Here is a 57,671-nt window from a genome sequence, read left to right as displayed (position 1 = left end):
AGCGATAAATCGGCAGGGCATGATCTCTTGATGATGTTTTCAACAGCAAGTGGCCCAGTCGTTGCTGGTAGATTGAAGTTTCCGTTGTAGTAGTTTCCTAAAATTTTATATTTTGTCATATTTTCACCTATAGGTAAGTTGCGAACGTTTTAAAGTCCTCTTTAAGTCCTAGTTCTTTAGCTTCTTCAGGGTCAATAATGAATTTAGCAGGGGAACCTTTGTTCAAGTTTCCAGTGATGTAAGCAGCTTTAAATGTGCCGTCTTCAGTTGGGAGACTGGCCATGATGCTCTCGACATCGCTTTTAATAATTTTGTCGCGGATTAGGATCTCCACTTCAAAAAGATCTTTGACTGGTGTGATGTCTTTAAGTTTAGCACGGTAGTGAGGCCCACCATCAAAAGGGTCCACTTCGTTCATATACTTAAAGCCAATGCTCTCAAGCATTCTTTTTACCGGTGCCGTTGAGTCGCCCACCTTTCCGATAGCGTTTCGCGCTTCAATCGGAAGGAGTGTCATATAAATTGTGTCAGATGGGAAAAGATTCAGGATGAATTCTTTGTTGCTTCTCGAAAGCACGTCAGCTTCATGGTACTCAAGATTTAAAAAACGTCTTCCAATCGCTTCCCAGAGAGGAGCGTGGCCTTCGTTATCAAATGGAGGCATTAGTTCTGAGTGAATCGTATCTTTAAATCGCTCAGGGAACATTCCCATATACAGGAAACGAACGAATGAGAGTTGCTTTCCAAGTTTTTTATCACTCTTTCTAAATTCTGGATCGAGAATCAAGCCTCCGATTTCTGTCGGGCCGTTGGTGTCCAATCCAAGCTTTAGAGTTCCATGGATAAAGCCAGTGTTTAAAGACATAGAGAACTTGTTCTCTTGTCCAACTGTAAAAAAGTAATGAGGTTCATCTTCAGTTCCATGTTGGGCATGGATCATTGATGTCCCGACAATTCTTTGGGCCTTCGTGTCTTCTAGCACGAAAAGGTAGTGGTTTTCCCACAGCTTTCTGGAAGGTTTAGTGAATGCTTTAATTGAGCTTTCGATTTTCGTCTTGATGATCTCTTTATCAGGTGGAAGGTTGATAAAAAGCATCAGTTGGCTTAAATCGTAAAGATCATCAAGGTCATTCAGGCTTGCAGATCTAAGAATATACATAACACGTCCTAATTAATGGTCTCGAGAACAGTCTTCTCAACGATTGAAAAGATTTCATCAATGTGCGAATCCAGTAATGGAAGCGGCAGAAGGAAACGAACGCGAGTTGGCTCTTTCCCGGCAGAGAATGAAATAATTCCATTTTCAAAAAGTTTCTTCATAAATTTATTTGTGACATCAACTGAACCATCTCCCACTTCAAATGAAAGCATAGTTCCGATACCGCCGTAGTAAGGGATCTTCCCTTTGCATGACCCTTCAGAAAGGGTCTTGAACTTAGCTTTGAATTTTGTCTCAAGTTCTTTAATACGTCCTTTCTCCCCGTAGAAGTTTCCTTCTTTCAGGTAACGAACAGTCGCTTTACCAGCGTTAAGCGAAGCGATTGAACCGTTGAATGTTCCGGCGATAAGTCCCGCCTTTGGATTTAACTCTTCAGTGTAGAATGTTCCGGCAGCTTGAAGAACTTTTCCGATTGTCACCACATCAACATACTCATCAAGGTCAAACATCTGATAAGCAAACATTTCAGTTGTTCTCGTGAAAGACTGAACTTCATCTACCCAAATGTAGATTCCATGTTTTTTCGCCCATTCGAAGATTGCTTTGTAGTATTCTTTTGTTCCGTAGATAAATCCAGCTTCACCCTGGATTAGCTCGATAGTAAGCGCACAGTAAGTGTTGCCGTTTGTTTCAATCAGTTTATCAAGTGCTGCGATTGTTTCCTGGATCGCATTTTCAGAATTTTTGTAATTGTAGTGTGGAACGTGGTCAACCTGGATCGATTTTGGCATTCCTTCACGGTAGGCCTGGTTGTAAGTTACGTCCTGCATAGCGATTGATCTTCCAGCAAATGATTTCTGGAAAGCAATCAAGCGGTAGTTTGGTGCTTTTTTCTGCCATAGGATTTTTAAAGCAGTGTCGTTTGAAAACGATCCTGAACATGAAAACCAGAAGTGCTTAAGGCGTGACTTCTTAACAGCATCCAGAAGAACTTTTGAAAGCTCATACGGCTCTTGGTAAGAAAGCAGGTTTCCACACATCATCGTGTCGCTAGTGGCAGCTTCAAGGTTGGCTTTAATATAAATTGGGTGAGAGTGACCAAGTAGGTTGACACCGATAGCGTTGATCAGATCGAATTTAACAGAACCATCAAGAAGTTCTACGAAAGGGCCATGGCCTCTTCCCGTTGCCATGAATGGATAAAAGAATCCACGTCCTTTTAGGCTCTCATATTCTTTTAGTTTTTCATTTAGCACTTCTTTTTTGCTTTCATCAGCAGGTTTGATGTGATCAAACTTCTGCTGTTCTAAGAGAATAGAAGAGAAAAGCTTATTAAAATGCTCGCTAATATCGTTAGATTGAACTCCAATGGTCATGACTATACTTCCTTATGTGGTTTTAAATTTTTTTAGGGTGATACGGAACTCTTTTTCTCGCTTGCAACTAGCGTGGCCTCTGCGATAATTAATTTATGAAAAATACTAGCACACTCCCTAAGACATTGCCTATAACTGGCGCTTCTAGAAAACCGCTTTCTGAGAATAAAGAACTCTCTTTTGATGAGCTGTATTTAAAGAAAGATTATAAGGGCGCAGCACAGTATCTACTTAAGAATAAGCAACAATTTGACTCAGGTATTTTCCATTACAATCTGGGAACGGTTTATTCGAAAATGGGAGACCAGGCCACTGCGAGATTTCATTTAGAAAAGGCGATTCAAGAGGGTTATATCAACAGCTCTTCTCTCAATAACTTAAATTTTGTTAAATCCAACCTCCAGGTAGATGACTTAAGCACCTCAAGCAGCCTTCCGGATCAGTTTGTTAATATAGCAACATCGATTCCTGTTGCTGGTTATGTGAGTTTTACTCTGCTTTTACTCATCATTTTTACACTAATGATCAGGTTCCAAAAGATTACTAAAAAATGGGTGATGGCCGCAGTTCTTATTCTTGCTGTTGTCCCTATGCTTTTTTCTTTTATCTATATCAAAGACATCAACCATGCGATTGCTCTTCAAGACATCCCACTTTATGAAGGACCTTCAAAGATCTTCAGCGAAAAAGGGAAAGTGCGCGCAGGTTCTAAAATTATCCTGGGTGAATTTAAAGAAGGCTGGTTCTACGTAGAATTCCCACTTTCACTTTCTGGATGGATTAACAAAGATCAATTGGGCCTATTTTAAAATACTGGAGAAACGATGAGCGCCTCTTACGAAAAAGAAGTCAAAGAATCGGGCAACAAAGGCGAAAGCCATTCAAAGAGAATTGACTTCGGGATGATGAAATACTTATGGATGGCCAATCCATTAAGTAAACTGCGCCGCGATTCAATTCCGCGCTTTTTAAGAAACGTGGAACTTTTAAAAAATTTCTCCGATAACGAACTCAGAATCCTGGCGAAGTTCATGCACTCTCGCAAGTTTTCGGAGGGAGACACCGTCTTTCGCGAAGGTGAAATTGGTATCGGTTTCTATTTTATCTTTTCTGGCTTAATTGAATTATCAAGAGCAGATTACGGACACGAAGTTGGTGAAGAAAAATTCCTGGTCTTGGACGAGTTCTGTTACTTTGGAGAAATGGCCCTGCTTCAGGACGCCCACCCGAGATCAGCAACAGCTGTGGCGAAAAGCCCTTGTGAATTGATTGGTATTTTTAAACCTGACCTTGAGCATTTAATTGAAAATCATCCGGTGATTGCAGCGAAATTGATTCAATCCATCTCGCTTGCCCTTGCTGATCGCCTTTTTTATATGACGGAAGAAGCAAGTAAAATCACTAGGCGTCTAAGAAAATTAGAGCGCCAATTAGCTGAGAAAAACCACGAACCAAAAGAGCAAACATGATTTTGAGCAGTCGAAAAAACATCGTCAAAATCCAGCTGATCTTTTTTGCAGTTGTGATTTTACTCTTTTGTACGCTGGTGCTGGCCTTACCTCGAATTTCAATTCCCATTTCACTGGCCTATATTTTATCGCTGGCCCTAACTCCAATCGTAAACTACTTAATGCGCTTTCATTTAAGTAAGACAAAAGCAACTTTAGTTGTTTTCGTCGTTCTGTCGGTGTTGATTGGTCTGCCACTTTTTAAAGTCATCCCGGTTCTCTCAATGCAAACGAGAGATATCCAATACAATCTCCCGCAAATCGAACAATACATCATCACTCAATACGAGGTGGTGACCGCTTTCATCAAGGCGAAAACGGGTCATGAACTGGCCGATGGGTATGTTTTTCAAACGCTTTCTCAGTTAGAGACATGGGCGAGTGAATTTGTGGTGAAAGTTCCCAACTACCTGGCAACGCTTCTTGAATGGATTTTCTTAGTCCCATTCTTCACGTTCTTTTTGATCCGCGATTCAGATTCGTTTAAGAAAACGCTTTTAAGTTTTACACCTAATACGATCTTTGAACGTTTCTATTATGTTATTCACGTCTTCAACCGCCAATTGGGAGATTATTTCTTTGCGAAGTTTGTCGAGGCGGTGATTGTTGGTGGAATTATCACGATCGGTCTTCTGATCATGGGAATTAACAACGCTGTCATCTTAGGATTTGCGGCCGGAGTAACTAATATTGTTCCTTATGTCGGTCCAATTCTGGGAGTGATCCCGGCCATTATTTTAACGATGCTTGAATATGGATTAACATCGCCAACGATGGGAGCTGTATTGATTCTTTATGCTGTCGCCAACGCGGTTGATGCCTTTTTTGTATTCCCATTCCTGGTTTCAAAAATTGTTAACCTGCACCCAATGATCGTCGCCATCAGTGTTATCGTAGGGTCTCACTACGCCGGAATTACAGGGATGGTTATTTCAATCCCGGTAGTCGCGGCCATCAAGCTCATCATCACTGAAATCTACAACGAAATTTATACTGAACGCTCCAAGTAAAAAAGCTTGGAGCTTCACTTTTAACCCCTTAAAAATACGGCATATTTTTCAATCATTCCAATGCCTTTAGCCTTGTCGTAGCCTTCGCCAAAATGATACATTTTTAGCATTAAGAACCTCGTTTGGAGCTATCGTTGAAAGTTGTTAAGTTTTTAGTAATGGCGTTGTCTGTTTTAGTGATTTCTTGTGCGACTAAAAGACCACAGGGAGCGACAGAGGCAGAAGTTCTTTATAAAGAAGCGCAGGAGTTGGTTGGAAAATCTCGTTACATCCAGGCCACGGAAAAACTTAACCTGATTCGTTCTCAATACCCATATAGTTTCTATGCGACTCACGCAGAACTTCTTCAGGCCGATATTTTATTCTCTCAAGAAAATTACGCTGAGGCTGCTGCCGCTTATATTCTATTTCGCGATTTTCACCCGAAATACAACGAGCTTGGTTATGTTATCTTCAGGATTTCAGAATCATTCTACCGTCAGCTTCCCGAAACATATGACCGCGATCTTTCAGCGGGAGTTGAAGCGATTAAATACTACAATGAGTTGATGACGACTTATTCAAACACAGAATACGTCAAAGATGCTCAGAAGAGAATTGCTCAAATCGAAGATATGTTAGAGAAAAAAGAAATCTACATTGCAGATTTCTACTTCAGAACAAAAGATTTTTTCGCGGCTAAAAACCGTTACGAAGACATTTTATCCACACTAAAAAATGAACAAGAACGCCCGCGCATTATGGCCAACGTAGAGAAGGCCAACAAAGAACTAGCGGAACATCCGGTAGAATCAAAGTAGGAGAGCACAGAATGTACACTTCAAACAATGAACAACTGTTAAAGACTGCCCGCGAATGCTTTGAAAAGCAGGAATATAAAAAGGCGCAAGTTGTTTTAAATGAAATCATTGAATCAGACGATCGCAACGTAGATGCTTTATTTCTTCTGGCAAACATCTTCCATATCAATGGAGAAATTGGGAAGGCGATTAAAGCTTTTAACAAAGTTTTAAACTTAAATCCTGAGCACACAGACGCAGCTATTAGCCTTTCTGTTTTATACAACGACATCGGACAATACGAAGACGCTAAAAAGGTTTTCGATACGGCCAATGAGCGCGTAAAAGGTAAAAACAAAGGTGCTGGTCTGATGGAAGACAAGCACATCAATAAAAAATTCGCTTCTAAACACTACGAACTAGCAGATTTATACCTGTCATATAATCGCTACGATGAAGCTCTCTTTGAGTTTAATAAGGTCGTCGGTCTTGATCCAGAGAACCTGGATGCACGTATCAAAATCGCTAAGGTTTACGCGAAAAAAGGCTTCGTTGCTAAGGCGATTGAAGAACTTAGAAACCTTAAAAACGAAGAGCCAAACTTCGCTCCAGCGCGCATCGCTCTTGGGGTCATTCACTACGGAAACGGAAATGTTCTTGAAGCTCAAGCAGAGTGGGAAAAGGTTCTGATTAAAGATCCATTCCACGCTGAGGCCAGCATGTATATGAACCTTTCTAAGACTGCGACAGAAACTCGCCTGTAAAATTCTTAAAACGATTAAGCACAAATAAAAAAGGCTCCCATGAGGAGCCTTTTTTTATATCAATTTTAAATGATGAATTAGTTAGCTTCTGGAGAATTGTTTTTCGTTGTCGTGTTAACTGTGTTTGTTGAAACAACAGTTGTTCCATTGTCTCTAGCAGCTTGAGCAACGTTAGTTCTCTTAGAGTCGTCTGAAGCATTCGTAGAGTAGTTAACGATGTACTTCTTAAGATCCATGTACATTTTGAAACGAACTTCTAGTTTTGAATCTTGAAGAACGATCTGTCTTGCCATCTTTGTTTTGTTATTGATGATGATCGGCGCTTTTAGGTTCGCTGACATTTCAGTAACGTTTTGTGGGATAGTAAGCACTGTGTACACGCTAGCATTTGATAAGTTCTCTAGAGCTAAACTGTTAAGTTCAACTGGAAGAAGTTTTACCATGTAGTTAGGTTGGAAAATTTTTGGTTCGATAATTGGGAATGCAGTACCTGCATCATCAGTTGATTGAAGCCAAAGAATTAACGTTTGATCACCTGGATCAACGATGAAGAATTTTTTTAGGTTTTCAAAACCGAGTAAACCTTCTGTAAACTCAATAATGTCTTTTTTGTCGACTTCTAGTTCGCCAAATCTAGTAGTTTTGATTTTCACTGTTAAAGCCTCCGCTTTGTGCACCACGGTCGAATACCCGACCTCTATGCAAAGATTTTAACAGCCGTAGGGGCAAAAGTGCAAGCAGGAAATTACTTCTTGTTTAACTCATTGGCCAAATCGGCAATTGAGCTTAAGTCGGCCTGTGAAGCCTCTGTATTTTGGTCTTGGATGGCCTTGTAGACTTCTTCTCTATGGATTTTGGTCTCTGGTGGCGCTTTGATACCAAGACGAACCTGTTTTCCTTTGATCTGAACAACTACAATTTTAATGTGATCGTCTATTGCGATGCTTTCGCCTAGCTTCCTTGTCAACACGAGCATAAATCAACCTCAGAAATCATTCGCCGGAAGTCTTTCCTGATCCGGCTTGCAATGCTTCATATATTATCTGATTAATTAAATTGCAAGCAAAAACTAAATTATTTTCGGATAATGACAATGGGCAGTGCGTGAAGAGGAGGATTAACGACGCAGGAAGTCCATCAAGGATTGATTCATAAGTCCCTGACTTGCCTGATAGGTTGTTTTCAGAATGGCCTGCTGTTTGTTGATATCCGAAAATAATTCGGTCACATCAGCGTCAACAAGAGCACTGCGTCTGGAAGCGTGCTCGATATTTTCGTTGGAAAGGTTGTTTTTCGACGATTCTACAGAGTTTGTGATCGATCCGATACGAGTTCTCAGGGTAACAAGGCGAGAGACTGTATTGTCGAATTTTTCAAGGAGACCTTGAATCATTTGAGGATCGTTATTTTCAAGGGCGCTTGTTAGTGCCTGAAGCTGAGAGAAAATATTATCGCGCGATTTAAATCCGTCTTCGGCGCCTTCTGCACCTTCAGCTTTTGCACCCTCTGATTCAACAGAGGCCAGGTCGCGGTTGAGCTTAACCGAAGGAGCGTCTTTGAATTGATCAAATTTCTCCAATGGGTTTTCGGCTTTAACAGTGTCGGTTGTATTGTAGAAAACTTCTTCACCAGTCAAGTTGATTGGCACGAAGAAGTTTCGGGAAACTTCTAGTGAGATATGTCCTTTATCGCCTTTGTAGTTACCGTTTCCATCAAAAGGAACTGTCAGCGTGCTTGTTCCAGAGAAGATGTGTTTGATCCCAACTTTTTTATTGGCGATGGCCAGTGCCTGGTTATAGAGCTGCTGAACTTCGTTTGCAACGTTCTTTCGTACGTCGGCGTTGAAGAAGTCAGAAGACTGGGCGATGGCAATTTCTTTTGCTTTAACGATAATATCTGTCAGTTCTTCAACTGACTTCTCACTCACGCTCAGGTTTAAAAGAGCGAAGTCAGCATTCTTTAAATATTGAAGGTTGTCGTTGGTCGAAGACGTCAGGGCCATGGCCTCAACGTTACTGACCGGGTTGTCAGAAGGACGTGTGATCGCCTTAAGGGTTGAACCCTTTAATTGTAAATCTTCAACTTTCGCTTTCGTTTTATTTAAAGCGTATTGAAGAGAGGCGGTTGAACTGTTTTCTGAAACTCTTGTCATTTATTTATCCAACTAGCGTTTTAATTCCAGTACTGTTTTAAACATATCATCTGCAGCTTGCATAATCTTCGCTGAAGCCTGGTAAGCTTGCTGGAAGCGAATCATATTCGCTGTCTCTTCATCGATTGAAACACCCGTTAATCTCTCTCTTAAGCTGTTTGCTTGAGCAAGAATACCTGTGGCCTGTTCAGAGTCGATGCGCGCTTTACCTGTCTCCAGACCGATATTACCAATCGTCTGTAAGTATTTTTCTTCCAGAGTCACGCTTCCGTCACCTGAAATTCTTTCGTGTTGAAGTTTTGAAATTGCAATCGCTACGCGGTTATCACCCGGAGCATTTGGCGAAAGAGCTGCCGCAATGTTACTCAGGTCCGCTTTAACCGAGTCAGAAAGATCGATTTCGTTACCGGCTTCTTCTACTGAAAGAGGCTGCTTAAAGAAATCAAGACCAGTCGTTAAGCCTTTGTGGTCTACGGCCGCAGGTTTTCCATCGGCACCAATAGTGATTTCGCGGTTAACGAACCCCTGGCGGTGGATAGAGTTTACTGAAGACGTAAACTGGTAAGCGATTCCATCGATATCGTTTTGTAGCTTTTTTAAGTCTTCATTTCTTACTTTGATAATTGCCGCTAAAGTTCCACCTTTAAAAAGATCAGTGATCTTTTGTGATGGGCGGTCTTTTAATACAACTTCAACGGAACCGTTCATTCCGTTACTAGAGTCGTTTTTATTCTGGGTGACAGTTCCTAGCTCCTGAACGTGAAGACCTGTTACCAGTGTCCCGATTCCCTGAGCCGTTACGATAAAGCGGTTTTTCTCATCAACGTAAGTGTGAATTTTAAAATTTTCAGAAAGGTTTCTCAAGGCCATATCGCGCTGGTCGCGAAGGTCTCCGGTTTCACCTTGAGCGGCTTCAATCGTTGTGATCTTTCCGTTAAGGTCAGCGATGTGACGAAGAAGCTGGTTAACATCAGCAACAGAGTTTTGAATTTTTCTGTCGATGTTTCCTGATTGAGTATCAAGAGTCCCGCGGATACGGCGGAAGTCTTTAATAACCAGGTTCGCGTTGTCGCGAACAACTGATCTGATCGTTTCGTTTTCCGGTTGATTGGCAAGCTCTCTAAATGAGTTAAAGAATTTGTTGATAACCTGGTTTAATCCGTCTGAGTCCAGCTCGTTGAAGATGTTTTCAACTTGCTCAAGGTGCTCAGTTCTCGATTCGTAGAATTTATTATTGGCAAGAGCTGTGTTTAAGCGCTTGTCGATGAATTCGTCGTTAAAGCGTCTTACACCGTCGATTTTTACCCCGGTTCCCTGAACGAATCCGCCGACAGAAACAGGAATAGCCGTAGACTGCATGACACGCTGGCGAGAGTAGCCTTCAGTGTTGACGTTAGACAAGTTGTGCCCGGTCACCTCAAGGGCTTTCTTTGAAACGTTAAGACCGGATTTCCCAATGCCTAATAAATCAGCCACATCTTCTCCTTACGTGCTCGTCGTTACCGCAGAGCCCTTCGCAGAGTAAGTCGAGTAGTTTTTCTTTCCCGAAGCTTCGATGCGAATTTGCTGAAGTGAGTGTAGTGCTTTGTTGATAAAAAGTTGGTTGCGTTTATTTTGTGCCTGAATCTTTTCAATGATGTCGATTAACAATGCATTAAAACGGAACAGGTGTTTTTGATTGCTTTCAATTTCATAGTTCGACATAACTTCCAGCAAAGCTGAAACGCTGTCGATATTTTTTTCGGGATAAAGAGCGCTGATATCTTTAATCAGGTCTCTTCTCATCATTTCCAGAGTCCCGATACGAGCGATGCATTCATTTTTTTCGTTGATTTTTTCTTCTAATAACTCAAGATCGCTTTTTAAAAGAAGCGAGTATTCGTCACACGTAAGATTGAAAAGCTCGTTATGCTCTTCACAGAACTGCTTCCATAGATTAGTGACTTCAAAATAGAGTAGGGCCAGTTTATCTTTCATTCGATGATCCATCCTAGATATCGATTAAATTCAGGGAGAGTCCTAAAACTCTTGTTCCATGATTTTATCTGCTAAATCACCAGCGTCTACATTGTATGTTCCCGCTGCAATTTGAGCTTTTAAGCGTGCAATTTTATCTGTGTTATCAATCGCAGGAGCAGCGTCAGCTACTTTTTTAATGCGAGAGAAGTCCTTGATTGCGTCAGGGATATCTACTTTTGAATCATTCTTTGAGAATGTTTCAAGTTCTTCTCTTCTGATATCTGAATTGCGAGTCAGCCCAGTTTGTCCAACTTTCGAGCTTTCGCGTTTGTTAGGTAGGAAGATCGAGCGTGAAGATGTACTGTCAATCTTGCTCATTGTAGGCCTCCGCTTTCTTTTGTGTCCGACAGAGCTTTTTCGTCGGTCACCGGGGTAGAATCATTCTTCCCCATTTCAATTGTATCCGTTTTCCTGTCAATTTTATAGCTAGGCAAATTCTGGTGTATGCGGTTCGCCTGGGCCTCATATTGCCTTAAAGCTACCTCATTTCGCATTCTTTTGGGATAAATCTGGTTCAAAATCATGTCTTGAAGTCCCAGATTGTTTTGCTCTGTCAGAGCTTTGGCACGTTCGCCCTTTTGTAGGGACTTATAATAGTCCATGGCCATCCCACCGCCGCCTTCGGAATCAGCTTCATCAACTGTCTTGGCCATTTGCTCAACCATCATTTCTGCAAACTGTTGTTCCATGCTTGCAGCGACGTCTTTGAATTGTTTTGGGATGTACTGGCGGTCATCAATAGTTCTGCCCTGGTTAAGCTCTTTAGGCTTTACCTGATCATTGACGGAAATACCGCGGTTAATTTGGGGATTGATTTTAGTATCACTCATTTTTACTCTTCCTAAGCTTATGAGTACGAAGTCTTAAAAATTTTAGCATCAATGAGTGATCTATAGCTAGATATAAAATTTACAAAGTCTGACCTTAGATCAGTTCAATTTCACCTACGAGAGCTCCGTCTCGTTTAAGTGTTTGAAAGATAGAGATCAAATCCTCTGGGGCTACACCAAAAGCATTTAAGCTTTTGACTAATTCACTCAGGGTTGTGCCTTTTTCCATGTAATAGACTGAACCAGGTTTAGCGGCCTTAGCATCGCCTTCGCCTTTAACCTCGATTGTCAGGTCTCCGTGGCTGATGGCCACTGGTTTTACCATAACGTCTCCACCGGCCACGATAGTTCCGGTTCTTTCGTTGATAACAATCTTGGCAGCAGAGTCAGTGTTTACTTTGAAATTTTCGATGATTGCCATTAACTGAACAATATTTCTTTCGTACTGATTTGGGACAACCAAATCAATTGTCGTTGAGTCCTTTGCCGAAGCAAATTTTCCACCTAGTTCTTCATTGATAACTTTTTCCACGCGGGCTGCAGTTGTAAAGTCGGGAATATTAAGACTTAGTCTTAGCGAATTTTTCTTTTCAAATTCAGTGATCACTTCGCGCTCAACTGTTGCACCACTTGGAAGTGTGGCCGTTGTTGCAAACTTGGCCCCTTTTTTTAATCCACCAATTGAAAGGGGACCGCTGGCCACTGCATAAATATTCCCATCACCAGCTTTAAGTGGAGTCACCAGCAGTGTACCACCTGCAAGAGAAGAAGCGTCTCCGATACTTGAAACGACAAGGTCAATTTTTTGTCCTACGCGGGCAAATGGAGGAAGCTTTCCCGTAACAACAACAGCTGCTACGTTTTTAGATGTAATTTCAGACTTAGGGTTTAGACCTAGTTTCTCAAACATCTTTTTAAGAGAAGAGTTAGTGATTTCGCCACCAGCATCTCCAGTGCCATTAAGACCGATAACCAGACCGTATCCGATGACAGGGTTTTCGCGAACTCCCTTAACAGTTGTGATGTCCTTAAGTCTTGAAGGAGCAGCAAAAACTGGAGTCGTTAAAAGTAGAGTAAGGGCCAGTGCACATACTTTCATTAATTACCTCACAACAGAAACGTTTGATTCAATGATAGAGTCAGAGTTTACAACGTCATCGTCTGTAATATCTTTTCTAGAGACTAGTGCCTGAACTTCAACCATTCTCTTTCTGTTTTTATATAAAACGTTCTTTCTTCCTTTAATCAGTAAGTGCTCGCGGTTGATTTCTTCAACAACTACACCTGAGATTTTATCTGTAGAGTTAGCATCAGTTGCCGCGTCCGCAGGTTTAGCTGCTGCCGTTGTCGGAGCTGGTGCTGCTGCATCGGACTTCTTTTCATCCCCAGCAGGTTTTGCTTCGTACGGGTTATCCGGGAAGGCGCGTTTTAGTTCCAGCGTGATTTCATTTCTAAGTTTTGCTAAAACATTGATCTGGATGATGTCTCCAGAGCTTTTACTTTTACTAGTGGCAAATAAGAAAGCGTTTGGATCAGCACTACCCCAAAGACTTCCATCGTTGCCGTTGTCTGTCAGGTCACTTGCAGTTGTACGCTTTAGAGCTACGCGCTCGTCTTGGTACTGGCGTTTAACTTCTGGGTTAAGCATTCTTTGGTTTGCCGTTGAAACTGTGTCTCCACGGTTTCTTCCAGGCTTGTTATAAACAGAAGATGTTCTTCTTTTCGTATTTTTTCTGTATTGATCGAACTGATCTGGGTACGGTTGATTTTGTTCTTCTTCGTCAGCGTAAACGCGTTCCTGGCGGTCAAGGTCGCGGTACATACCATCCATAAACGATGAGCATGAAGCAAATAGAGTTAAAGAAGATAAAAGAATCGCATTTCTCATTTTCATAGTTCAATCACCACTTTGTTATAGTCCACAACTTTTCCAGCAATGTTCTTATTGTTTGGTCCTTTAAGTTCGATAGTTTCACCGAAACGTCCTGAGCGAATTGGCATGGCCATTTTTTGAAGGGCAATGCTGTTGCTGACAAGAGTGACGTTTACAGGTGTGCCGTAATTCACCAGGTTTACTGCCTGCAGGTCTAAGTTAGAGACGACAGCGTTTTGCAGAATCGTTTTGTTTGATTTGTAGAAACGAATGTTATCCAGAGTTGTTAAAGCATTATCTGGAGTCATTGTTAAAACTTCATCGAAATAGAAATCTTCCGGCTCTAAGTTTTTTTGTTGAAAGCTTAGGTTGCGTTTTGCTTTAACTACTTTTACTTTGGCCATGATTTTTGAAGCAAACCAAAGAGTTCTCGTTGAATTAGCTACAACGTTAGCGATATCGATCTTGATGTTTTTTTCACCGAAACTCTGGCAGGCGTCGCAGACAGCGCGCATTTGTTCGCCTTCAACTAATCCCAGGGAGCTTAAACCATTGAGGCTTCTTGCTTGAGTGAAGTGAAGATTACTTTCTGGAAGAAGCTGGTCTCTGATCGCAGAGTTGAAATCCAGGAGAGAAAGTTTTTTATTAACGAAGGTTACAGAGATATCAGAGAATTCTTTTTGCAACTCAGATCTTAAGAAATCTGTACCAACAGTTCCTTCTGAGTTAGAAACAATTGAACCAAGTTTATTTGTGATCTCAGGAGAGCAGTTAGAGTCGCGAACGATGTCGCGCGAAACTAGGGGCTGATCTTTTTGCAGGCGATAAACTTTAGAAAAAAGCTCGATCTGGCACTCAGAAGCGCCTGCTGCAAAAGTCGAGAATGTGAATAAAAAGGCCAAATACTTCATTAAAATCTCTTATCTGATGTTGTTAATTGTTTGCATCATCTGATCAGCCACACCCATAACTTTCGAGTTCATTTCGTAAGCACGTTGAGCACGGATAAGATCAGTCATTTCAGTCATTGGGCTGACGTTAGATGTTTCAATCGCCCCTTGCATGATTGACCCGGCATTATCCATTCCGGCAATCCCTTGAACTGGCTGCCCGCTTGAAAGAGAGATTTGGTAAAGGTTCATCCCTGTCGACTTAAGTCCAACCGGGTTAACAAATGTAAAGATAGGAACTTGTCCGACTTCCGTTGGCTCAGCTCCACCTTTAGTGAAGGCCTGCATTTTTCCATCTTCAGAAATCGAAACACTTGAAGTGTTAGGTGGGAAACTAAAACCTGGATAAAGTTTGTATCCTTGTTTTGTCACCATTGTCCCTTGGGCATCCACGTTAAACGATCCGTCGCGAGTGAACTTTAATTCTCCGTTTGGCATGATAACACCGAAGAATCCATCTCCGTTAATCATCAGGTCAAATGGGTTGTTTGTGATTTGAGGAGAGCCGTTAGTGAACTCTTTTCTTACCGCTGAAACTCTCGCTCCAGATCCAACTTGAGTTCCTACGTTGTAGTTTGTCGATGAAGAGGATCTCGCTCCAGCTTCCTGGATTGTTTCATATGTTAGATCGTCAATTTCCGTACGGCCTCTTTTAAAACCTGTCGTGTTGACGTTAGCGATGTTGTTTGAAATCGTGTTGACGTTGGTTTCCTGTGCACTCATTCCCGAAGCGGCCGTATGTAGGGCCTTAAGCATGGCCTGCGCCTCAGACATGGTTGCTAAACTTAACATCATCAAAAATAATTTACTCATTTTCTTTTTCAAAGCTCACACCCCATTAAAATTTAGATATCTCGTTAACTGCTTTTGAACTCATGTTGTCGTAGGTCTTGATCACTCTCTGGATCGATTCAAAGTTGCGGTTGGCATTGATCAGATTAGACATTTCAGACACGGCATTGACGTTGGATTGTTCTACAAATCCCTGGTGAATGCTGGTCTTTAGATCGCCGACTTTAACGTTTTGTTGATCTGGATTGATAAAAAGAGAGTTTCCTTCTTTTTTAAGCGCGTGAACGTCATTGAATTCCGTCACGGCAATATCAGCTACTTTATTAGCGCCGTTAAATACTTCGCCTTCAAGGCTGATAGAGAATTTTCCGTTTCCAACAGTAATCGCACGGGATTCGGGAGATGAAGCAAAATTCATTTTTCCGTCAGCACCAGCAATAGGGGGAGCATCTTTAGACAGGACGAGAAAGCCTTGGTCCGTCACTAGCTTTCCATCAGCATTGATGCTGAAAGCGCCTTTTCTTGAAAAACGAACACCATTAGGCGTCAGGACTTCGTAGAAGCCCGGCCCGTTAAGAGCGTTATCAAAGTAGTTTCCGGTTGGAGTTAATTGACCTTGTTCATGAAGAGTGTAGGTTCCATCGACTTTAACAAAAGAATCTTCGGCGTTGTAACTTCTATAGAAGTCTTCTGGTTTCCAGTCTTTTTCTGGAAGGTCGACGCCTTGCTGGTCACCCTTTTCAAGGGCAGCAAGATATTCTTTAAAGACAACTTGGTCTTTTTTGAATCCAGGAGTATTGGCATTGGCCACGTTATTAGCAATCGTCTCAACTTGTCTCTGTTGAGCAATTGCGCCTGATAGGGGCACCCAAAGTTCTCTCAAAAAGCTTCCTCCGGTTTTGAGATGACTATTAAGTTAACTATAACGTGCGAGGTGCCAATATCCCTACATAGGTAAAATTGTCCCTCTCAAAAGACTTTCAAGTAAGTGCTTGATAATGTATCTTACCCATTAAAGATGAAGCTAATTATGAGGAAATTTTAGATCGGTAAGTGTAGGGATTTTGACACATAATACAGGTTTAAAAGACTCGGTTAAATAAAGGGGCAGATTATGACAAAAAAGAAATCTTTTGAAGAATCTCTCAAAGAGCTGGAAAATATAGTATCCAAACTAGAATCAGGCGAACTGGCCCTCGAACAAAGTTTAGAGCAGTTTGAGGTTGGAACTAAACTCTATAAAGAGTGCAAAGACCAATTATCAGTTGCTGAAAAAAAGATTGCGGTATTAACCGATAGCTTAAAAGAAGAAGACCTTTAATGAATCGTTTACTCCTATGCTGCCTTTTAATTGTTTTAGCTGCCTGTGGATCGGTGCAACCGATTGCAACTAGCAAAACAAACTCAACAACATCATCAAATCAAACGAATGTTCCTGCTCAAGTAGATATGGGACTTCCGGAAGAAATTGGTGTGGGGTCAGGGGCAACACCTCAATTGATTCCGAATGAAGAAACTGTCCGTTTGGGAGATAGAGGTGGAGACGTTTTCACTCCGGTTGAAGACTCGGCAACAATCGGCCAGGGTGTAGCGAGAAAGCTGCGCATCGGTCTTAGTTTGGGCCCAGGCCTTTATCGCTCTATCAACTATGTCTCGCTTTTAAAATATTTAGAAAGACAAAACCTTTCACCTCAAATTGTAACAGGAACAGGATTTGGAGCCGTGGTGGCAGCGATGTACGCCAGCGGAATGACCCCTGAAGTAATTGAGTGGAATTTTTACCGCTACTTTAAAGAAAAAAGAAAGTACCGTCCTTACGATGCTGAATGGCTGGAAGAAATTGATACACTTCTTTTAGATAAACTAAAAAATAAAAATATTCAGGACACAACGAAGAAGCTTTATATCACTCTTTATAATTCAAAGACTAAAAAGACGTATTATTTCGACAAAGGAAATATCCGCGATCTACTGCTGATGAATTTGAAGTTGAGCAACTCTGTTGACCCTAGAAAAAAAGGCAACCAATACACAGCTGCTTTTGAAAACGAAGTTTTCAACCCTGGACTGATGAAGAGATTAGGGGCGGATTTTGCGATCGGAGCAGACGTTCTTGGTTCAAAATTTGATTTTGAAGATTCAAATGAATTCCTTATCGGAGTTTATGGCCGAGTTTCAGGGCGTATTGCCCGTGAGAAAAAAGGATTCGATTACTTCTATTCTATCCCGGTTTCAAAAATGAGTCTGGACTCAACTGAGAATGGAGCATTTTATTTATTAAAAACTCAGGAATATGTAGAGGGCCAGGCCGGAACTCTAAAAAAACTGATTCAACAAAAAATTTCATCGAACGCAAGATCTGAGTAAAAGGATTTACCTGTAAGGAATGAGAATGAAGAGCTTGATTGTAAAAATTGTCTTCGCGCTACTTGGTGTTGGACTACTAGCGGGAATGACGGGGGCGCTTGCCTTTACTTATTTTAATCTCGACCTACCAAAGATTGATAAACTTCAAGATTATAAGCCAAACCTAGCTTCACAAATCATCTCTAAAGATGGTGTGATCCTGGCAGAGCTTGGATTGGAAAAAAGAGAAATCGTTGAAATGAAAGATGTTCCTCAAAGAGTGATCGATGCTTTCCTTTCAGCTGAAGATGATAAATTCTTCGAGCACAAAGGGGTGGATTACTGGGGACTGAGCCGTGCGATGTTTGCTAACTTTAAAGCAGGTCGTGTTGTTCAGGGGGGAAGTACGATTACCCAGCAGGTCGCGAAGTCACTGCTTCTAAGTTCCGAGAGATCAATTACCAGAAAACTCAAAGACTTTATTCTTGCTCAAAGAATCGAAGAGAAACTAACAAAAAAAGAAATTCTTTATTTGTACCTCAACCAGGTTTACCTAGGGGGCGGGTATTATGGTGTGAAGGCTGCGGCCCGCGGTTATTACAATAAAGAACTTAAAGATGTGACTGTGGCCGAAGCGGCCATGCTTGCGGGTCTTCTGGTTGCACCTGGAAAATATTCTCCTTATGTAAACTCTCACGCCGCTAAAATGCGCCAGGGTTATGTATTAGAGCGTATGCACAAGCTTAAAAAAATCAGCGATGCTGATTACAAAGCAGCCGTGGCAGAAAAAACAATTTACCGCCTGCGCGAAGACGAACTTAAAGCTGGTTATTTCACGGAATGGGTAAGACAAAAAGTTGTTGATGTCGTTGGTGAAAAATCATTCCTGGTTGATGGATTTAAAATTAAGACCACGCTTGACTGGGAACTGCAAAAAGTGGCCGAAGAGCAAATCCAGCGCGGAATTAAAGAAATCGACAAGCGCCAGGGATATAAAGGGCCTTTCGCTCACATCGGAAGTGATGAATTCGTAACTTTTGAAAAGAAATCGAGAATGAATCTTTTTAAAGAGAAGTCTTCATATTTCACGCTTAATGAGCATAACGACAAAGTTTATGAGTTTCATTTTGATGAAAAAGCATACGATGAAATGGAAGAAGAGCAAAACCGCCTGAGTGTAACATCAGGAGATGAGAGCTTTGTTCCAGGTGTAAATGCTAAAGACAATCTTCCGAATGTTCTAAAAGAGAATGTTCAGTATGAAGCAGTCGTTACAAAGATTGATGATACCGCCAGAGTCGTTTATGTCTCTTTAGGTGGATCAAGTGGGATCATTCCTTTTGATTACTTTAAGTGGGCCCACAAAAGAAGTATCAACGAAAACACAGCGTACTATCAGGAAGTAACAAAACCTTCGACTATTTTAAGAGTGGGAGACCTTGTTCACGTTCAGATGGTTAAAAAATCTGTCGGTGTAGCTGAATATTTAACCAAAGAAGGAACAGCTGCTTTAAGTAAATCAAAAAGTGCAGCACTAACTCGCGCTCAAAAATATATCTTATGCCGCCTGGATCAAGTGGCAGAAGTGCAGGGAGCGATCTTCTCAATGGATGCTAAGACAGGTGATATCCTGAGCTACGTTGGGGGAAGTAACTACAATCACTCGAAGTTTAACCGCGTTGTTCAAGCAAAGAGACAACCTGGGTCTTCATTTAAGCCAATCCTATTTGCAGCAGCACTAGAGCACGGATACAACCCGACGACGATTATTATGGACACTCCAGAGGCGATGCCAGGGTTTGACTCGGCTTCAAGCTGGAAACCTAAGAACTACGACGGGGATTATAAAGGGCCGGTGACAATGCGTGTGTCGCTTGAGCAATCAAGAAACATCCCGACCATTAAAATCGCTGATAAAGTAGGTGTTGGAACAATTCTTAAGTTCGCTGAGAGAATCGGCTTTAATGCCAAGTTAGAAAACAACCTCAGTATCGCGCTTGGAACGTTCGGCGTAAGCCCAAGAGATATGGTTACCACATACGCTGTTTTTGCCAATGGCGGACGCTACGTGGTTCCACATGGAATCGTTTCTGTCGTTGATCGCGACGGGAAAAAATACATCATCAACGAAGTGGAAAAAGACATGAAAATTCCAGCAGGTGTTGATGAAGAAGCGACAAACGAAGCGCTCGCTGGAAACCCATTCACAAGAAACCTGGCCGGAAAACAAGTTTATGACCCGAGACTTTCTTACGTGATGACTCAACTTCTTAGAGGTGTTGTGACCAGCGGTACAGGGGGAGCGGCCAGAGCTGTTGGGGCAAACGTTGCTGGTAAAACAGGAACAACAAACGATTATATCGACGCATGGTTTGTGGGCTACACTTCAAATGTTGTAGCTGCAGTATGGACTGGATTTGATGACAACAAAACTCTTGGATACGGCGAAACTGGAGGACGTGCTCCAGTTAATATGTGGACTGAATACATGAAGGCAACTGTACGCAAGTATGGTGATGAGCCTTTTGAAGTTCCTGCCGGAATTACTCAAGCATGGGTTGATAAACAGACTGGTAGAAAAGTTGCACCTAATAGCCCAGGGGCCATTTTGGAATCATTTGCGGAAGCACCTGATACTCCAGTGGAAGATGGAACTGGGACAGCTCAAAAAACCAGACCACTTGGCGATGACGAATACTTCGAAAATCAATAAGTGACTAAAGTATTAAAGTAATGAGCTGAGTGCCGAATCTCAGCTCAATCTTTTCCCTCTCTTTTCCGATACTCATAAGACGACTTTTGCAATTGGACGCGAAGGTTTGTGGATTAGGGATGAAAATATGAAAATCTTAATAAAAGACGGCCAGAAAATTTCTTATTCGTTAGTCTTTTCTTTGATTCTCCATGTTGGCTTTTTTGCCTTCGCTGTGAAGAAAATCGCCCCACCAATTTCATTCTCTATGCCTCAGCAAGTGGCATTCACTGAAAAGAAAAATAGCATCAAGTTAGACTCCATTAAATTCATCTCCCCAAAACAGCTTCAGGCCATTAAAGATGCGCGCAATAGACAAGTTGTTGCCAATGAAACATCAGGTAAAAATGAGAGGCCTGCTAATTCGCGTTTTCTGGGTGAGAAAGACCAGACTTTTGACCGCCAGACAATGGCCGCAAGAAATGGCGCTTTTAAAGAAGCGGGATTAGGGAAAAAATCGGGCTCAGAATCAACTCTAGCTCAAACAGAACCGAAATCTCGTCCACTACCAAAAAAGATGGCGGAAAGCCGTCCAAAAGCTCTCAAAAAAGCTCTTTCTCTAAGTGATCTAGGCGGATTTAAAATGGCCGAAGTAGAGAAAATGCAAAATCAAGCGCAGGAAACTCTACAAGAGATGAAAAAGAAGATGGATGAAGAGGCCCGTGCAGGCGCTCTTGGCGTTGATAAAGGACAGCTTGGCAAAAATGGCCTTGCTCAAAACAGTGACTTCGTCGAAGACGTCCCTCTTGGAGATATGACAAACCTGAATACGACAGAGTTTAAGTATTATGGATTCTATCACCGCATCCGCCAGAAGCTAGAGCAGCACTGGGGAACATCAATTAAAGATAAAGCTAAAAACCTTTACCGCTCAGGCAGGAGAATGCCAGCGAGTGAAAACTTAATTACGTCAGTGTCTGTTACGTTGAATGATAAAGGGCAAATTGTAGATATGCAGATTGAAGGAACGTCGGGAGTAAGAGAACTCGATCAAGCTGCGATCGAGTCCTTTAATAAAGCCGGCCCTTTTCCAAACCCTCCGAAAGGTTTGCTTGTTGGTGGCAGGGCCACAATTCAATGGGGATTCGTGGTTAAGAGTTAAAATCGTTATAAGGCATCATCTACGTCGTTGCCTGCGTTCTTCGGGCGTCAACGTACAGACGTACGTTTCCTTCCTCAGATCCTCGTCGCCTAGTATCTGACACCTTCTAACGATTTTGAAGGATTACTAGGGAGAGGGAAAAATACAAATTAGTGCATGTTGTTTTTTAGAAGGTCTTTTAGTTTTCCGATTCCTTCCATTAGTACGTAGTCATTCCAGATAGAGTCTAGTTCTCTAACAGTTTCAACGATTGAAATCGCTGCTTGGTCTTTAGACATTTTTTCTTCTTCGGCAAGGTGATCAACAGCGATTAAAATTGCACTCATAACAGGCGAGTTACAAATTTTAGCTAACCTATCTTCATAACTAGCGTTGATTCTTTTTTCTTTGCTCTTAATAACAGCAGTATTGAGAAGCTGAATTGCGTCCTGTTTTTCAGACATCATAAAGTAATGAATCCCATTCGTTTTATTTACGGTTCGTTCTTGTGAGATCAGAAGTATGGAGTGAATACATTCTTTCGTAAAGATTTTTTTAAACAAAAATTTTTTCTAATAAAGCAATGAGAGTATGTAAAAAAAATGAGACAAAAAGTGCGGGAAAATTAAGGATTATTTAAATTTTTCGCAGGGAAAAGGCTTAAAAATGAGCACCTTTGCAGGTGCCCATTTTATAAGTTATCGAAAAATTGAAATTAAAAAAAAATTATAGCGTTGAAAGGAAATTTTCGTAGTCAGATGCTGAAAGTAGAGAATTGACTTCAGATGGGTTAGAAAGTTTTAGTTTGATCATCCATGCGTTTCCGTAAGGTTCAGCATTACAAAGCTCTGGAGAGTTAACTAGGTTGTCGTTGCGCTCAAGAACAGTTCCTGCAAGTGGAGAGTAAAGATCACTTACAGACTTGATTGATTCAACAACACCAAATGTTTGGTGGTGACCAAGAGTTTTTCCGTTTTCTGGAAGTTCAACGAAAACGATGTCCCCAAGAGATGATTGAGCGAAATCAGTGATCCCGATAGTTGCAATATCGCCTTCGATCTTTGCCCATTCGTGGTCTTTTGTGTACTTCAGTTCTGATGGTACGTTGTTGCTCATTACTTATGTCCTCCGGTTACGAAAGCTTTCGCGTGAAAGTTCGCTTCATAGTTAGTATTTCTGATATTGATTGAGTATTTTTTATCTTGTGGAGCCTTTGCTTTTTCAACAAGGGCAAGCGCGACACCTTTTCCAGTTACAACTGACATTGTTCCCGATGTTACAGTTCCGATTTTTTCGCCTTCGCCGTTTAAAACATCGTAGCCTTCGCGAGGAATCCCGCGATCAAGTGAAAGTTTAACGAGTTGGTATTTTGGTTTGTATGCTTCAAGGGCCGCTTTTCCGATGAAGTTTGGCTTTGTCAGCTTCACTGTCCATCCAAGTCCTGAATCTAATGGAGTGACGTTGTCGCTGATTTCATGTCCGTATAGTGGGTAACAAACTTCAACGCGAAGAACGTCTCTTGCTGCTAGTCCACATGGTTTTACACCGTTGAAAATAAGTTTGTTCCAAAGTCTTTTTGCGTATTCGTGACTTGAGAAAACTTCAAACCCATCTTCTCCTGTGTATCCTGTCCTTGCCACGATGATTTTTTCACCTTCGTGAGTTGTTTCCAGGATTGAGTAGTACGGAAAGCTTTCCGGAAGTTTAATACCGAAATCGCGAAGAATTAATTCAGCCTTTGGCCCTTGAAGAGCTAGAAGTGAAAATTCATTCGAAAGATTTGAAAGCGTGCAGTTAAAAGATCCGGTTTTAGAGCTGATCCAATTCCAGTCTTTTTCAATATTCGAAGCGTTTACACAAATAAGAACGCGCTCATCACCTAATTTATAGGCGATAAGATCGTCAATGACTGTTCCATCTTCACGGCAAAGTGGCGAGTAAACAGCTTTGTGCATTTCTGCGTTTTTAAAATCGTTGGTGATTAAGTTATCGACGAATGCAACAGCATCCGGACCTGAAACGAAAAATTCACCCATGTGACTAACGTCGAAAACACCTGCGTGTTCTCTAACCGCTAAAACTTCTTCTTTAACTGAAGAGTATTGTAGAGGCATATCGAATCCGGCAAACGGAGCCATCTTCGCATTCAATGAAAGGTGTTCTTCATGCAATGAAGTTTTTAATAGTGACATGGTCATCCCCTATGAAAAAAGAGTGCTAAAGAGATAACCTGTTTTTGCTAGCTTGTAAAAGGTTTTGCGCTAAAGAAACAATGGTCATTGGACCAACTCCGCCCGGGACAGGAGTGATTGCTGAGACGAGATTTTCAACTTTTGCGTAATGAACATCGCCGCATAACTGGCCTTGAGTGTCAGTGTTCATTCCAACGTCGATAATAACTTGATTTTTGTCAGGAGAGATGTACGTTTCATCAATAAATTGTGCTTTACCAATGGCGCTAATGAGAATGTCACAGTTTTTAGTGATCTCTCTTAAATTTTTTGTGTGCGAATGGCACAAAGTGACAGTGGCATTGTTGTTAGTCAGAAGCATTGCGAGAGGTTTTCCAACAATCATACTGCGACCAACGATAACTACATGTTTTCCGCTAATTTCGATCTGGCTTTCTTGCATCAGTGTAAGAATTCCTTTTGGCGTACACGAAATGAAATTCTTTGATCCTAAATGATTACTCATTAAAGCGTATAAATTTTCAGGGTGAAAACCATCAACGTCTTTTTCCTTTTTTACCAGGCGACCTACATCTAAGTGCGATAATTGTTTAGGTAGCGGCAGCTGAATAATACAGCCGTCGACTAATTGATCTTCGTTGATTTGAGTGATTGTTTTTAGGAAATCGCTTTCAGAAATGTGCTCATCAAGTGCGACGATTTCACAAAGTGCACCGATTTTCTCACAGTATTTTTTCTTGTTAGCGGTGTAAATAAGACTTGCTGGATCTGAACCTACGAGGACGACTTTCAACTGAGGAAAAATATTTTTTTCCTTTAAGGCCTTGCATTCCGCTTTAAGACCTTTAGTGATCAGTTTTTTAACTGAAGCCGAGTGGAGGATTTGACTCATGCGAAGAATGATACTCAGTTAGAGATATTTTTACAAAGAAAAAAACCTTAAGTATGATTTAATTATCGAGGATTTCTTATGTTGTTTTATATTGGTCTTGGGATGCAGTTAGTTGGTTTTGCCTCTGTTGGGCTGTGTCTTTTTGCAGGGATGACGAAGGGCGATTACGGTCAGCTTGAACTTATCCAGTTAATTGGTGGCTCACTTATGTTCTATGTCGGAACTTTTGTGAAAGGCAGAGGTGCTAAGTGATTATTCTTGGAATCGACCCTGGATCAAGAAAGGCCGGATATGCGCTGATCGACGTACAGGGAAAAAAGATTTCTTATATTGCCTCAGGTGTGCTCAAATACGACCATGTCGATGAATTTATCGACCGCTTGGGAATGATCTATCAGACTTGTGATGAGCTGATGACAAAATATCAACCGGATGAAGTTTCGGTTGAAGCCTTAATTTATGTAAAAAGTGTCGAGGCCCTAAGTAAACTTGCACAAGCAAGAGGTGCGATGGTGGCAGCGTTCTCACGCACTCGCAAAGGAAAAATTTTCGAGTATGCGCCAAACACAGTGAAGTCTTCAGTAACTGGTCACGGCCATGCTGATAAAGACGCTGTAGATAAGGCGATGAATATGATGTTTGGGAAAATGACTTTCAAAACATCGGATGAATCGGATGCGCTGGCGATTGCCGTATGCCATGCGCTTAATCGCAATATGAAAATGAAACTTATGGGGAAATCACTATGATTGGTTTTTTGACTGGAGAAGTTCTTTTTAGTGACGGGAATGAGTCGATCATTCAGACCACTAGTGGCGTAGGATATCAGGTTTTCTACAACAAAGTTTTAGTTGAAGGAACATCTGCGGCCATTTATATCGCCCACATCATTAAAGAAGACTCTGAAACACTTTTTGGTTTTTCTTCTCTTCGCGCTAAAAAACTTTTCGAAATGCTTTTAACAGTTAAAGGCATTGGCCCTAAGTCGGCATACAACCTGATTTCAAATTTGGGTGTAAATGAAATTATCAACGCTGTTAATCTGGAAGCAAAAGCCACATTGACCAAAGTTCCAGGTCTTGGGACTAAAGGTGCCGCGCAAATTGTCCTGGATTTAGCAGGGAAAATCGACCGCGTAAAAATGTATAGCGATTCAACGAAAGTTGTCAGAGGCGGACTGGCCCCATCTGCAAAAATTGATTTCACAACGATTGAAGAAACTCCTTATATTGAAGAAGTGGTTTCAGTTGGCAGTATTAACCAGCACGAAATCATGAATGACACTTTAATGGCCTGTAAAGAACTGGGCTTTAAAGAAGATAAGATCATTCCAATCGCTCAGAAAATTCTTGGTGCAAACTTAATTACAAAACCAGAGCAGTTAATTCACCTGGTTCTTAAAGAATTATAATTATGATTTTTGAAAACGACGAAAACAACCGCATGTTAGGAAGTGAATCTCATTCAGAGGAGTTTAAGCACGAAGTGCTTCTTCGCCCTACAGATTTCACAGAGTATGTCGGTCAGAAAAAAGTTGTGCAAAATATCGACGTCATGGTTGAGTCGGCAAAAATCAGAAACTCAGCCATGGATCACGCGCTTTTATCCGGCCCTCCGGGGTTAGGAAAGACTTCTCTTGCGATGATCATTGCTAAATCTATTGGCAGTGAACTGCATGTGATTTCAGGTCCGGCGATTGAAAAAAAAGGTGACCTTGCGGCCATCTTAACCAACCTAGGCCCTCGCGATGTTCTTTTTATCGACGAAATTCACCGCATGCATATTTCGGTGGAGGAAATTCTTTATTCCGCCATGGAAGATTACAGACTTGATATCGTTATCGGTCAGGGACCTTCAGCGCGCACAATGCAAATTCAAGTGGCACCTTTTACTTTAATTGGAGCGACAACAAGATCGGGTCTTTTATCAAACCCACTTCGCGACCGTTTCATGGCCCATTTGCATTTTGACTTTTACAACGAGCACGAGCTTGCTGAAATCGTCGAAAACAATGCTAAAAAACTCAATATCGTTCTTGAGCAAAAGGCGCTGCAATTGATTGCGGCCTGCGCACGTGGAACGCCAAGGATCGCCAATCGCATTCTTAGACGAGTTCGCGACTTCGCCTTAGTTAAAGGCGAAACAAAAATTTCAGAAGAGTCTGTTACAAAATCACTTTCTTTAATGGAGATTGATTCTTACGGGCTTGATCGCATGGATAGAAAAATCCTTCAGGTTATCGAAGATTATTACAAAGGTGGACCTGTTGGAATTGAAACTCTGTGTGCCACTCTCGCAGAAGACCGCACGACGATTGAAGACGTGTATGAACCTTATCTTCTCAAAGAAGGTTTTTTACTGAGAACTCCTCGCGGAAGAGAAATCAGTCAAAAGTCGCGCGATCATCTTTTAAAAATGAAAGGGTTTTAAGCTGTTGTCTTAGAACTCTTATTCACGATTGCCATAATAATTTTCGAATCGCAGATAAGTTTGTTGTCGTCATTGTAAATTTCAATGCGCCAGGTTTGCGTGCTTTTTCCCATGTAAATGTTTTTAGCAACGCCACGAACATGACCTTTTGTCGCCGATCTGATGTGAGTCGCTTCAATGTGCTGACCTACGGCCATTTTTTCATTGGTATCGATACACATATTGGCCGCGATACTTCCCAATGTTTCAGCAAGAACACAAGAAGCTCCACCGTGCAGAAGTCTTGCTGGCTGAAACGTTCGTTCATCAACCGGCATAGTGCCTTCAAGAGTGTCTTCCGTCATGTTAGTTAATTGAATCCCTAGATGAGTGACTAGAGTTTTTTGACTCATTTTATTCATGCGATCTAAATCGACATCGTGAAACCAGATTTTAGCCATAAAAATTCCTTAAAAAAGCACAAACCCAATACCGGCACCAATGCGGTTGACGGTTAATTTGGTTGGACCTTCAAGCATATGGCGTTTGTATAGGATGTGGTAAGTGAAACGACTTTCACCCTTAATACTTGCGAACAATAATAGGCGCTGTCCTTCGAATTTATCAATAGTATTTTCTGAAGTTGTGTCAGATTTAATTGATTGAGCAAAGCTTCCTTTTATTAGGATTTTTTGATCGCCCAAAAAGAATGTTTTTCCCGCCCCAATAGTACCATAATAGATCTTATTTTGATTCATACCCAATGGCGCACCATTGATGAAAGATGTTGTGTTAAAAGTAGAAAACTGTTCGTAATCCATTCCACCGTAAAAAGAAATTCCGGCCCAAGGCGTGAGTTGTTGGTAATATAAATTATAGCCGATCTCGTCTTTGGTCTTTAGTTTGTTTGAAGTAACTCCATCTCCGCTCAATTTTGATTCGCGAAAGTGAGACCAGTAAGCACTTGAACTGATCATGCGATTGGTTTTATCCAGGAAAATTGTCGTTCCCAGTCCAAGCGAAAGAGGAGAATTTTGCGTACTCTTTATGCTCCCTTCTTGCGTTGTTAGTTGTTCTTGAAAATCACCAGCAGAAGCTGTGTACATCGTGAAGACAGTAAACTTATTAGTTCCAATTGGTGTTTCTGCATCTGAGTTAAGAACGTTGTAATTTCTTTCTGCCTGAAGTTTTTCAGCATACGGATGAGAGACATAAACAGGGTAAGGGTATTCGATATAAATATTGCTAAAAAGCGGGATTTCATTCCATGTTGTGATGTGTGGGTTCCATACCATCAGGTCTTTTTTGAACTCATCAATGCGCTTGCCGTATTTCTCTTTGTAGCGAGAAACGAGCTTATTGGCGATGCTGTCGAGTGACTCCTTGCCTTTAATCATGTAGACCGTCGGTCCTTCATTTGATTGAGCAAATGAGTCTGTTATAAAAGAAATAAGAGTTAAACTTGCGAAAATTACAGTTAAAAATGTCTTCATATTAACTAATTTTAATAGGATTTTTTATAAAATCATCTCTAGGTTATCCCTCTCATAAAAGGCACTTTTTGCCGAAGTTTATGCCGGGGCGAATTCCTAACTAAGTGCTATTTAAAGGACGAAAAGAGTTAAGTGAAGGTTTGTTTAAACTGAGTACTTAATGAAAATAATTGTCCTCTTCACATTCATGCTTTTATCGCTCACAAGTTGTTTTGTGGATCAGGGGAAAATTGCGATTAATATCAAAAGAAAAGTCGCACCCTCTTCAACTTCACCGTCAAATATTTCTAGTGCAACTGTTTCTTCAGTTCAAGTTATTAACAACCAATTGGTCATTACGGGGACGGGTTTAAGTGGTGTGTCTGATGTGAAAGTCAGTGGCAATTCACTCAATCAAAACTTTACGATTGAATCTCAAACGGCAACGCAAATTATCGCCAACAGTGTGAGTGCTTTTTCATTTGATGTTTCAAAAATTTTCAACCTGATTCTGTCAGATGCTCAAGCCGCGGCCACATTTCCAATTGATTTTTCTCTTTGTAACTCTACATTGAATGGTCACGGGTTTAATTGCTCTATTCCTGTCCAAGATAAAGATGTCCTGTCGTATGACCAGGCTTCAGGAAAATGGAAACCTAGATCCATCAATGGACTTTCTTATCAGGGGGCATGGGACGCCAATGATCCTGAGCCAACAGGTGCTTCTGCTGGGGATTACTACATTGTCAGTGAAGCAAATTCTCCTTACGCTGTTGGGGACTGGATCGTTTGGAACGGAACAGGTTATGATCGAATCAACAATTCAAATGCGATCACTACAGTTTTTGGAAGAGTTGGGGCCGTTGTCGCAACAGAGGGTGATTATAATCTTGATAAACTTTTTGATGTTGATTTAACAATCGCTCCTGTAGCTGGAAAGGTTTTAAAGTACAACGGAACAAAATGGGTGGCAGGAGATGATCTTTCAGGAGGAGGAGCAGGCTCGGTTACTTCAGCAGAAATCGCTAATGGCGCAGTAACAGATGCAAAAATCGATACTGTTTCAGCAAGCAAAATCACTGGAACAATTAGCAGTTCACAAATTACAGACGGAACAATCGTTAATGCAGATATTTCTGCGACGGCGGCGATTGATTATTCAAAACTAAACATTCCAAACGGCTCAATACCATACGCGAAACTCAATATTGCCAATGGAGATATCCCTGCAGCTAAAATTTCAGGACTTCCTTCTGCGACATCGGTGCTTACGACTACAATCACGGATGGTGACACAACTCATGCCCCAGATGGAAATGCAGTTTACGATGCTCTGGCAACAAAACTTAATACAACAGGTGGGACTCTATCAGTGGGGACGATCACAGGTGTTCCATCACCGGTAAACCCAAGTGATGTAGCAAATAAGTCTTATGTGGATTCGGCCATCGCAGCAGCTGTTCCATCTTTAGATACAGATGATGTGCCAGAAGGTTCAGCTCTTTATTTTACTGAAGCAAGGGTTCGCGCCACTGCTTTAACTGGTCTTAATACAGGAGCGGCAGGGCCGATTGCAGCGACAGATACAGTGCTTTCAGCGGCAGGAAAACTGCAATATCAAATCACGGATTTGAAAGCTAACGGTCAATGGACGAAAACTGGAAATGATATCTCTTATAGCGCCGGTAACGTCACGATTGATAAAATGCTTCTTCTTAAAGATAGTGGAACTAATCATGTTGAGATCAAAGCTCCATCGACAGTGACATCTACTTATACCTTAACTCTTCCTTCAACAGCAGGAACGAATAATTACGTCTTAAAAACAGACGGAACTGGAATTCTCTCTTGGGTGGCAATGAATGATGCCAGTGTGCAGTCATTTGCCAAGTCAGCTTTACCAAACTGTAGTGCTGGTGAAGTTTTAAAATCTAATGGAACAAGCTTTTCGTGTGTGACTGATGCTACAGGTGCAGGTTCATTTACTGGAACTAATAACCGAGCTGTAGCAACTGATGGTTCTGGAGCTTTAACAACGTCTGCAACGACAGCAGTAGAATTAGGTTACGTTTCAGGGGTGACATCATCGATTCAAACTCAGTTAGACGCTAAACAAGCAAGTATCGCAGCGGGAACCTCGTCTCAGTATTATAGAGGAGACAAAACTTGGGCGACACTTGATACGAGCATCGTTTCGGAAAATACTAATCTGTATTTTACAGCGGCCAGAGCGAAATCTGCAGCGGTCGCAGATGCTATAAACGATGGAACAACTGATGTCGCTCCTTCTCAGAATGCGGTCTACGATGCTTTAGCAAATAAGCTGAGTTTATCCGGTGGGACATTAATAGTTGGAACAATCTCAGGAGTTCCTGATCCAACCAACGATGATGATGTGGCCAATAAAGGATATGTCGATGATGCTCTTGCCGCTAGTGGAAGTAAGTGGACGCTAACTGGAAGTGATATCTATCGCAATTCAAAAGTTAGAATTGGAGGTACTTCAGCACCATTTTATACACTTGAGGTAACTGGAACGGCACAAATTTCAGCAAACTCTGCATCGTTAAGAATTATTCCTGGGCAGTATTACTCTGGTGGGGCGACCGTTGGAGGACAACCTAACTTTGTTCAAATTGATGCCTCTCCTGGGAATACGAAAACGATTAACTTTCCCAATAATGTCGCTGTTACTGAAGGTTACTTGGGAGCAGGGACTGCTTCACCGGTCGAAAGACTTGATGTCGTAGGGAATGCTCGCATAACTGGTAATTTAAGATTAAAGGATAATGGTGTTAATTACGTGGAGTTTAAAGCTCCATCGACCGTGACATCTACTTATGTTTTAACTTTCCCCGCTACTGCAGGAAGTGCCAACCAAGTTCTGCAAACAAATGGCTCAGGCGTACTTTCGTGGGTAGATTCTGCTGATACTTCAGTGCAGGCCTTTGCTAAGTCAGCACTCCCTAACTGTTCTGCTGGACAGGTTTTAAAATCAGATGGAACAAGCTTTTCATGTGTGACTGATGCAACTGGAGCTGGTGCATTCACAGGGACTGTTAGCAGAGCTGTGGCCACTGACGGCAGTGGGGCACTGACAACAGTTGCAACAACCGCGACTGAGCTTGGTTATGTGAATGGAGTGACATCTCCAATTCAAACTCAGTTAGACGCTAAACAAGCAACCATCACAGCAGGTACTTCAACTCAGTATTATAGAGGTGATAAAACATGGGCGACACTTGATACGAGTGTGGTCACTGAGAATACAAATCTCTATTTCACGCAAGCAAGAGTCCTGGCGACTCCGTTGACAGGTTTTAGTGCAACTAATTCTGTCATCGCAGCAACAGATACAATTCTCCAAGGATTTAATAAAGCTCAAGGACAACTTTCAGCGCACACAACGTCGCTTTCGTCTAAGGCAGATCAGACCAATTTAACTCAGACAATTACGGCCGCAGCGATCACTGGGTTGAGCTCACCGATTGCAGGATCAGATGCAGCTAATAAAACCTACGTGGATAATGCCATCAGTGGCAATGGAGTGTGGGCAAAATCATCGAGCAATATTTATTTTAATACGGGCAATGTGGGGATTGGAACGACATCACCTAACTCAACTCTTGATGTAAACGGAACTATTCGCGCAACTCAGATTTGTGATAGCGCTGGAAGCAATTGTAAGACGATCTCATCAGGATGGGGATCAGCTTCAGCATCAATGGTCGCTTCATGGCCGGACGCTATTTACTGTACTAATGGATCTGATTCTTCAATCCTTTACCATGACACTCGCGAGAGCGCATCAAACCTTGAGTACTATTCAAAAGCTTCTGCCGGCCATTATATACGTTTTAATGCTACTACCGGAGCTTTTTACGATAACACTGCATTTACGGGTAATGCAGTTTGTACTGGGAAATCAATTTCAACTCTTGTTTCAGAGGGAAGAACATTCGGGCTTCTTGGTGGCGGTATTGACTGGACAGTATCAGGATCAAATATTTATCGCTCTAGTGGGAGAGTTGGGATTGGGACATCAAATCCCACTGTTGATTTAGATATTGTTGGAAGTGTAACTGGTTTTAGCCAAACCCGCAGTGTAAATAGTCCTGCGGCCCCAGATTTATTTTTCCAGAAAGACCGTGGAACACCAGGTTCTCCTGCTGCTTTAAGTAGTGGAGATGCTCTTGGACACATTAGCTTTAAAGGATATGATGGCGCGAGCTACATCCGTGGAGCTCGCATTGCCAGTTTAACAACTGGAGCACCGGCGACAAATCAAATGACGGCCGATTTAGAATTCTATACGAACAATGGCTCTTCTGATGCAACAGAAAGAATGCGTATTGAAGCTAACGGTAATATTGGTGTCGGAACTAGTGTTTCTTCTTCGTATCAGCACGGTGGAACTAATAGAGTTTTAACTCTTCATAATCCAGGGACAGCTCAGCATTCACAGTCACATTTAGTTGTGAGTACAGGATCTACTGTCGCAAGTTCTTCAATTGGTTCACTGACAGCGGCCCTTCCATCTTCAAGTGCTACGAATAAGGGAGTGGCTTACGTAGGTTTTGCGACGGGACCAAATTCTACAGCAGCGAATCCGACAGCTGAAATTCTCATGGCGACAAGAGGAGCCTCAGATACAAACTGGGCCCAGCGTCTGATTATTAATGAAAGCGGTAACGTCGGAATCGGAACATCTATTGGTGCCCCTCTGCAAAGACTCCAGGTTCAGGGTGTGTCAGGAGCGCAAACTTTATTGCAAGTGAACAACAATGATTTCTCTAACTCTACCTCTGCAGGTAGTGGAGCCTACATTGGAACTTATGGAGCTTCAGGAGATGTAGCCTCAATGGTTCAGGCCTTTAGGGCCGGCAACACTGCTGCAGCTCCATTACTCTTAAATCCATTTTCTGGAGTGGTTGGGGTTAATAACCCAACACCGAGTGCCTCATACAGCTTAGATGTGAATGGAAGTGCAAGAATCAATTCGATTAAAGGCGGTCAACTTAACGGCGCCGGCAATTTCCATGTCGATGCTTCAGGAACTGGGGCTTTCTATGTCAACTGGTCGGCCGGGACAGGGGGATTGTACGTTGGTAACGGGACAAACTCTGCTTATGCTCCCGTATATGCATCTGCATTTAATGTCAGTTCAGATAGGTCGCTAAAGAAAAACATTACAGCTATTACAAATCCACTTGATATCATTCTCAATATTAACGGTGTTAAATTCAACTGGATTAATGAAAAAGAAAGCAAAGACCGCCAGGTCGGAGTGATTGCTCAGGATGTTCAAAAAGTTTTACCAGAAGTGGTGACAGTTAATAAACAAACGAAAAAACTGACGGTAAACTATGCTTCTCTCGTCGCTCCCATCATTGAGGCCATCAAAGATTTTTACCGTAAATGGTTTGATGACAGCGCTACTATTCATCGTGAGATCGCTTCATTAAAAGAAGAAAACGCTCAGATGAAATCTTATCTCTGCAAAAAAGATCCGGATGCACCATTCTGCACGCGCAAAAAATAATTTCTTGCAATCGACTGTGTAAATTTTACATACTCTCTTTTTAATTTTTTTATTTTACGCTCATTAAAACTCAATCAAGGAAGAAGTATGAGCGAACAAAACTTATCTAACAAAGTTGATCTTTTTGCATTTGAATCTCGCAGCGTTTTTCTAACCGGACCAGTTGAAGCAGAGCTCGCTTTAAGAATTAACCGTGAGCTTTTAGCTTTAGAAAAAGCAAACTCATCAGCACCAATCATCATGTGGATCAATTCACCTGGTGGCGAAGTGTATTCAGGTTTTTCAATTTACGACACGATTCAATTTATCAAACCAAAAGTGATCACCATTATTTCCGGCATGGCCGCAAGCATGGGCTCAGTTATTTCACTGGCCGCAGAAAAAGAAAACCGCTTTATGTTTCCGCGTTCAAAAATCCTGCTTCATCAACCTTTAATCGGCGGAACAATCACCGGCCCGGCGTCTGATATCGCTATTCACGCTAAAGACATCATCGATTTAAAACATAAAATGCACGCTCTTTATTCTGAGCGAACTGGTATTCCTAAAGAGCGCTATGAAGAGATGATGGAGCGCGACCGCTGGGTTTCTCCCGAAGAAGCCATCTCTTTGGGGCTAGTTTCTAAAGTGATCTCCTCTAGGGCCGAGCTCGAAAAGCTAGTTTTCCCTTAAATTTAAATTAGTTAGCCTAGACATTGGATAGATCATTAACCCTTTGGAAACAAAGGGTTTTTTAGTAAAAAAGACTACAAAAATGCTCTTTATTTAATGAGGAATTTTTTCATAATAAGGTGATTTTCCCTCTGAAAAAGGCTAAATGGGGTATTATTAGAGCGAGGCACTCGGGTAACACCACATCGGCAAGATTTATTTCTTCTGTCCTCCCTCCTAACAGTTTATAATATGTTTGTAGTTGCCAATAAATTACGCGACGATTAAATTATGGTAACTATTAAAGAATTAGGTAATTAACAGAATGCTTAACCAACGCACTATTGCTAAAAAATTATCAGTGACAGGTATCGGAATCCACTCAGGAAAGAAGGTTACCCTAACTATGCATCCAGCAGAGGCGGATTTTGGTATTCAATTCAAACGCGTAGATCTTCAAGACGCTCCAGTTTTAAAAGCAAATGCTTTAACTGTAGGTGCAACTGAAAACAATACAACTATCGGCGCTGGAGTTAATGCTGTTCACACTGTTGAGCACTTGCTCTCTGCTCTTTATGGTTTTGGTATTGAAAACGTTTACTGTGAAATCGACGGACCGGAAGTTCCAATCATGGATGGTTCGGGAGCATCTTTTGTTTTCCTTCTGAAGGAAACAGGGATCGCGACATTAAATAAATCAAAAAAATTCTTAGTCGTGCTTGAGAAAGTACGTGTTGAGTTTGATGACAAGTGGGCCGAGATCGAACCATCATCAAAACTGGTGATTGATTCAACAATCGTGTTTGCTCACCCGACAATTAAAACTCAAAACAAAGTTTTCGAATTCTCATGCGAAAACTATATCAATGAAATTGGCCGTGCCCGCACATTCGGTTTCGTAAAAGATGTAGACGCATTAAAGAGAAAGGGACTAATCAAGGGTGGATCTCTTGATAACGCAGTCGTTCTCGACGATTACAAAGTTGTTAACCCTGAAGGCCTTCGCTTCCAGGATGAGTTCGTACGCCACAAAATCCTTGATACTGTAGGGGATATTGCCCTTATGGGTTATGAAATTGCTGGTAAAGTTACGACTTATAAATCAGGTCACCACGTTCACAATCTTCTGTGCAGAAAGCTTCTAGCTACACCATCTGCTTACGAGATTGTTTCTGCCGCATCATTAGAACGCGAGACAGTAGAAGCATTCTCACTCCCCAGAGCGCTACAACCATCATTTCAATAGTAGCGACTTTGTAGTAACATCAATTTAATTTAATTCACCGATAAAGGATCTTTATGAAACTATCTACTGGTTTTTGGCAGACGTATAAAGAAGTTCCAGCTGACGCTGAGATTGCTTCTCACCAACTTATGATTAGAACAGGACTTATCCACAAAGCTGGATCTGGTCTTTATAACTACCTTCCAATGGGGCTTCGCTCGATTAGAAAAGTAGAAAATATTATCCGTGAGGAACTAGACAAGATCGGGTGTTTTGAAATCACCATGTCTGTTGTGACTCCAGGAGAGTTGTGGCAGGAAACAGGACGCTGGGACAAGATGGGCGGACTGATGCTTCGTTTTAAAGATAAAAAAGACGCTGACCTGTGTATCTCTCCAACAAACGAAGAAGCTGTAACTGATATCTTTAGAAAGACGATTAAGTCTTATAAACAACTGCCAGTGACACTTTACCAAATCAACACAAAGTTCCGTGACGAAATCAGACCACGTTTTGGTCTTATGAGAGGTCGCGAATTCACTATGAAAGACGCTTATTCGTTCCACTTGGATAAGGCGAGCTTAGATGTGGGTTACCAGGCGCTTTACGACGCTTACACGGCGATCTTTACGCGTTTAGGACTAGAATTTATCCCAGTTGAAGCAGACGGTGGAGCGATGGCTTCATCTGATTCTAAAACACACGAATTCCAGGTTGTAGCAAACTCTGGTGAAGACTTAATCATCTACTCAGCTGAAGCGAAATACGCTGCTAACATTGAAAAAGCTCAAACCAAAAGAGCACCAACAACATACGATATGAATGTTGTTCCGATGAAAGAAGTAGAGACAATTAAAACTGAAACGATTGAAGCCGTTTGCGCTCTTTTAGGTCAGACAGCAGCTCAAAGCTTGAAGTCGATGGTTTATACAGCGACAACTGGCAATGAATCAAAAATGATTCTGGCAATGATGATCGGAGATGATTCAGTTAACGAAATTAAACTGCAAAACTTCTTAAAGTGCGACCACCTTGCAGCTTCTTCTGAAGACGAGCTTAAAAAAGCAAAACTTTGGAAAGGTTACATAGGTCCTGCAGGTCTTGAAGGACAGTTGGAAATCATTTTTGATAACGCTGTTAACTTAGATGCTTCATACACAATCGGAGCAAATAAAAAAGACGCTCACGTGATGGGCTTTAACCCAAAACGCGATATGAAAAAAATCGTCCAGGCCGATCTTCGCCTTTCAAAAGCAGGAGATTTAACTCTGGATGGAAAGCACACTGTTGTTGAAAAGCGCGGGATCGAAGTTGGTCACGTTTTCCAACTTGGTGACAAGTATACAAAAGACATGAAAGTAGGGGTTCTAGACCAAAACGGAAAACTAGTGACTCCACTTATGGGTTGTTATGGTATCGGTGTAACCAGAGTTGTGGCCGCAGCTATCGAGCAAAACCACGATGCTAACGGGATCATCTGGCCAAAATCAATCGCACCATACGACGTGTACTTCGCTACAATCGTGAAGGCAGAAGAGTTTGCTAAAATCGCAGACGAAATCTACGCTGACATGAAAAAAGCGGGAATCGATGTTGTCTACGACGACAGAAATGTTGGTCCAGGAAACAAATTCAAGGACGCTGACCTTCTGGGATTACCATACCGTGTAGTTCTTGGAGAAAGAGACTTTGGAGCCTCTGGCGAGCTGGAAATCATCGAGCGCAAAACAGGAACTGTAACAAAAGTTAAGCGCGATGAATTGATTTCTACACTTAAGAATTTATTGAAGTAATTTGCGCATTTTTTCTTTTTCTATTCAGTCGCACCATGCTGAAAACCAGCATGGCGGCTGCATAGAGAATGCATCCTAAAATCACCAGTGCCCTTTGAGTCGAATTTGCCAGGTCATTCCAGGCTATCTTACCAGTCAAAAATAATTTAGCGCTAAAAGCACCTTCAGGAGAAAGGCTTTTCCAGGTCATAAAGAATCCGGCCAGGCAAAGAAACATAAAAACCTGACAGACCATCATTCCTATTTTGAATGAACGCTCTTTTATCGCCGCCGTCTCGCTGGTCTGCCAGATAACATTCATCGTTTTTAATTGATCCATCGTCACCAGATTGCTGTTGTTCAGCAAGTCCGTAAGGCTTGATTGGGATTTAAACCTGAGAAAGAAATAAAGAGCTGAGGGGAGAACCCCGAAAAAGAAAACGGCGCTATAAAGGCCAAACATAAATGAAGTGAATTTGATATAGATAGCAAAATCCACAATGGCGATGAAGAGAAAAACCAAACCAAAGATAAGGTAAGTCTTATCTCGTAAAATCACATTTTCTTTGCGCCCGTTGAGCACCAAAACGTCGACCTTTTGCCCGATGGTATGCTCGATTTCAGCATTTCCTCCGCCAATAAAGATGACTTTTTCTTTAGTGCTAAAAGTATATTCAATGACCGGGCAATAATAAAAACCAGGGAAATTGTCTTGATGAGCTTGAACAGAATTTTGCTTTCGATGAAGGCCGATGACCTTTCCGGGATATACTTTTCCAAATTTGCTGTAGGCCCTGTGAATAAAGAGCGCACCTAGAGCAAAATAAAAAAAGACCGCGGCAACGATAATCAGAACCAACATATCCACCTTTCCCTGTAAAACTTACTTATATTCTAACAAGGCCCGGGATTTATAAAAGCCCCAGGGCTTCTAAAGTTGCTTTTGTGGTCAACCTCTTATAAAAAGTGTCCATTCTAGAGATTCCACATTTTCAGGACAGAGTATGGACCACGACATGATCATTGGCATTCACAGTATTGCCGAAGCTATTAGAAATCCAGAGAGACAAATCTTTGAAATCGTCACAACAGACGAAGGCTTTCAGGAATTTAAAAAGCGCAGCGGTCTTCGCGATCATGAAATCCCTCTGCAAAAAGTGAGATGGCTTGAAGGCCACGCTCTTCAAGAAGAAGCAAAGAAAAATTACCGCGACCTGGATCTTGAATTTCAACGTGTCCCAAGTGGGATTTTCATGTTGGTAAGTCCGATTAATATTTACGAGCCAACTTGGATCTACAATCAGCTGGAGAGTCGCATCCCAATTAAAATTTTAGCTCTTGATCAGGTGACTGATGCCCATAACGGTGCGGCCATTATGAGAACGGCCGCTTTTTACGGCGTAGACGCGATTTTAATTTCAGCTAAGGGGAACTTTGGTCTTGGGCCGGGATTTTCTCGTATTGCCTCTGGAGCAACTGAGCACGTGAAAATTGTCCGCTGTTCGGCCCTTCCAAAAACAATCACAAAAATTAAAGAATTGGGTGCCGCTTGTATCGGTTTATCTGAACACGCTTCAGGAACTTTGGGCGAAATGGATCATTCAAAACCAATTTGTTTAGTTTTAGGCGCAGAAGATGTGGGTATGTCACATGCTGTTAGCAGAGTGGTCGATACGACAATTGCCTTCAAACCCGCAGGAAAAATCAAATCTCTCAACGTATCAGTCGCTGCAGCAATTGCCATGGAAAAAATTTTCGGAGCAGTTTAACGACAATTTTTTTTAAAAAAAAGATTGCCTTTAAAAACACCATCGTTTATAAAATACCCCTAGCATAGCGGTTAGATACTGTAGGCTGACTTAGCTCAGTTGGTAGAGCATCGGTTTTGTAAACCGACGGTCGTAGGTTCGATTCCTATAGTCAGCTCCATCTTTTATCTTAAGTGAGAGCTGGAATATGAGGAGAGATTGCCGAGCGGCCAAAGGCAACAGACTGTAAATCTGTCGGTTTATACCTTCGAAGGTTCGAATCCTTCTCTCTCCACCATTCTAACCAGTGTTTTCTATGCGGGCGTAGCTCAGTTGGTAGAGCGCCACCCTTCCAAGGTGGATGTCGCAAGTTCGAATCTTGTCGCCCGCTCCATTCTCTACCCAATCTTTAATAATTTATTTACATAATACTTAACGATTTTGCTCTCGTGGCTCAGTGGTAGAGCACTCCCTTGGTAAGGGAGAGGTCATGGGTTCAATTCCCATCGGGAGCTCCACTTTTTTCCTCTTGTCAGAGGGGGGCTTCACAGGCATACTGTTGACTTAATTTAGAACCCGTTATAATTCCATATAAAAAAATTAATTCTTTTAGAGAATAAATGAAGAAGGAGAGACCAGATGGCTAAGGAAAAATTTGACCGTAACAAACCTCACGTTAACATCGGAACTATTGGTCACGTAGACCATGGTAAGACGACACTAACAGCAGCAATTACAATGACAATGGCAAAACACCACGGTGGAGCAGCTAAGTCATACGCAGATATCGATTCAGCACCAGAAGAAAAAGCACGTGGTATTACAATTAACACTGCTCACGTAGAATACGAAACAGCAACTCGTCACTACGCTCACGTAGACTGTCCAGGTCACGCTGACTATGTAAAGAACATGATTACAGGTGCAGCTCAGATGGATGGTGGTATCCTTGTTTGTTCAGCAGCAGACGGACCAATGCCACAAACTAGAGAGCACATCCTTCTTGCTCGTCAGGTAGGTGTACCAGCTCTAGTAGTATTCCTTAACAAAGTAGACATGGTAGACGATCCAGAACTTCTACAACTTGTAGAAATGGAAATGAGAGAGCTACTTTCTTCTTATAACTTCCCAGGGGACGCGATTCCTTTCGTAGCTGGATCAGCTCTAGCAGCAGTAGAAGGACGTAACCCAGAAATCGGTGAAAACAAAATCATCGAACTTATGAATGCAGTAGATTCATACATTCCAGCTCCTCAACGTGATGTTGATAAGCCATTCCTAATGCCAGTAGAGGACGTTTTCTCAATCTCTGGACGTGGAACGGTAGTAACTGGACGTATTGAAAGAGGGATCATTAAAGTTAACGACGAGATCGAAATCGTTGGTATCCGCGATCTTCAAAAGACAACTGTAACAGGTATCGAAATGTTCCGTAAGCTTCTAGACCAAGGTCAAGCAGGGGACAACGCTGGTCTACTTCTTCGTGGTACGAAGAGAGAAGATATCGAGCGCGGTCAGTGTCTTGTTAAGCCAGGATCAGTAACTCCACACGCTAAGTTCGTAGGTGAAGTATATATCCTTACAAAAGAAGAAGGTGGACGTCACACTCCAATCTTCAAAGGATACCGTCCACAGTTCTACTTCAGAACAACAGACGTAACTGGGTCAATTGAACTGAACCCAGGTGTAGAAATGGTAATGCCAGGTGACAACACAACTTTCAAAGTAGAGCTTATTTCTAAGATCGCTATGGAAAAGTCACTTCGTTTCGCGATCCGTGAAGGTGGACGTACGATTGGTGCCGGAACTGTTGCTGAAATCAACGATTAGTTCTAATTAAACTTTATAAGTTTACAATGCGGGCCGAAGAAATTCGGCCCGCTTTTATCTCACAGTAATTTCCTCAATGGGTGTATAGCTCCAATGGTAGAGTAGGTGATTCCAAATCACTTGGTTGTAGGTTCGAATCCTACTGCACCCGCCACTTTTTGACGTCGTCTTGGCCAACAGGCCGCAACGCGCTGAATTCTTTCAAATCTCACTAGACAAATTGGGTTTTTTCTTGCATATCTATTAGACTCTAATTTTTTTATCCCAAAGAAAGGTTAACTATGTCGATCATTAAGAGCGAAGACTCAAGAAAATGGATTACAGCTCTAGTTGTAATTGCATCAGCATTAGCAGGATTTGTTGTCTATAAATTCGTAGGACAACTTGGTGACTGGTTTGATTTAGAAACAAAAATTTCTAACTACAGTGTTGTAGCTCAAGGACTTGGTTTCGTTACAGGTCTAGGTACATTCATTTACATCCTAAAAAACAATGAAACATCAACATACTTACAAGAAGTTTATAATGAACTTGTGAAAGTTGTATGGCCGTCGAAAGATGCCACAGTAAAAATGACAATAGGGATTGCTATCGCTCTTGTTGTTGTTGCTGCAATCTTCACATCTGTAGATTTCATCTTCAAAAAAGTATTAGAGTTCCTTTATTAATAACATCTATTGGTAACTAAAATTATGGCTGAAACAAATCACGATACTGTTGAGCTAGCTAAGGGCGATACACCAGATTTCAAATGGTACATTGCTAAAGCTCAGACTGGACAAGAAAACAAAGTAACAAAATCTCTTAAAGAGAGAATCGTTAACTATAAAATGACTGATCTTTTCGCTGAGATCCTTGTTCCTGAAGAAACAGTGGTAACAACTGCTAACGGGAAGAAGAAGACCATCAAGAAGAAGTTTTTTCCAGGTTACGTCTTGATTAAGATGATCATGAATGATAAGACTTGGCACCTTGTTAAAAGCACTGACAAAATCACTGGTTTTGTTGGGGGAACGTTAGATAAACCAGCTCCAATTACAGAAGAGGAAGCTGCGTACATGACTTCTCAAATGGAAGACGGGTTCAAAAAACCACGTACGTCTGTTAATTTTGCTGAAGGCGAGTCTGTTAAAGTTATTGAAGGGCCGTTTGCTAACTTCGTAGGAACAATCGAAGCAGTAAGCGATAAAGGTAAGATTAAAGTTAACGTTTCAATCTTTGGTCGTCCAACTCCAGTAGAGTTAGACTTCACTCAGGTTGAGAAAATTTCATAATAAAGCATTTGTTGGGATAAGCAGGAGTTTATATGGCTAAGAAAGTAACAGGTTTCATTAAATTACAAATCGCAGGTGGTAAAGCAAACCCATCTCCACCAATTGGACCAGCTCTTGGTCAAAAAGGTGTAAATATCATGGAGTTTTGCAAGGCTTTCAACGCAAAAACTCAACAACAAAACGGTGTTGTTCTTCCAACGATCATTACAGTTTACTCTGACAGATCGTTTACATTCGTTACAAAGACTCCTCCAGCAACTTACCTTCTAAAAGATAAGTTAAAACTGGAAAGAGGAGCTCAAAAGCCAGGTTCAGAAGTTATGGCTAAAAAAGTTCCAAAGAAGACTGTTGAAGAAATCGTAGAAGCTAAGAAAGTTGACTTAACTGCTGGAACAAAAGAAGCAGGAATGAGAACGATCGAAGGATCAATCCGTTCAATGGGTCTAAAACTAGATTACTAATTAAAAAATCCCAATTACGGGAAATAGGGTGGGAGACTTCACAGTCGTTTGACCACAGGAGAATATTATGCAAAAGCCGGGAAAGCGTTACGCAGAAGCCGCAAAAAAGATCGATAGAACTAAAGTCTATTCATCTGACGAAGCTATTAAACTAGCTAAAGAAGCAAAATCAGCAAAATTCGACGAAACAGTTGATCTAGCGTTCAGACTAGGGGTTGACCCACGTCACGCTGATCAAATGATCAGAGGAGCTCTAGCTCTTCCATCTGGTACAGGTAAATCTGTAACTGTTGTTGCGATCACTTCAGGATCAAAAGTTGATGAAGCTACAGCTGCTGGTGCAGACTTCGCAGGTGGAGATGATATCATCACAAAAATCGCTGGTGGATGGCTAGATTTCGACCGCGTAATCGCATCTCCAGACATGATGAGTAAACTTGGTAAAGTTGCTCGTCTTCTTGGGCCACGTGGTTTAATGCCAAACCCAAAACTTGGAACTGTTACAACTGACATCGCTGGAGCTGTAAAAGAGCAAAAAGCAGGTAAAGTTGAGTACAGAACTGAGAAGACAGGTATCGTTCATATTCCAATCGGGAAATCTTCTTTCACTGTTGAGCAACTTAAAGCTAACTACTCTGCAGTTCTTACTGCAATCGTAAAAGCTAAGCCAGCTTCAGCGAAAGGAACATACATTAAATCTCTAACTCTTAGTACAACTATGGGTCCAGGGATCAAGATTGACACTGTAGAAGCGTTCAACGCTGTTTAATTAAAGTTTACTGTAGGGATTGATGAAAGTCGGTCTGTTAAATTTCTAACCCAAGTTTAACTGTAAAGCCTGCCCAAATCTCCCTCCAAATATTAATAGGAGGATTTATGCTTAACCGTTCGGAGAAAGATGCAATCATCCAAGATCTGAAAACAGATATTGGTCGTGCTAAAGCAATCTTTCTTACAAACCTAATCGGTATTACATCAAATGATGCCGTTAGCGTAAGAAAAGCAGTTCGCGATAACAACGGAAAAATGGTTGTTACAAGAAACACGCTTTTCAAAAAAGCTGCAGCAGGGACACCTGTTGAAGCTCTAGTTGCTGATCTTCATGGACCACACGCTCTTGCGTTTGCGTTCGAAGACCCAGCAGCAGTAGCAAAATCTTTAAAGGAAGCAGGAGCTAGTTTAGAGCTTGTGGATCTTAAAGGTGGAGTACTTGATGGCCAAATGTTATCTAAAGCACAAGTGAAACAACTTGCGGATTTACCTTCAAGAGACCAAATGCTTGGTACTCTTCTAGCTACATTCCTAGCACCAGTTTCTGCTTTTGCTAGAGTACTATTTGCTATCCAAGAGAAGAAAGAAAAAGGCGAACTAGCTTAATTACAATTTTTTTAAATTTTTATTTTATAGGAGACTTATATGAGCGTAACTAATGAACAACTAATCGAGCACATCTCTAAAATGTCAGTTCTTGACCTAGCTAACCTAGTAAAAGAACTAGAAACAAAATTCGGTGTATCAGCAGCTCCTGTTGCTGTTGCTGGTGCTGCTGGTCCAGCTGCTGCAGTTGAAGAACAAACTGAATTCACAGTTGTTCTAGCTGACGGTGGAGACAAGAAAATTAACGTAATTAAAGAAATCCGTACAATCACTGGTCTTGGTCTAAAAGAAGCTAAAGATCTAGTTGAAGGTGCTCCAAAGACTGTTAAAGAAGGTCTTTCAAAAGCTGACGCTGAAGCAATCAAGAAAACTCTTGAAGGTGCTGGAGCTAAGGTTGAACTTAAGTAATTTGATTGCTTTAGTTTAAAATAGATTTTTTAAAAATAAGGTGTGAAAGAGAGGAATCTCTTTCACGCCTTTTTGTGTTTTTAGCTTTTTATAAATTATTCTAAGAATTATCTCTTATACGAGGAGAGCGCGATGACTCAGGTTTTTTCACCTAACGAATGGTTTCGCAAGACCTTTTCAAATACTCCAGCAGTATTAGATACCCCGCCATTAATGAAGTTACAGGTAAACTCTTACGAAGATTTTCTTCAAAAAGATGTTCCACCTGCAAAGAGAATTGACCTTGGTCTTCAACAAGTTTTCAAGTCAGTTTTTCCAATTTACGACTTTAACAAAACTGTTTCTCTAGAGTTCGTTTCATACTCTCTAGAAGAACCTAAATATACAGTAAAAGAATGCCGTCAGAGAGGTCTTTCATACGAAGCTCCTCTTAAAGTAGTTGTTCGCCTTGTTTTCTTCGACGTAAGCGTTGACAGAGACGGAGCTGAGCAAAGAACTGTTTCTTCGGTAAAAGAACAAGAAGTTTACCTAGGAAACATTCCACTAATGGCCGAAACTGGGTCATTTGTTTACAACGGAACTGAGAGAGTAATCGTATCTCAGCTACACAGATCTCCAGGGATCATTTTCGAACACGACAACGGAAAAAAACACTCTTCTGGGAAACTTCTATATTCAGCAAGAATCATTCCTCACAGAGGTTCTTGGCTAGATTTCGAATTCGACCACAAGAACATTCTATTCGCTCGTATCGATAGAAAGAGAAAGCTTCACGCTTCTGTAGTTCTTAAGGCGATGGGATACTCTACATCTGAACTTCTAAAAGAGTTCTACCAGATGGAAACAATCTCATTTAACAAAGATGGTTCATACTCTAGAAAACTAGACTTCAACCTACTTGTTGGAACAAGAGCAAACGCTGACATTCTTGATAAATCAGGAAACGCGATTGTTAAAAAAGGTAAAAAATATACAAAAGCTTCTGTAAAGAAGATGGAAGATTCAAAAATTACTGAACTTCCAGCTGAACTTGAAGAAGTTGTTGGTAAAGTACTAGCAGAAGATATCTTCAACGAAAAAACAGGTGAAGTAATCTGTCTTGCTAACGAAGCTCTTTCTGAAGCAAAAATCCACGATTTAGTTAAAGCTGGTGTAAAAGAAGTTAACGTTCTTTACATCGACATGATCAACTTCGGGGACCAAATCAGAAACACTCTTCTTATCGATAAAACAGAAACTAAAGAAGATGCTCTAGTTAAAATTTTCGAAAGACTAAGACCAGGTGAACCTCCAACGGTAGAAGCTGCGTCTCAACTTTTTGAAAACCTTTTCTTCAATAAAGAAAAATATGACCTGTCGAAAGTTGGTCGTATGAAAATCAACTACAAATTCGGAATGAACATTCCTGTAGAAGAAACAGTTCTTACAAGAAGAGATATCCTAACTACTGTTCAATACCTGGTAGAACTTAACAACGGTAAAGGTAAAGTCGATGATATCGACCACCTTGGTAACCGTCGTGTAAGAGCTGTAGGTGAACTACTAGAAAACCAATTCAGAGTTGGTCTAGTAAGAATGGAAAGAGCGGTTAAAGAAAGAATGGCCATTCAAGAAATTGAAACGATGATGCCATACGATCTAGTTAACCAAAAACCAGTTGCAGCTGCTGTAAAAGAATTTTTCGGTTCTTCTCAGCTTTCTCAGTTCATGGATCAAACAAACCCACTTTCTGAAGTAACTCACAAGAGAAGACTTTCAGCTCTTGGGCCAGGTGGTCTAACTCGTGAACGCGCTGGTTTCGAAGTACGTGACGTACACCCTACTCACTACGGAAGAATGTGTCCGGTAGAAACACCGGAAGGACCAAACATCGGTCTAATCACATCTCTTGCTACATACGCTCGCGTTTCTGAGTATGGTTTCATTGAAACTCCATACCAAGTAGTAAACGAAGACAGAACGATTTCAGCTCCAAAATACTTCTCGGCTTTCGAAGAAGAAGGAAAAGTTATTGCTCAGCTTGAAGCTAAGTACGTTGACGGTAAAAAAATCGTTGGTGATGCTATCGCTGCTCGTTCAGCTGGTGACTTTACTGTAGTAGGTGCAAACGAAGTTCAGTTAATGGACGTTTCTCCAACTCAGATGATCTCGATTGCTACATCACTTATTCCATTCCTTGAGCACGACGATGCCAACCGTGCGCTAATGGGATCGAACATGATGAGACAGGCAGTGCCAGTTGTTAGAACTGATGCTCCTATCGTTGGTACTGGTGTTGAGCAAATTATTGCTCGTGACTCTGGTGCGATCGTTTATGCAAAAGAAGGTGGACGTGTAATCTTCGTTGACTCTAACAGAATCGTAATCCAAAGAGATAACTTCTCTGAAGGTGAGTCTGGAGTAGACGTTTATAAACTTACAAAATACCAACGTACTAACCAAAATACTTGTAACAACCAAAAAGCCCTAGTTAAAGAAGGGGACAAGGTTCTAAAAGGAATGGTTATTGCTGACGGTCCAGCTACTCAGCTGGGAGACCTTGCCCTTGGACAAAACGTTCTAGTAGCGTTCATGCCATGGGGTGGATATAACTATGAGGACTCGATCCTAATTAACGAAAACATTCTTGCAAGAGACGTGTTTACATCTGTTCACATCGAAAGCTTTGAAATCGAAGCTCGTGATACAAAATTAGGTAAAGAAGAAATCACTCGCGATATTCCAAACGTTTCTGAAGAGGCCCTAAAAGACCTTGATGAAGCTGGTATTATCCGCGTTGGTGCGATCATTAAGCCAGGGGATATCCTTGTTGGTAAGATCACTCCAAAAGGTGAATCTCAACTTTCTCCAGAAGAAAAACTTCTTAAAGCTATCTTCGGGGACAAAGCTGGGGACGTAAAAGATACATCACTTCGCGTACCTTCATCAGTTCGCGGAACTGTAATCGACGCTAAAGTTTACACTCGCGAAGGTGTTGAACTAGACGCTCGTTCAAAAGAAATCATCGACCACGAAACGACACTAATCCGTCGTGACGAAAGAATCGAGATTAAAGCTATCCAAACATCAGCAATCCAAAAGATCGCTGAAATGTTCAAAGGAGCGAAGACAACAGATAAACTTATTTCTGAAGACGGGACAACTGAGCTTCTTGGAAAGGGCGTAACTGTTACAGGTGAAATCCTGGCTTCAATTCCTTTCGAACTAATCGGTTACTTACCTCTAGAAGCTGCTCTTGAAGAAAAACTTTCTGAGTACTTCGCTGACGTAAGAAACAGAATCACTAGAGTTCGCCAAAAAGCTAACGATGAAATCGCTAAGCTACACAAAGGTGACGAGTTACCTCCTGGAGTAATCAAGAAGGTAATGGTTTACGTAGCGATTAAGAGAAAGCTTCAGCCAGGTGATAAAATGGCCGGCCGTCACGGAAACAAAGGGGTTATCTCTAACGTTGTTACCGCAGAAGACATGCCATACCTTGCAGATGGAACTCCAGTTGAAATCGTTCTTAACCCACTAGGGGTACCTTCACGTATGAACATCGGTCAGCTTCTTGAGCTACACCTTGGATGGGCAGGACGTGGTCTTGGTGAAAAAATTAAGACGATGATGGAAGAAAAAGCAAAAGTTAATGAGCTGAAAGATTTCATCTTTAAAATCTACAAAACTAAAGAAGTAGAAGCTTGGTTAAAATCAGCTTCTGACGAAAGAGTTATTGAAGTAGCTGAACAACTTTCAACAGGTGTTCGTTTCTCTACAAGTGTATTCGATGGTGCTTCAGAAGAAGATATCAAAGATATGCTTGAACTTGGTGACCTTGATAGATCAGGGAAGACAACATTATTCGACGGAAAAACTGGTGACGTATTCTCGGAAGACGTAACAGTTGGTGCGATGTACATGTTAAAACTTCACCACCTTGTTGATGAGAAGATCCACGCTCGTTCTACTGGACCATACTCTCTTGTAACTCAGCAACCACTTGGTGGTAAGGCTCAGTTCGGGGGACAACGTCTTGGAGAGATGGAAGTTTGGGCACTTGAAGCATACGGAGCTGCTTACACACTACAAGAATTCTTAACTGTTAAATCTGATGACGTTATCGGACGTACAAGAATGTATGAATCGATCGTTAAAGGTGAGCAAGTTCTTGAACCAGGATTACCTGAGTCGTTTAACGTTCTAATCAGAGAGCTTCAAGCTCTATGTCTAGACATTAAACTAGAAGAGAACACAGAAGAAGAAAGCACTTTTAACTAAGTGTTTTGAGTGCGGGATCTTAAACCTCCCGCACTGGTTTTCGTAAGCGGATACTGAATTTAAAATTTAAATCGTACAAGGAATATAAAATGAAAGACTTGTTAAACTTTTTTGATAAGCCGAAAGATCCAATCAGTGTAGAAGCTGTTTCGATCAGAATGGCGTCTCCAGATACAATCAGAGAATGGTCTTTTGGTGAAGTAAAGAAACCAGAGACAATTAACTACCGTACTTTCAAGCCAGAGAGAGATGGTCTTTTCTGTGCAAAAATCTTTGGACCAATCAAAGATTACGAATGTATTTGTGGAAAATACAAGAGAATGAAGCACAGAGGAGTCGTGTGCGAGAAGTGTGGTGTTGAAGTAACGCTTTCGAAAGTTAGACGTGAAAGACAAGGTCACATTGAACTTGCTGCTCCAGTTGCTCACATTTGGTTCCTAAGATCACTTCCATCTCGTTTGGGAGCTCTTCTAGACCTTACTCTAAAAGAACTTGAAAGAGTTCTTTATTATGAAGCCTACGTTGTAACTTCTTCAGCTACTGACAATGTTGACGGTGGTCTTGAAGTTGGTCGCGTAATTTCTGAACAACAATACCAAGAGCTAAAAGAACAAGGAATCGAGTTCGAAGCTGGTATGGGTGGACAGACGATTAAAGAACTTCTTAGAAAAATCGATATGGACATTACGAACAAAGAACTTCGTCGTGCCCTGGCTGCAGCCACAACAGAAATGGCCCGCGCTAAAGTTATCAAGAGACTTAAAGTTGTTGAATCAATTTTAAAGTCTGAGAACAAGCCTGAGTGGTTCATGATGGATGTTATTCCAGTTCTACCACCAGATCTTCGTCCTCTAGTTCCTCTTGAAGCAGGACGTTTTGCGACTTCAGATCTTAACGATCTTTACCGTCGTGTAATCAACAGAAACAACCGTCTAAGAAGACTAAAAGAACTAAACGCACCAGAAATCATCATCCGTAACGAGAAGAGAATGCTTCAAGAAGCGGTTGATGCACTATTTGATAACGGTCGTCGTGGTAAAGTGTTCACAGGAGCTAACAAGCGTCCTCTTCGTTCACTTTCAGACATGCTAAAAGGTAAGCAAGGACGTTTCCGTCAAAACCTACTTGGTAAGCGTGTTGACTACTCTGGACGTTCGGTAATCGTAGTAGGTCCAAGCCTAAGACTTCACCAGTGTGGTCTTCCAAAGCTTATGGCCCTGGAACTTTTCAAGCCGTTCATTTACAACAAACTAATTGAAAAAGGTCACTGTACTACTATTAAAGTAGCTAAGAAGATGGTTGACCAACAAAAGCAAGAAGTTTGGGATATCCTGGAAGAAGCTGTTCAAGAGCACCCGGTACTACTTAACCGTGCACCTACTCTACACAGACTTGGTATCCAGGCATTCGAGCCAATCCTTATCGAAGGTAAAGCGATCCAACTTCACCCTCTAGTATGTACAGCGTTCAACGCTGACTTCGACGGTGACCAGATGGCCGTTCACGTTCCTCTATCGATTGAAGCTCAGATCGAATGTCGTATTCTAGCAATGTCTACAAACAACATTCTTTCTCCAAAAGACGGAACACCAATCGTCGTTCCTTCTCAGGATATCGTTCTTGGTCTTTACTACATGACAAGAATTAGACCTTACGCTCGTGGATACAACAAAGTATTCGCATCTAAGGAAGAAGCACAGTTCGCTTACCACTCAGGTAACCTACACCTTCAAGCGCCGATTAAAGTTCGTATCGACAACACAATGATCGAAACAACTGTAGGTCGTACATTCGTTTGGGATGCAGTACCTAAGTGTCTTAAGTACAACGACATCAACCAAATCCTAGGGAAAAAAGAACTAGGGAAACTAATTGACCACGCTTACCGTGTTGGTACAGAAAAAGACACTGTAATGCTAGCTGACGCTATCATGAGACTTGGATACGAGTACGCGACAAAAGCGGGTATCTCGATCAACGTTAACGACATGACAATTCCAGCTGAAAAAGCAGGAATTCTAGCTGAAGCTCATAAAGAAGTTTCAAAAATCACTGAAGAATATAACGAAGGTTCTATTACTGATGGTGAACGTTACAACAAAATCGTCGACGTTTGGGCACAAACAAACGAAAGACTAACAAAAGTAGTTATCGAGCGTATTTCGACTCAAACTTTCACGTCTGAAGATGGTAAAGAGACTATGAATGCTCCATCATTCAACTCTCTATACATGATGGCGAACTCTGGAGCCAGAGGTTCTACTCAGCAGATCAGACAGCTTGGAGGGATGAGAGGTCTAATGGCGAAGCCATCTGGAGAGATCATCGAGACGCCAATTACTTCTAACTTCCGTGAAGGTCTATCAGTACTTGAATACTTCACGTCTACTCACGGTGCTCGTAAAGGTCTAGCCGATACAGCTCTTAAGACAGCGAACTCAGGATACCTGACTCGTCGTCTAGTTGACGTAGCTCAAGACGGGATCATCAGAAACGTTGACTGTAACGCAACTGACGGAATCACGCTTACATCAAGAATTGAAGCTGGAGAAGTTGTTGAGCACGTTGCTGAAAGAGCAATGGGCCGTGTAACTGCTCAAGCTATTATGTCTGGTTCAGGAACTGAAGTTTTCCCAAGAAACTACATGCTGACTGAAAAAGACCTGAAAGTTCTTAAAGAACAAGAAGTCGATCAGATTAAAGTTAGATCAGTTCTAACTTGTAAAGAAAGACACGGCTTCTGTGCATACTGTTTTGGTCGCGACCTTGCTCGCGGAAAGCTCGTTTCAATCGGTGAAACAGTTGGGGTAATCGCTGCTCAGTCAATCGGGGAGCCAGGAACACAGCTTACGATGAGAACTTTCCACGTTGGGGGAACTGCAACTGCAGGTGCTCAAGTAAACAAAACTGAAGTTCGTACGGCCGGTGTTATCCACCTTGAAAACGTAGTTTCTGTTGTAAATAACGAAGGTGTTACTATCGTTATGAACAAAAACGGAGAGCTTGTTGTAAAAGACGCTCGCGGTGTTGAGAAGGAAAGATACCCAGTAGTTTACGGATCGAAAATTTTCTTCAAACAAGGTCAGGAAGTTTCAGTAGGGGATAGAGTACTTGAATGGGATCCATTCGCTATTCCAGTTCTTACAGAAGTTTCTGGTACTGTTAAATACGAAGATCTAATTGTTGGATCTACAGTTAACGAGCAAGTGGATGCGGTTACAGGTCTATCTCACAGAGTTGTAACAGAATCTAAAAACCCATCTCTTCAACCACGCATCGTGATTGTTGATGACAACGGTTCTCCAATTCTTGTTCCAGGAACGAAGAGATACGCAGCTTACCGTCTACAAGTCGGAGCTTCGATCATCGTATCTGAAGGTGACAAAGTTGACGCTGGTACAGCGGTTTCAAAAGTTCAACGTGAAACAACGAAGACTAAGGATATTACCGGAGGTCTTCCGCGTGTTGCTGAACTTTTCGAAGCACGTAAGCCACAAAACGCTGCTCAGATCTCTGACATCTCAGGAACAATTGAATTTGGTACTGAATTAAGAGGAAACAGAAGAATCATCGTTCGTCCAGAAGACGGATCAGATCCAATGACATACGTAGTTCCAAAAGGACGTTACGTAGTTGTTAACGAAGGTGACTATATCCGTGCTGGGGAACCAATCATGGATGGACCATCTAACCCACACGATATTTTACGTGTACTTGGGGTTAAAGCTCTTGCTCGTTACATCGTTGACGAAATCCAAGAAGTTTATCGCCTACAAGGGGTTAAGATCGATGATAAACACATCGAGGTAATCGCATCTCAAATGTTAAAGAAAGTTGAAATCACTAACGCTGGTGACTCTACTTACGTAACTGGGGATTCAGTAACTCGCGGTGAGCTTGATGAAGTAAATGAAAGACTTATTGCTGCAGGCGAGAAACCAGCAGAAGCGGCACCGCTTCTACTAGGGATCACAAAAGCATCTTTAACGACAGACTCATTTATCTCTGCAGCTTCTTTCCAGGAAACGACAAAGGTTCTTACTCAAGCAGCACTTGAAGGGAAATCTGATGCACTTCGTGGATTAAAAGAAAACGTAATCATGGGACGCCTAATTCCAGCAGGATCGGGTATTCCAAGATATAGAAACTATGAGGCCGTAATGAGCGAGGACGAAGTGTCGTCTGCAGCTTCATTATCATTTTAAAAATAAACTTGAACTAGCCATTTTCTTCTGGTAAGAAAAATGGCTAGTATTTTTGCAGAAGTGGGAACTTAAGGGAGCAGTTGGATTATGCCTACAATTAATCAGTTAATCAGAAAGGGTCGCGAAGATAAGTATTCGAAAACTAAATCGCCAGCTTTAAAATCATGTCCTCAAAGACGTGGAGTTTGCGTGAGAGTTTATACAACGACTCCAAAGAAACCAAACTCAGCTATGAGAAAGGTATGTAGAGTTAAGCTTACTTCAGGATTTGAAGTAACTTCATATATCGGTGGAGAAGGTCACAACCTTCAAGAGCACAGTATCGTTCTTATCCGTGGAGGAAGAGTAAAAGATCTTCCAGGGGTTCGTTACCATACTATCCGTGGTGCTCTAGATGCGACTGGTGTTGATAAGAGACGCCAAGGTCGTTCTAAGTACGGCGCGAAAAGACCTAAGAAATAGTAAATTACATAAGTAATTTTAAATAACACACTCCCCTTTCTGTTTACTCGGGTTGGGGAGAGTAATTTCTTTCGAAGGAAAGAAGTGAAGAGGAGTATCATATGAGTAGAAAAAGAAAAGCGGACGTCAGAGAAGTACTTCCTGATCCAGTTTACCAAGACATCGTTATCACAAAGTTCATGAACACACTTATGATCGGTGGTAAAAAATCTGTAGCAGAAAAAATCTTCTACGGAGCTCTTGAAGTAGTTCAAGAAAAAACAGGTGAAGAGCCTCTAAAAGTTTTCAAAAAAGCTCTTTCGAACATTAAGCCAGCTGTAGAAGTAAAGTCTCGCCGTATTGGTGGAGCTACTTACCAAATTCCAGTTGAAGTTCGTCCAGCTCGTCGCCAATCACTAGCACTTCGTTGGTTAAAAGAATATTCTTCAGCTAGAAGTGGAAAGACTATGGTTCAAAAGCTTGCTGATGAAATCATCGATGCTTCTCAAAACCGTGGTGGATCTGTTAAAAAACGTGAAGACGTTTACAAAATGGCAGAAGCTAACAAGGCTTTCGCTCACCTTAAATGGTAGTAATTTAATTTTTGCATAAATCAGGAGCTCCCCGAAAGGGGAGCTTTTTTTATTTTTAAAGACTATGAGTTCTAAACAGATTGATAAAATTCGTAACATCGGAATCATGGCCCACATTGATGCCGGTAAAACTACGACCACAGAAAGGATTCTTTACTACACTGGAAAGAGCCACAAGATCGGTGAAGTTCACGATGGAACTGCGACGATGGACTGGATGATTCAGGAGCAGGAAAGAGGAATTACGATCACATCTGCCGCTACTACATGTAGCTGGAACAAACAAACAATCAACATTATCGATACCCCGGGACACGTAGACTTTACGATTGAAGTAGAGAGATCTCTTCGCGTTCTTGATGGGGCGATCGGAGTCTTCGACGCCGTCTCTGGTGTTGAGCCTCAATCGGAAACGGTTTGGGCACAGGCCGATAAATACAAAGTTCCTCGCCTTGCTTTCGTCAACAAGATGGATCGTATGGGTGCGAACTATGAAAACTGTATTTCGGAAATCAGAGAGAAGCTTGATAAAAAAGCCGCAGCTATTCAGTGGCCAATTGGTTCTGAAGAAAACTTCGCTGGAATTGTCGACCTTCTTGAAATGAAAGCCGTATATTTCCCAGCTGAGAGCTTAGGTTCAAAAATTGAAATTAAAGACATTCCAGCAGACATTGTTGATGAATGCCAATTATACAGAGATGAGCTTCTAGACAACCTTTCTGAATTTGATGAGGAACTAACGGACCTTATTCTTATGGGAGAGGCACCAAGTGTTGCTCAAATCAAAGCTGCTTTAAGAAAAGCAACTATCTCTCACAACTTCATCCCAGTTCTTTGTGGATCAGCTTTTAAGAACAAAGGTATCCAGCCGCTTCTAGATGCAGTTCTGGATTACCTTCCATCTCCAACAGATAGAGGAGAGCTTAAAGGTCACAGCTTAAAAGATCCGGATAAAGTCGAAGTGAGAAAGCCAGAAATTGATGAAATGTTCAGCGGGATCGCTTTTAAGATCGCGACTGATCCATTCGTTGGAAGTGTAACTTACGTTCGTATCTACTCTGGGAAGCTAGAGTCAGGACAGACTGTTTATAACTCGCTTAAAAAGAAACGCGAGAGAGTAAATAAAATTTTCCAAATGCACGCTGATAAACGTACAGAGCTTCAAGAAGCTTTTGCTGGAGATATCGTTGCGGTTGCAGGATTCAAAGATACAACGACAGGTGAAACTCTTTGTACGGAAAATAAGCCAATCATTTACGACCTAATGGAGTTCCCGGAAACGGTTATCTCTGTTGCTATCGAGCCAAAGACAGCAGCGGATGAAAAGAAACTTCTTTCAACACTAGAACAATTAAAAAATGAAGACCCGTCTTTCACGTTCAGCAACAACCAGGAAACTGGCCAGCTTCTGATCCTGGGAATGGGAGAGTTGCACCTTGAAATTATCGCCGACAGACTTCAGCGCGAATTCAACGTTGGGATCCGTGTAGGTAAACCTCAGGTTTCTTACCGCGAAAGTATTTCAGGAACTGCTTCTGAATCTCACACATACAACCGCGAGCTTGGCGGAAAAATGCAATTTGGTTCTGTGACTTTAAAAGTTGAACCAGTTGATTACCAGGCCGGAGTTCTTTTTGAGTCATCTGTAACTAACAAGCAGATTGGCCAAAACTTTATCGACTCTATTAAGAAAGCGGTTATGGACACGGCTCCTGGTGGGGCAATGGCCGGTTACCCTTTCCTAAATATTAAAGCGACGCTAACAGCTGTCGAATTCAATGAAAACGAATCAACAGAAGTTGCTTACGCAATTGCTGCTTCGAGCGCCTTCAGAGATGCTTGTAAAAAAGCAGGGGTAGTCCTTCTTGAGCCAGTTATGGAGCTGGAAGTTGTGACTCCACAAGACTATACCGGAGATGTTATCTCGGACATTAACTCGAAGAGAGGCAAGATTTTAACAATGGGAATCAAGCAGAACAAAGATTTAATTTCTGCAGAAGTTCCATTGGCGGAATTATTCGGTTATAGTACTGATCTTCGCTCAAAATCTCAAGGCCGCGCTAGCTTCACGATGAAGTTCAAAAGCTACGTGGAAATGCCTTTTGATTTAGCAAAAGCGACGTTAGAGAAAAAAGGTATCTATATTTAATTTTAGTTTTCGTCTTTAGAACATACAGGAGCATTTAAAATGGCTAAGGAAAAATTTGACCGTAACAAACCTCACGTTAACATCGGAACTATTGGTCACGTAGACCATGGTAAGACGACACTAACAGCAGCAATTACAATGACAATGGCAAAACACCACGGTGGAGCAGCTAAGTCATACGCAGATATCGATTCAGCACCAGAAGAAAAAGCACGTGGTATTACAATTAACACTGCTCACGTAGAATACGAAACAGCAACTCGTCACTACGCTCACGTAGACTGTCCAGGTCACGCTGACTATGTAAAGAACATGATTACAGGTGCAGCTCAGATGGACGGTGGTATCCTTGTTTGTTCAGCAGCAGACGGACCAATGCCACAAACTAGAGAGCACATCCTTCTTGCTCGTCAGGTAGGTGTACCAGCTCTAGTAGTATTCCTTAACAAAGTAGACATGGTAGACGATCCAGAACTTCTACAACTTGTAGAAATGGAAATGAGAGAGCTACTTTCTTCTTATAACTTCCCAGGGGACGCGATTCCTTTCGTAGCTGGATCAGCTCTAGCAGCAGTAGAAGGACGTAACCCAGAAATCGGTGAAAACAAAATCATCGAACTTATGAATGCAGTAGATTCATACATTCCAGCTCCTCAACGTGATGTTGATAAGCCATTCCTAATGCCAGTAGAGGACGTTTTCTCAATCTCTGGACGTGGAACGGTAGTAACTGGACGTATTGAAAGAGGGATCATTAAAGTTAACGACGAGATCGAAATCGTTGGTATCCGCGATCTTCAAAAGACAACTGTAACAGGTATCGAAATGTTCCGTAAGCTTCTAGACCAAGGTCAAGCAGGGGACAACGCTGGTCTACTTCTTCGTGGTACAAAACGTGAAGATATCGAGCGCGGACAGTGTCTTGTTAAGCCAGGATCGGTAACTCCACACGCTAAGTTCGTAGGTGAAGTATATATCCTTACAAAAGAAGAAGGTGGACGTCACACTCCAATCTTCAAAGGATACCGTCCACAGTTCTACTTCAGAACAACAGACGTAACTGGGTCAATTGAACTGAACCCAGGAGTAGAAATGGTAATGCCAGGTGACAACACAACTTTCAAAGTAGAGCTTATTTCTAAGATCGCTATGGAAAAGTCACTTCGTTTCGCGATCCGTGAAGGTGGACGTACGATTGGTGCCGGAACTGTTGCTGAAATTAACGATTAATTTTTAAGAAAAACATTTGCGGCCCCTTGACAAAGGGCCGTATAAAAAATAAAAAGTCAAAAACAAAAAAAGGACCCACGGATATTATGAAAGCAACTAGACTAAGAATTAAGCTACGCGCCTATGATCACAAGCTGTTAGACACTTCG

General features: G+C 41.6%; 54 protein-coding genes and 5 tRNA genes (2 of these 59 only partly in view). 37 read left to right on the top strand and 22 right to left on the bottom strand.

Going from position 1 to position 57,671, the window contains the following annotated elements; genetic code table 11:
• The 3 genes in view from AC6JA8_RS18720 to AC6JA8_RS18710 are tightly spaced (at most 8 nt apart) and all read right to left on the bottom strand, a layout consistent with a single transcriptional unit that may run on beyond the window.
• Positions 1–119 carry the 5' portion of an aldehyde dehydrogenase family protein gene (locus AC6JA8_RS18720; protein ID WP_497975128.1) on the bottom strand. Its footprint begins 1,405 nt before the window's first position, so only the first 119 of its 1,524 coding nucleotides appear in the window; the start codon lies at positions 117–119; its stop codon lies off the left edge, out of view.
• A gap of 8 nt (positions 120–127) precedes the next feature.
• Positions 128–1,159, bottom strand: a complete 1,032-nt coding sequence (locus AC6JA8_RS18715; protein ID WP_497975127.1) for an arginine N-succinyltransferase — start codon at positions 1,157–1,159, stop codon at positions 128–130.
• Positions 1,160–1,167: 8 nt separating this feature from the next.
• Positions 1,168–2,535, bottom strand: a complete 1,368-nt coding sequence (locus AC6JA8_RS18710) for an aminotransferase class III-fold pyridoxal phosphate-dependent enzyme (RefSeq protein WP_497975126.1) — start codon at positions 2,533–2,535, stop codon at positions 1,168–1,170.
• A 95-nt stretch (positions 2,536–2,630) separates the two neighbouring features.
• On the opposite strand from AC6JA8_RS18710, the gene AC6JA8_RS18705 reads away from it, so the two are divergent.
• The 5 genes from AC6JA8_RS18705 (at position 2,631) to AC6JA8_RS18685 (ending at position 6,596) form a co-directional block, all read left to right on the top strand.
• Positions 2,631–3,344 (top strand): tetratricopeptide repeat protein, encoded by a 714-nt coding sequence (locus AC6JA8_RS18705; RefSeq protein WP_497975125.1) that lies wholly within the window; start codon positions 2,631–2,633, stop codon positions 3,342–3,344.
• A gap of 15 nt (positions 3,345–3,359) precedes the next feature.
• On the top strand, positions 3,360–4,004 hold the full coding sequence (locus tag AC6JA8_RS18700) for a cyclic nucleotide-binding domain-containing protein (RefSeq protein WP_497975124.1): 645 nt from the start codon (positions 3,360–3,362) through the stop codon (positions 4,002–4,004).
• A complete protein-coding gene (locus AC6JA8_RS18695) occupies positions 4,001–5,053 on the top strand; it encodes an AI-2E family transporter (protein ID WP_497975123.1) in 1,053 nt (350 codons plus the stop codon). Before AC6JA8_RS18700 ends, AC6JA8_RS18695 begins: the two co-directional genes overlap by 4 nt.
• A gap of 134 nt (positions 5,054–5,187) precedes the next feature.
• A complete protein-coding gene (locus AC6JA8_RS18690; protein WP_491638693.1) occupies positions 5,188–5,853 on the top strand; it encodes an outer membrane protein assembly factor BamD in 666 nt (221 codons plus the stop codon).
• A gap of 11 nt (positions 5,854–5,864) precedes the next feature.
• Complete coding sequence (locus tag AC6JA8_RS18685) at positions 5,865–6,596, top strand: tetratricopeptide repeat protein (protein WP_102245322.1); 732 nt, start codon at positions 5,865–5,867, stop codon at positions 6,594–6,596.
• 77 nt (positions 6,597–6,673) lie between these two features.
• Here AC6JA8_RS18685 and fliW read toward each other — a convergent pair whose 3' ends face one another.
• The 12 genes from fliW to AC6JA8_RS18625 form a co-directional block, all read right to left on the bottom strand.
• The gene (fliW, locus tag AC6JA8_RS18680; RefSeq protein WP_497975122.1) at positions 6,674–7,249 is read right to left on the bottom strand and encodes a flagellar assembly protein FliW; all 576 of its coding nucleotides are present in this window, start codon (positions 7,247–7,249) and stop codon (positions 6,674–6,676) included.
• Positions 7,250–7,341: 92 nt separating this feature from the next.
• Positions 7,342–7,572: a carbon storage regulator CsrA gene (csrA, locus tag AC6JA8_RS18675; RefSeq protein WP_102245320.1), complete on the bottom strand. Its 231-nt coding sequence runs from the start codon at positions 7,570–7,572 to the stop codon at positions 7,342–7,344.
• Positions 7,573–7,713: 141 nt separating this feature from the next.
• Positions 7,714–8,748 (bottom strand): flagellar hook-associated protein FlgL, encoded by a 1,035-nt coding sequence (gene flgL, locus AC6JA8_RS18670; protein ID WP_497975121.1) that lies wholly within the window; start codon positions 8,746–8,748, stop codon positions 7,714–7,716.
• A 12-nt stretch (positions 8,749–8,760) separates the two neighbouring features.
• Positions 8,761–10,224, bottom strand: a complete 1,464-nt coding sequence (gene flgK, locus AC6JA8_RS18665; RefSeq protein ID WP_497975120.1) for a flagellar hook-associated protein FlgK — start codon at positions 10,222–10,224, stop codon at positions 8,761–8,763.
• 9 nt (positions 10,225–10,233) lie between these two features.
• Positions 10,234–10,725, bottom strand: coding sequence for a flagellar export chaperone FlgN (gene flgN / locus AC6JA8_RS18660; protein WP_158649750.1), 492 nt, complete (start codon positions 10,723–10,725; stop codon positions 10,234–10,236).
• 42 nt (positions 10,726–10,767) lie between these two features.
• Positions 10,768–11,085, bottom strand: coding sequence for a flagellar biosynthesis anti-sigma factor FlgM (gene flgM, locus AC6JA8_RS18655; protein WP_497975119.1), 318 nt, complete (start codon positions 11,083–11,085; stop codon positions 10,768–10,770).
• The gene (locus tag AC6JA8_RS18650) at positions 11,082–11,597 is read right to left on the bottom strand and encodes a hypothetical protein (protein ID WP_497975118.1); all 516 of its coding nucleotides are present in this window, start codon (positions 11,595–11,597) and stop codon (positions 11,082–11,084) included. Before AC6JA8_RS18650 ends, flgM begins: the two co-directional genes overlap by 4 nt.
• A 94-nt stretch (positions 11,598–11,691) precedes the next feature.
• The gene (locus tag AC6JA8_RS18645) at positions 11,692–12,696 is read right to left on the bottom strand and encodes a flagellar basal body P-ring protein FlgI (RefSeq protein WP_102245314.1); all 1,005 of its coding nucleotides are present in this window, start codon (positions 12,694–12,696) and stop codon (positions 11,692–11,694) included.
• A gap of 3 nt (positions 12,697–12,699) precedes the next feature.
• Complete coding sequence (locus tag AC6JA8_RS18640; RefSeq protein ID WP_497975117.1) at positions 12,700–13,491, bottom strand: flagellar basal body L-ring protein FlgH; 792 nt, start codon at positions 13,489–13,491, stop codon at positions 12,700–12,702.
• Complete coding sequence (locus AC6JA8_RS18635) at positions 13,488–14,381, bottom strand: flagella basal body P-ring formation protein FlgA (protein ID WP_497975116.1); 894 nt, start codon at positions 14,379–14,381, stop codon at positions 13,488–13,490. Before AC6JA8_RS18635 ends, AC6JA8_RS18640 begins: the two co-directional genes overlap by 4 nt.
• 9 nt (positions 14,382–14,390) lie before the next feature.
• Complete coding sequence (flgG, locus tag AC6JA8_RS18630; RefSeq protein ID WP_497975115.1) at positions 14,391–15,233, bottom strand: flagellar basal-body rod protein FlgG; 843 nt, start codon at positions 15,231–15,233, stop codon at positions 14,391–14,393.
• 25 nt (positions 15,234–15,258) lie between these two features.
• Positions 15,259–16,095, bottom strand: a complete 837-nt coding sequence (locus AC6JA8_RS18625) for a flagellar hook-basal body protein (RefSeq protein ID WP_497975114.1) — start codon at positions 16,093–16,095, stop codon at positions 15,259–15,261.
• Between the two features lie 231 nt (positions 16,096–16,326).
• Between AC6JA8_RS18625 and AC6JA8_RS18620 the strand changes: the two genes are divergently transcribed.
• The 4 genes from AC6JA8_RS18620 (at position 16,327) to tolA (ending at position 21,412) form a co-directional block, all read left to right on the top strand.
• Positions 16,327–16,533: an exodeoxyribonuclease VII small subunit gene (locus AC6JA8_RS18620; RefSeq protein ID WP_102245310.1), complete on the top strand. Its 207-nt coding sequence runs from the start codon at positions 16,327–16,329 to the stop codon at positions 16,531–16,533.
• Entirely contained in the window at positions 16,533–17,579 is a 1,047-nt protein-coding gene (locus AC6JA8_RS18615) for a patatin-like phospholipase family protein (RefSeq protein ID WP_497975113.1), read from the top strand. The genes AC6JA8_RS18620 and AC6JA8_RS18615 overlap by 1 nt, the downstream gene beginning before the upstream one ends.
• 25 nt (positions 17,580–17,604) lie before the next feature.
• On the top strand, positions 17,605–20,271 hold the full coding sequence (locus AC6JA8_RS18610) for a penicillin-binding protein 1A (RefSeq protein ID WP_497975112.1): 2,667 nt from the start codon (positions 17,605–17,607) through the stop codon (positions 20,269–20,271).
• Positions 20,272–20,398: 127 nt separating this feature from the next.
• Positions 20,399–21,412 (top strand): cell envelope integrity protein TolA, encoded by a 1,014-nt coding sequence (gene tolA, locus AC6JA8_RS18605; protein WP_497975111.1) that lies wholly within the window; start codon positions 20,399–20,401, stop codon positions 21,410–21,412.
• 149 nt (positions 21,413–21,561) lie between these two features.
• On the opposite strand, the gene AC6JA8_RS18600 is transcribed toward tolA, so the two are convergent.
• The 4 genes from AC6JA8_RS18600 to AC6JA8_RS18585 form a co-directional block, all read right to left on the bottom strand.
• On the bottom strand, positions 21,562–21,858 hold the full coding sequence (locus AC6JA8_RS18600) for a hypothetical protein (protein ID WP_102245306.1): 297 nt from the start codon (positions 21,856–21,858) through the stop codon (positions 21,562–21,564).
• Positions 21,859–22,117: 259 nt separating this feature from the next.
• Positions 22,118–22,507, bottom strand: coding sequence for a glycine cleavage system protein GcvH (gcvH, locus tag AC6JA8_RS18595; RefSeq protein ID WP_102245305.1), 390 nt, complete (start codon positions 22,505–22,507; stop codon positions 22,118–22,120).
• Positions 22,507–23,583 (bottom strand): glycine cleavage system aminomethyltransferase GcvT, encoded by a 1,077-nt coding sequence (gcvT, locus tag AC6JA8_RS18590; protein WP_497975110.1) that lies wholly within the window; start codon positions 23,581–23,583, stop codon positions 22,507–22,509. The genes gcvH and gcvT overlap by 1 nt, the downstream gene beginning before the upstream one ends.
• A gap of 25 nt (positions 23,584–23,608) precedes the next feature.
• The gene (locus tag AC6JA8_RS18585; protein WP_497975109.1) at positions 23,609–24,475 is read right to left on the bottom strand and encodes a bifunctional 5,10-methylenetetrahydrofolate dehydrogenase/5,10-methenyltetrahydrofolate cyclohydrolase; all 867 of its coding nucleotides are present in this window, start codon (positions 24,473–24,475) and stop codon (positions 23,609–23,611) included.
• Between the two features lie 78 nt (positions 24,476–24,553).
• Here AC6JA8_RS18585 and AC6JA8_RS18580 point away from each other — a divergent pair, with 78 nt between their 5' ends.
• Genes AC6JA8_RS18580 through ruvB form a run of 4 tightly spaced genes read left to right on the top strand, consistent with a single transcriptional unit; the run spans position 24,554 to position 26,905 of the window.
• Entirely contained in the window at positions 24,554–24,727 is a 174-nt protein-coding gene (locus tag AC6JA8_RS18580; RefSeq protein ID WP_158649747.1) for a hypothetical protein, read from the top strand.
• Positions 24,724–25,224 (top strand): crossover junction endodeoxyribonuclease RuvC, encoded by a 501-nt coding sequence (gene ruvC, locus AC6JA8_RS18575; protein ID WP_102245302.1) that lies wholly within the window; start codon positions 24,724–24,726, stop codon positions 25,222–25,224. The genes AC6JA8_RS18580 and ruvC overlap by 4 nt, the downstream gene beginning before the upstream one ends.
• On the top strand, positions 25,221–25,886 hold the full coding sequence (ruvA, locus tag AC6JA8_RS18570; RefSeq protein WP_497975108.1) for a Holliday junction branch migration protein RuvA: 666 nt from the start codon (positions 25,221–25,223) through the stop codon (positions 25,884–25,886). Before ruvC ends, ruvA begins: the two co-directional genes overlap by 4 nt.
• 2 nt (positions 25,887–25,888) lie before the next feature.
• Positions 25,889–26,905, top strand: a complete 1,017-nt coding sequence (gene ruvB, locus AC6JA8_RS18565; protein ID WP_102245300.1) for a Holliday junction branch migration DNA helicase RuvB — start codon at positions 25,889–25,891, stop codon at positions 26,903–26,905.
• Here ruvB and AC6JA8_RS18560 read toward each other — a convergent pair.
• Positions 26,902–27,345, bottom strand: a complete 444-nt coding sequence (locus AC6JA8_RS18560) for a hotdog fold thioesterase (protein WP_102245299.1) — start codon at positions 27,343–27,345, stop codon at positions 26,902–26,904. The two genes, ruvB and AC6JA8_RS18560, sit on opposite strands and share 4 nt — an antisense overlap.
• Positions 27,346–27,354: 9 nt before the next feature.
• On the bottom strand, positions 27,355–28,377 hold the full coding sequence (locus tag AC6JA8_RS18555) for a hypothetical protein (RefSeq protein WP_497975107.1): 1,023 nt from the start codon (positions 28,375–28,377) through the stop codon (positions 27,355–27,357).
• Between the two features lie 160 nt (positions 28,378–28,537).
• On the opposite strand from AC6JA8_RS18555, the gene AC6JA8_RS18550 reads away from it, so the two are divergent.
• The 4 genes from AC6JA8_RS18550 (at position 28,538) to AC6JA8_RS18535 (ending at position 37,567) form a co-directional block, all read left to right on the top strand.
• On the top strand, positions 28,538–33,898 hold the full coding sequence (locus AC6JA8_RS18550; RefSeq protein ID WP_497975106.1) for a tail fiber domain-containing protein: 5,361 nt from the start codon (positions 28,538–28,540) through the stop codon (positions 33,896–33,898).
• Between the two features lie 87 nt (positions 33,899–33,985).
• Complete coding sequence (locus AC6JA8_RS18545) at positions 33,986–34,570, top strand: ClpP family protease (RefSeq protein ID WP_497975105.1); 585 nt, start codon at positions 33,986–33,988, stop codon at positions 34,568–34,570.
• A gap of 304 nt (positions 34,571–34,874) precedes the next feature.
• Positions 34,875–35,795: a UDP-3-O-acyl-N-acetylglucosamine deacetylase gene (lpxC, locus tag AC6JA8_RS18540; protein WP_102245296.1), complete on the top strand. Its 921-nt coding sequence runs from the start codon at positions 34,875–34,877 to the stop codon at positions 35,793–35,795.
• A gap of 53 nt (positions 35,796–35,848) precedes the next feature.
• Positions 35,849–37,567, top strand: a complete 1,719-nt coding sequence (locus AC6JA8_RS18535; protein WP_497975104.1) for a proline--tRNA ligase — start codon at positions 35,849–35,851, stop codon at positions 37,565–37,567.
• On the opposite strand, the gene AC6JA8_RS18530 is transcribed toward AC6JA8_RS18535, so the two are convergent.
• Positions 37,548–38,408, bottom strand: coding sequence for a DUF3592 domain-containing protein (locus AC6JA8_RS18530; RefSeq protein WP_497975103.1), 861 nt, complete (start codon positions 38,406–38,408; stop codon positions 37,548–37,550). The genes AC6JA8_RS18535 and AC6JA8_RS18530 overlap by 20 nt on opposite strands.
• A 142-nt stretch (positions 38,409–38,550) precedes the next feature.
• On the opposite strand from AC6JA8_RS18530, the gene AC6JA8_RS18525 reads away from it, so the two are divergent.
• The 20 genes from AC6JA8_RS18525 to rpsJ all read left to right on the top strand — a co-directional run.
• A complete protein-coding gene (locus tag AC6JA8_RS18525; protein WP_497975102.1) occupies positions 38,551–39,315 on the top strand; it encodes a TrmH family RNA methyltransferase in 765 nt (254 codons plus the stop codon).
• A gap of 84 nt (positions 39,316–39,399) precedes the next feature.
• A tRNA-Thr gene (locus tag AC6JA8_RS18520) sits at positions 39,400–39,475 on the top strand.
• Positions 39,476–39,506: 31 nt separating this feature from the next.
• Positions 39,507–39,592, top strand: a tRNA-Tyr gene (locus AC6JA8_RS18515).
• 20 nt (positions 39,593–39,612) lie between these two features.
• A tRNA-Gly gene (locus tag AC6JA8_RS18510) sits at positions 39,613–39,688 on the top strand.
• A 49-nt stretch (positions 39,689–39,737) separates the two neighbouring features.
• Positions 39,738–39,812: transfer RNA gene (locus AC6JA8_RS18505), tRNA-Thr, on the top strand.
• Positions 39,813–39,933: 121 nt separating this feature from the next.
• Positions 39,934–41,124, top strand: a complete 1,191-nt coding sequence (gene tuf / locus AC6JA8_RS18500) for an elongation factor Tu (RefSeq protein ID WP_102245281.1) — start codon at positions 39,934–39,936, stop codon at positions 41,122–41,124.
• A 78-nt stretch (positions 41,125–41,202) separates the two neighbouring features.
• Positions 41,203–41,278 (top strand) — tRNA-Trp (locus tag AC6JA8_RS18495).
• 127 nt (positions 41,279–41,405) lie between these two features.
• Positions 41,406–41,792: a preprotein translocase subunit SecE gene (secE, locus tag AC6JA8_RS18490; protein WP_497975101.1), complete on the top strand. Its 387-nt coding sequence runs from the start codon at positions 41,406–41,408 to the stop codon at positions 41,790–41,792.
• A gap of 24 nt (positions 41,793–41,816) precedes the next feature.
• Positions 41,817–42,398 carry a transcription termination/antitermination protein NusG gene (gene nusG / locus AC6JA8_RS18485; RefSeq protein ID WP_102245291.1) on the top strand — a complete coding sequence of 194 codons (582 nt, stop codon included), beginning with the start codon at positions 41,817–41,819 and terminating at the stop codon, positions 42,396–42,398.
• Positions 42,399–42,430: 32 nt separating this feature from the next.
• Complete coding sequence (rplK, locus tag AC6JA8_RS18480) at positions 42,431–42,859, top strand: 50S ribosomal protein L11 (RefSeq protein WP_102245290.1); 429 nt, start codon at positions 42,431–42,433, stop codon at positions 42,857–42,859.
• A 67-nt stretch (positions 42,860–42,926) separates the two neighbouring features.
• The gene (gene rplA / locus AC6JA8_RS18475) at positions 42,927–43,628 is read left to right on the top strand and encodes a 50S ribosomal protein L1 (RefSeq protein ID WP_491638632.1); all 702 of its coding nucleotides are present in this window, start codon (positions 42,927–42,929) and stop codon (positions 43,626–43,628) included.
• A 107-nt stretch (positions 43,629–43,735) separates the two neighbouring features.
• Positions 43,736–44,236, top strand: coding sequence for a 50S ribosomal protein L10 (gene rplJ / locus AC6JA8_RS18470; RefSeq protein WP_102245288.1), 501 nt, complete (start codon positions 43,736–43,738; stop codon positions 44,234–44,236).
• A gap of 39 nt (positions 44,237–44,275) precedes the next feature.
• Positions 44,276–44,644, top strand: coding sequence for a 50S ribosomal protein L7/L12 (gene rplL / locus AC6JA8_RS18465; RefSeq protein WP_102245287.1), 369 nt, complete (start codon positions 44,276–44,278; stop codon positions 44,642–44,644).
• A 132-nt stretch (positions 44,645–44,776) separates the two neighbouring features.
• Entirely contained in the window at positions 44,777–48,904 is a 4,128-nt protein-coding gene (rpoB, locus tag AC6JA8_RS18460) for a DNA-directed RNA polymerase subunit beta (protein WP_497975100.1), read from the top strand.
• 89 nt (positions 48,905–48,993) lie between these two features.
• Positions 48,994–53,109: a DNA-directed RNA polymerase subunit beta' gene (gene rpoC / locus AC6JA8_RS18455; RefSeq protein ID WP_497975099.1), complete on the top strand. Its 4,116-nt coding sequence runs from the start codon at positions 48,994–48,996 to the stop codon at positions 53,107–53,109.
• 87 nt (positions 53,110–53,196) lie between these two features.
• On the top strand, positions 53,197–53,571 hold the full coding sequence (rpsL, locus tag AC6JA8_RS18450; protein WP_102245284.1) for a 30S ribosomal protein S12: 375 nt from the start codon (positions 53,197–53,199) through the stop codon (positions 53,569–53,571).
• 101 nt (positions 53,572–53,672) lie between these two features.
• Complete coding sequence (gene rpsG, locus AC6JA8_RS18445; RefSeq protein WP_102245283.1) at positions 53,673–54,143, top strand: 30S ribosomal protein S7; 471 nt, start codon at positions 53,673–53,675, stop codon at positions 54,141–54,143.
• Positions 54,144–54,207: 64 nt separating this feature from the next.
• On the top strand, positions 54,208–56,292 hold the full coding sequence (gene fusA / locus AC6JA8_RS18440; RefSeq protein ID WP_497975098.1) for an elongation factor G: 2,085 nt from the start codon (positions 54,208–54,210) through the stop codon (positions 56,290–56,292).
• A gap of 39 nt (positions 56,293–56,331) precedes the next feature.
• Complete coding sequence (gene tuf / locus AC6JA8_RS18435; protein WP_102245281.1) at positions 56,332–57,522, top strand: elongation factor Tu; 1,191 nt, start codon at positions 56,332–56,334, stop codon at positions 57,520–57,522.
• Positions 57,523–57,608: 86 nt separating this feature from the next.
• Positions 57,609–57,671, top strand: the start of a protein-coding gene (gene rpsJ / locus AC6JA8_RS18430; protein ID WP_102245280.1) for a 30S ribosomal protein S10. It continues 246 nt past the right edge of the window; the window shows 63 of its 309 coding nt (coding positions 1–63); the start codon lies at positions 57,609–57,611; the stop codon falls past the right edge of the window.

It is taken from the genome of Bacteriovorax sp. HI3 (genome assembly GCF_059738875.1).
Note: the sequence above shows the minus strand (reverse complement) of the source record. Positions and strands in the feature narration are given on the sequence as shown.

Coding starts and splice junctions, on each gene's coding strand:
- AC6JA8_RS18685 (WP_102245322.1), top strand. CDS start 5,865: ATGTACACTTCAAACAATGAACAACTGTTAAAGACTGCCCGCGAATGC.
- rpoC (WP_497975099.1), top strand. CDS start 48,994: ATGAAAGACTTGTTAAACTTTTTTGATAAGCCGAAAGATCCAATCAGT.
- AC6JA8_RS18545 (WP_497975105.1), top strand. CDS start 33,986: ATGAGCGAACAAAACTTATCTAACAAAGTTGATCTTTTTGCATTTGAA.
- tuf (WP_102245281.1), top strand. CDS start 39,934: ATGGCTAAGGAAAAATTTGACCGTAACAAACCTCACGTTAACATCGGA.
- AC6JA8_RS18705 (WP_497975125.1), top strand. CDS start 2,631: ATGAAAAATACTAGCACACTCCCTAAGACATTGCCTATAACTGGCGCT.
- rplA (WP_491638632.1), top strand. CDS start 42,927: ATGCAAAAGCCGGGAAAGCGTTACGCAGAAGCCGCAAAAAAGATCGAT.
- nusG (WP_102245291.1), top strand. CDS start 41,817: ATGGCTGAAACAAATCACGATACTGTTGAGCTAGCTAAGGGCGATACA.
- rplJ (WP_102245288.1), top strand. CDS start 43,736: ATGCTTAACCGTTCGGAGAAAGATGCAATCATCCAAGATCTGAAAACA.
- rplL (WP_102245287.1), top strand. CDS start 44,276: ATGAGCGTAACTAATGAACAACTAATCGAGCACATCTCTAAAATGTCA.
- AC6JA8_RS18535 (WP_497975104.1), top strand. CDS start 35,849: ATGAAACTATCTACTGGTTTTTGGCAGACGTATAAAGAAGTTCCAGCT.
- AC6JA8_RS18700 (WP_497975124.1), top strand. CDS start 3,360: ATGAGCGCCTCTTACGAAAAAGAAGTCAAAGAATCGGGCAACAAAGGC.
- ruvA (WP_497975108.1), top strand. CDS start 25,221: ATGATTGGTTTTTTGACTGGAGAAGTTCTTTTTAGTGACGGGAATGAG.
- tuf (WP_102245281.1), top strand. CDS start 56,332: ATGGCTAAGGAAAAATTTGACCGTAACAAACCTCACGTTAACATCGGA.
- AC6JA8_RS18600 (WP_102245306.1), bottom strand. CDS start 21,858: ATGATGTCTGAAAAACAGGACGCAATTCAGCTTCTCAATACTGCTGTT.
- AC6JA8_RS18585 (WP_497975109.1), bottom strand. CDS start 24,475: ATGAGTCAAATCCTCCACTCGGCTTCAGTTAAAAAACTGATCACTAAA.
- AC6JA8_RS18620 (WP_102245310.1), top strand. CDS start 16,327: ATGACAAAAAAGAAATCTTTTGAAGAATCTCTCAAAGAGCTGGAAAAT.
- rpsG (WP_102245283.1), top strand. CDS start 53,673: ATGAGTAGAAAAAGAAAAGCGGACGTCAGAGAAGTACTTCCTGATCCA.
- flgN (WP_158649750.1), bottom strand. CDS start 10,725: ATGAAAGATAAACTGGCCCTACTCTATTTTGAAGTCACTAATCTATGG.
- AC6JA8_RS18580 (WP_158649747.1), top strand. CDS start 24,554: ATGTTGTTTTATATTGGTCTTGGGATGCAGTTAGTTGGTTTTGCCTCT.
- AC6JA8_RS18715 (WP_497975127.1), bottom strand. CDS start 1,159: ATGTATATTCTTAGATCTGCAAGCCTGAATGACCTTGATGATCTTTAC.
- AC6JA8_RS18555 (WP_497975107.1), bottom strand. CDS start 28,377: ATGAAGACATTTTTAACTGTAATTTTCGCAAGTTTAACTCTTATTTCT.
- csrA (WP_102245320.1), bottom strand. CDS start 7,572: ATGCTCGTGTTGACAAGGAAGCTAGGCGAAAGCATCGCAATAGACGAT.
- flgL (WP_497975121.1), bottom strand. CDS start 8,748: ATGACAAGAGTTTCAGAAAACAGTTCAACCGCCTCTCTTCAATACGCT.
- AC6JA8_RS18695 (WP_497975123.1), top strand. CDS start 4,001: ATGATTTTGAGCAGTCGAAAAAACATCGTCAAAATCCAGCTGATCTTT.
- rpsL (WP_102245284.1), top strand. CDS start 53,197: ATGCCTACAATTAATCAGTTAATCAGAAAGGGTCGCGAAGATAAGTAT.
- AC6JA8_RS18635 (WP_497975116.1), bottom strand. CDS start 14,381: ATGAAGTATTTGGCCTTTTTATTCACATTCTCGACTTTTGCAGCAGGC.
- AC6JA8_RS18710 (WP_497975126.1), bottom strand. CDS start 2,535: ATGACCATTGGAGTTCAATCTAACGATATTAGCGAGCATTTTAATAAG.
- gcvT (WP_497975110.1), bottom strand. CDS start 23,583: ATGTCACTATTAAAAACTTCATTGCATGAAGAACACCTTTCATTGAAT.
- lpxC (WP_102245296.1), top strand. CDS start 34,875: ATGCTTAACCAACGCACTATTGCTAAAAAATTATCAGTGACAGGTATC.
- AC6JA8_RS18560 (WP_102245299.1), bottom strand. CDS start 27,345: ATGGCTAAAATCTGGTTTCACGATGTCGATTTAGATCGCATGAATAAA.
- gcvH (WP_102245305.1), bottom strand. CDS start 22,507: ATGAGCAACAACGTACCATCAGAACTGAAGTACACAAAAGACCACGAA.
- AC6JA8_RS18615 (WP_497975113.1), top strand. CDS start 16,533: ATGAATCGTTTACTCCTATGCTGCCTTTTAATTGTTTTAGCTGCCTGT.
- flgM (WP_497975119.1), bottom strand. CDS start 11,085: ATGAGCAAGATTGACAGTACATCTTCACGCTCGATCTTCCTACCTAAC.
- AC6JA8_RS18650 (WP_497975118.1), bottom strand. CDS start 11,597: ATGAGTGATACTAAAATCAATCCCCAAATTAACCGCGGTATTTCCGTC.
- fusA (WP_497975098.1), top strand. CDS start 54,208: ATGAGTTCTAAACAGATTGATAAAATTCGTAACATCGGAATCATGGCC.
- rplK (WP_102245290.1), top strand. CDS start 42,431: ATGGCTAAGAAAGTAACAGGTTTCATTAAATTACAAATCGCAGGTGGT.
- AC6JA8_RS18530 (WP_497975103.1), bottom strand. CDS start 38,408: ATGTTGGTTCTGATTATCGTTGCCGCGGTCTTTTTTTATTTTGCTCTA.
- ruvB (WP_102245300.1), top strand. CDS start 25,889: ATGATTTTTGAAAACGACGAAAACAACCGCATGTTAGGAAGTGAATCT.
- AC6JA8_RS18640 (WP_497975117.1), bottom strand. CDS start 13,491: ATGAAAATGAGAAATGCGATTCTTTTATCTTCTTTAACTCTATTTGCT.
- tolA (WP_497975111.1), top strand. CDS start 20,399: ATGAAAATCTTAATAAAAGACGGCCAGAAAATTTCTTATTCGTTAGTC.
- flgG (WP_497975115.1), bottom strand. CDS start 15,233: ATGAGTAAATTATTTTTGATGATGTTAAGTTTAGCAACCATGTCTGAG.
- secE (WP_497975101.1), top strand. CDS start 41,406: ATGTCGATCATTAAGAGCGAAGACTCAAGAAAATGGATTACAGCTCTA.
- AC6JA8_RS18610 (WP_497975112.1), top strand. CDS start 17,605: ATGAAGAGCTTGATTGTAAAAATTGTCTTCGCGCTACTTGGTGTTGGA.
- AC6JA8_RS18645 (WP_102245314.1), bottom strand. CDS start 12,696: ATGAAAGTATGTGCACTGGCCCTTACTCTACTTTTAACGACTCCAGTT.
- AC6JA8_RS18525 (WP_497975102.1), top strand. CDS start 38,551: ATGGACCACGACATGATCATTGGCATTCACAGTATTGCCGAAGCTATT.
- AC6JA8_RS18550 (WP_497975106.1), top strand. CDS start 28,538: ATGAAAATAATTGTCCTCTTCACATTCATGCTTTTATCGCTCACAAGT.
- rpoB (WP_497975100.1), top strand. CDS start 44,777: ATGACTCAGGTTTTTTCACCTAACGAATGGTTTCGCAAGACCTTTTCA.